41 protein-coding genes and 2 pseudogenes (1 of these 43 running past the window's edge) are annotated in these 57,671 nt (G+C 42.2%); 20 read left to right on the forward strand and 23 right to left on the reverse strand.

All coding sequences use genetic code 11. From position 1 onward, the window contains the following. The 8 genes and pseudogenes from PR808_RS16820 to PR808_RS16855 form a co-directional block, all read right to left on the reverse strand. Positions 1 to 243: pseudogene (locus tag PR808_RS16820) on the reverse strand (UDP-glucose 6-dehydrogenase); the annotation flags it as partial. A gap of 44 nt (positions 244 to 287) precedes the next feature. Continuing rightward, positions 288 to 1,289, reverse strand: coding sequence for an NAD-dependent epimerase (locus PR808_RS16825; protein WP_206085664.1), 1,002 nt, complete (start codon positions 1,287 to 1,289; stop codon positions 288 to 290). A gap of 222 nt (positions 1,290 to 1,511) precedes the next feature. Beyond that, entirely contained in the window at positions 1,512 to 3,170 is a 1,659-nt protein-coding gene (locus PR808_RS16830; protein WP_272539753.1) for an LTA synthase family protein, read from the reverse strand. A gap of 70 nt (positions 3,171 to 3,240) precedes the next feature. After that, positions 3,241 to 5,109, reverse strand: a complete 1,869-nt coding sequence (gene selB, locus PR808_RS16835; RefSeq protein WP_272539754.1) for a selenocysteine-specific translation elongation factor — start codon at positions 5,107 to 5,109, stop codon at positions 3,241 to 3,243. Beyond that, complete coding sequence (selA, locus tag PR808_RS16840) at positions 5,106 to 6,497, reverse strand: L-seryl-tRNA(Sec) selenium transferase (protein WP_206085658.1); 1,392 nt, start codon at positions 6,495 to 6,497, stop codon at positions 5,106 to 5,108. The genes selB and selA overlap by 4 nt, the downstream gene beginning before the upstream one ends. 22 nt (positions 6,498 to 6,519) lie before the next feature. Beyond that, positions 6,520 to 7,455 (reverse strand): formate dehydrogenase accessory protein FdhE, encoded by a 936-nt coding sequence (fdhE, locus tag PR808_RS16845; RefSeq protein ID WP_206085656.1) that lies wholly within the window; start codon positions 7,453 to 7,455, stop codon positions 6,520 to 6,522. A gap of 1,138 nt (positions 7,456 to 8,593) precedes the next feature. Then, positions 8,594 to 9,787 (reverse strand): mannonate dehydratase, encoded by a 1,194-nt coding sequence (gene uxuA, locus PR808_RS16850; RefSeq protein ID WP_206085654.1) that lies wholly within the window; start codon positions 9,785 to 9,787, stop codon positions 8,594 to 8,596. A 17-nt stretch (positions 9,788 to 9,804) separates the two neighbouring features. Beyond that, on the reverse strand, positions 9,805 to 10,551 hold the full coding sequence (locus tag PR808_RS16855; RefSeq protein WP_206085652.1) for an FCD domain-containing protein: 747 nt from the start codon (positions 10,549 to 10,551) through the stop codon (positions 9,805 to 9,807). A gap of 281 nt (positions 10,552 to 10,832) precedes the next feature. Here PR808_RS16855 and manD point away from each other — a divergent pair, with 281 nt between their 5' ends. The 6 genes and pseudogenes from manD to PR808_RS16885 form a co-directional block, all read left to right on the forward strand. Next, entirely contained in the window at positions 10,833 to 12,047 is a 1,215-nt protein-coding gene (gene manD, locus PR808_RS16860; protein WP_272539755.1) for a D-mannonate dehydratase ManD, read from the forward strand. Positions 12,048 to 12,071: 24 nt separating this feature from the next. Continuing rightward, positions 12,072 to 13,085, forward strand: coding sequence for a Zn-dependent oxidoreductase (locus PR808_RS16865; RefSeq protein WP_206085648.1), 1,014 nt, complete (start codon positions 12,072 to 12,074; stop codon positions 13,083 to 13,085). A 60-nt stretch (positions 13,086 to 13,145) separates the two neighbouring features. Continuing rightward, positions 13,146 to 14,561: an MFS transporter gene (locus PR808_RS16870; protein ID WP_206085646.1), complete on the forward strand. Its 1,416-nt coding sequence runs from the start codon at positions 13,146 to 13,148 to the stop codon at positions 14,559 to 14,561. Beyond that, positions 14,542 to 16,029, forward strand: a complete 1,488-nt coding sequence (locus PR808_RS16875) for a mannitol dehydrogenase family protein (protein ID WP_272539756.1) — start codon at positions 14,542 to 14,544, stop codon at positions 16,027 to 16,029. Before PR808_RS16870 ends, PR808_RS16875 begins: the two co-directional genes overlap by 20 nt. A gap of 125 nt (positions 16,030 to 16,154) precedes the next feature. After that, complete coding sequence (locus tag PR808_RS16880) at positions 16,155 to 16,808, forward strand: YoaK family protein (RefSeq protein ID WP_272539757.1); 654 nt, start codon at positions 16,155 to 16,157, stop codon at positions 16,806 to 16,808. A gap of 58 nt (positions 16,809 to 16,866) precedes the next feature. After that, positions 16,867 to 16,962 (forward strand): annotated as a pseudogene (locus tag PR808_RS16885) (damage-inducible protein J); the annotation flags it as partial. Positions 16,963 to 17,431: 469 nt separating this feature from the next. Here PR808_RS16885 and fdoI read toward each other — a convergent pair. From fdoI to fdnG, 3 genes are read right to left on the reverse strand one after another with little or no spacing between them, the layout of a single operon-like run. Beyond that, the gene (gene fdoI / locus PR808_RS16890) at positions 17,432 to 18,088 is read right to left on the reverse strand and encodes a formate dehydrogenase cytochrome b556 subunit (RefSeq protein WP_047755785.1); all 657 of its coding nucleotides are present in this window, start codon (positions 18,086 to 18,088) and stop codon (positions 17,432 to 17,434) included. Further along, positions 18,085 to 19,032, reverse strand: a complete 948-nt coding sequence (fdxH, locus tag PR808_RS16895) for a formate dehydrogenase subunit beta (RefSeq protein ID WP_206085639.1) — start codon at positions 19,030 to 19,032, stop codon at positions 18,085 to 18,087. The genes fdoI and fdxH overlap by 4 nt, the downstream gene beginning before the upstream one ends. An 11-nt stretch (positions 19,033 to 19,043) precedes the next feature. Then, positions 19,044 to 22,091, reverse strand: coding sequence for a formate dehydrogenase-N subunit alpha (fdnG, locus tag PR808_RS16900; RefSeq protein ID WP_206085638.1), 3,048 nt, complete (start codon positions 22,089 to 22,091; stop codon positions 19,044 to 19,046). Between the two features lie 173 nt (positions 22,092 to 22,264). Between fdnG and fdhD the strand changes: the two genes are divergently transcribed. After that, positions 22,265 to 23,095: a formate dehydrogenase accessory sulfurtransferase FdhD gene (gene fdhD / locus PR808_RS16905; RefSeq protein WP_272539758.1), complete on the forward strand. Its 831-nt coding sequence runs from the start codon at positions 22,265 to 22,267 to the stop codon at positions 23,093 to 23,095. A 198-nt stretch (positions 23,096 to 23,293) separates the two neighbouring features. Here fdhD and PR808_RS16910 read toward each other — a convergent pair whose 3' ends face one another. The 6 genes from PR808_RS16910 to rpmH form a co-directional block, all read right to left on the reverse strand. After that, positions 23,294 to 24,964, reverse strand: a complete 1,671-nt coding sequence (locus PR808_RS16910) for a trypsin-like serine peptidase (protein WP_206085634.1) — start codon at positions 24,962 to 24,964, stop codon at positions 23,294 to 23,296. A 462-nt stretch (positions 24,965 to 25,426) separates the two neighbouring features. After that, complete coding sequence (gene mnmE, locus PR808_RS16915) at positions 25,427 to 26,791, reverse strand: tRNA uridine-5-carboxymethylaminomethyl(34) synthesis GTPase MnmE (RefSeq protein ID WP_225820440.1); 1,365 nt, start codon at positions 26,789 to 26,791, stop codon at positions 25,427 to 25,429. Positions 26,792 to 26,906: 115 nt separating this feature from the next. Next, positions 26,907 to 28,556: a membrane protein insertase YidC gene (gene yidC, locus PR808_RS16920; protein ID WP_206085629.1), complete on the reverse strand. Its 1,650-nt coding sequence runs from the start codon at positions 28,554 to 28,556 to the stop codon at positions 26,907 to 26,909. A gap of 2 nt (positions 28,557 to 28,558) precedes the next feature. After that, complete coding sequence (yidD, locus tag PR808_RS16925; RefSeq protein ID WP_036959180.1) at positions 28,559 to 28,819, reverse strand: membrane protein insertion efficiency factor YidD; 261 nt, start codon at positions 28,817 to 28,819, stop codon at positions 28,559 to 28,561. After that, positions 28,783 to 29,142, reverse strand: a complete 360-nt coding sequence (gene rnpA, locus PR808_RS16930; RefSeq protein ID WP_004906229.1) for a ribonuclease P protein component — start codon at positions 29,140 to 29,142, stop codon at positions 28,783 to 28,785. Before rnpA ends, yidD begins: the two co-directional genes overlap by 37 nt. Positions 29,143 to 29,163: 21 nt before the next feature. After that, entirely contained in the window at positions 29,164 to 29,307 is a 144-nt protein-coding gene (gene rpmH, locus PR808_RS16935; RefSeq protein ID WP_004906236.1) for a 50S ribosomal protein L34, read from the reverse strand. A 759-nt stretch (positions 29,308 to 30,066) separates the two neighbouring features. On the opposite strand from rpmH, the gene dnaA reads away from it, so the two are divergent. The 7 genes from dnaA (at position 30,067) to PR808_RS16970 (ending at position 41,538) form a co-directional block, all read left to right on the forward strand. Further along, a complete protein-coding gene (gene dnaA, locus PR808_RS16940) occupies positions 30,067 to 31,458 on the forward strand; it encodes a chromosomal replication initiator protein DnaA (RefSeq protein WP_206085627.1) in 1,392 nt (463 codons plus the stop codon). A 5-nt stretch (positions 31,459 to 31,463) separates the two neighbouring features. Next, positions 31,464 to 32,564 carry a DNA polymerase III subunit beta gene (dnaN, locus tag PR808_RS16945; protein WP_206085625.1) on the forward strand — a complete coding sequence of 367 codons (1,101 nt, stop codon included), beginning with the start codon at positions 31,464 to 31,466 and terminating at the stop codon, positions 32,562 to 32,564. A 9-nt stretch (positions 32,565 to 32,573) separates the two neighbouring features. Beyond that, on the forward strand, positions 32,574 to 33,668 hold the full coding sequence (gene recF, locus PR808_RS16950; RefSeq protein WP_206085623.1) for a DNA replication/repair protein RecF: 1,095 nt from the start codon (positions 32,574 to 32,576) through the stop codon (positions 33,666 to 33,668). Positions 33,669 to 33,686: 18 nt separating this feature from the next. Next, complete coding sequence (gyrB, locus tag PR808_RS16955; RefSeq protein ID WP_206085621.1) at positions 33,687 to 36,101, forward strand: DNA topoisomerase (ATP-hydrolyzing) subunit B; 2,415 nt, start codon at positions 33,687 to 33,689, stop codon at positions 36,099 to 36,101. A gap of 299 nt (positions 36,102 to 36,400) precedes the next feature. Next, on the forward strand, positions 36,401 to 39,298 hold the full coding sequence (locus PR808_RS16960; protein ID WP_272539759.1) for an autotransporter domain-containing protein: 2,898 nt from the start codon (positions 36,401 to 36,403) through the stop codon (positions 39,296 to 39,298). A 243-nt stretch (positions 39,299 to 39,541) separates the two neighbouring features. Then, positions 39,542 to 41,122: a phosphoethanolamine transferase gene (locus tag PR808_RS16965; protein WP_272539760.1), complete on the forward strand. Its 1,581-nt coding sequence runs from the start codon at positions 39,542 to 39,544 to the stop codon at positions 41,120 to 41,122. A 68-nt stretch (positions 41,123 to 41,190) separates the two neighbouring features. Continuing rightward, positions 41,191 to 41,538 carry a DUF1622 domain-containing protein gene (locus tag PR808_RS16970; protein WP_206085608.1) on the forward strand — a complete coding sequence of 116 codons (348 nt, stop codon included), beginning with the start codon at positions 41,191 to 41,193 and terminating at the stop codon, positions 41,536 to 41,538. 77 nt (positions 41,539 to 41,615) lie between these two features. On the opposite strand, the gene asd is transcribed toward PR808_RS16970, so the two are convergent. From asd to PR808_RS16990, 4 genes are all read right to left on the reverse strand, one after another. Further along, positions 41,616 to 42,722, reverse strand: a complete 1,107-nt coding sequence (asd, locus tag PR808_RS16975) for an aspartate-semialdehyde dehydrogenase (protein WP_206085606.1) — start codon at positions 42,720 to 42,722, stop codon at positions 41,616 to 41,618. Between the two features lie 316 nt (positions 42,723 to 43,038). Next, positions 43,039 to 43,179, reverse strand: a complete 141-nt coding sequence (gene ykgO, locus PR808_RS16980; protein WP_206085604.1) for a type B 50S ribosomal protein L36 — start codon at positions 43,177 to 43,179, stop codon at positions 43,039 to 43,041. Between the two features lie 2 nt (positions 43,180 to 43,181). Next, a complete protein-coding gene (locus tag PR808_RS16985; RefSeq protein ID WP_206085597.1) occupies positions 43,182 to 43,442 on the reverse strand; it encodes a type B 50S ribosomal protein L31 in 261 nt (86 codons plus the stop codon). 153 nt (positions 43,443 to 43,595) lie between these two features. Then, positions 43,596 to 44,219, reverse strand: coding sequence for a YagU family protein (locus tag PR808_RS16990; RefSeq protein ID WP_206085583.1), 624 nt, complete (start codon positions 44,217 to 44,219; stop codon positions 43,596 to 43,598). A gap of 278 nt (positions 44,220 to 44,497) precedes the next feature. Here PR808_RS16990 and nagK point away from each other — a divergent pair, with 278 nt between their 5' ends. The 5 genes from nagK to PR808_RS17015 all read left to right on the forward strand — a co-directional run bounded on the left by nagK (position 44,498) and on the right by PR808_RS17015 (position 54,198). Further along, positions 44,498 to 45,409 (forward strand): N-acetylglucosamine kinase, encoded by a 912-nt coding sequence (nagK, locus tag PR808_RS16995; RefSeq protein ID WP_272539761.1) that lies wholly within the window; start codon positions 44,498 to 44,500, stop codon positions 45,407 to 45,409. Between the two features lie 314 nt (positions 45,410 to 45,723). Continuing rightward, positions 45,724 to 46,359, forward strand: a complete 636-nt coding sequence (locus PR808_RS17000) for an OB-fold-containig protein (RefSeq protein WP_272539762.1) — start codon at positions 45,724 to 45,726, stop codon at positions 46,357 to 46,359. 76 nt (positions 46,360 to 46,435) lie between these two features. Beyond that, the gene (locus tag PR808_RS17005) at positions 46,436 to 48,637 is read left to right on the forward strand and encodes a flotillin family protein (RefSeq protein WP_225820451.1); all 2,202 of its coding nucleotides are present in this window, start codon (positions 46,436 to 46,438) and stop codon (positions 48,635 to 48,637) included. 75 nt (positions 48,638 to 48,712) lie between these two features. After that, complete coding sequence (locus tag PR808_RS17010) at positions 48,713 to 53,653, forward strand: DNA repair ATPase (protein ID WP_272539763.1); 4,941 nt, start codon at positions 48,713 to 48,715, stop codon at positions 53,651 to 53,653. Continuing rightward, a complete protein-coding gene (locus PR808_RS17015; protein WP_272539764.1) occupies positions 53,650 to 54,198 on the forward strand; it encodes a rhomboid family intramembrane serine protease in 549 nt (182 codons plus the stop codon). Before PR808_RS17010 ends, PR808_RS17015 begins: the two co-directional genes overlap by 4 nt. Here PR808_RS17015 and PR808_RS17020 read toward each other — a convergent pair. Continuing rightward, positions 54,195 to 54,854, reverse strand: a complete 660-nt coding sequence (locus PR808_RS17020; protein ID WP_206085565.1) for a helix-turn-helix transcriptional regulator — start codon at positions 54,852 to 54,854, stop codon at positions 54,195 to 54,197. The two genes, PR808_RS17015 and PR808_RS17020, sit on opposite strands and share 4 nt — an antisense overlap. Before the next feature lie 74 nt (positions 54,855 to 54,928). Here PR808_RS17020 and PR808_RS17025 point away from each other — a divergent pair, with 74 nt between their 5' ends. Further along, positions 54,929 to 56,338, forward strand: coding sequence for an MFS transporter (locus tag PR808_RS17025; protein ID WP_272539765.1), 1,410 nt, complete (start codon positions 54,929 to 54,931; stop codon positions 56,336 to 56,338). A gap of 34 nt (positions 56,339 to 56,372) precedes the next feature. Here PR808_RS17025 and PR808_RS17030 read toward each other — a convergent pair whose 3' ends face one another. Further along, positions 56,373 to 57,671 carry the 3' portion of an MFS transporter gene (locus tag PR808_RS17030; protein WP_272539766.1) on the reverse strand. The gene runs 201 nt beyond the window's last position, so only the last 1,299 of its 1,500 coding nucleotides appear in the window; its start codon lies off the right edge, out of view; its stop codon occupies positions 56,373 to 56,375.

Consider the following 57,671-nt stretch of genomic DNA (forward strand, 5'->3'; position numbering starts at 1 on the left):
CGTAGCAACAATAACGTACTGCGCACCCGTATAAGCTTCCACTTTATCTTCCGTGGCGCGGAAATGCAGTGTTTTTTCCGTTAAAAACTGCTCAATCTCCGTGTCGACAATGGGTGATTGGTGGTTGTTTAACATCGCCACTTTTTCGGGAATGATGTCCACAGCAACCACTTCGTGGTGTTGTGACAGTAACATGGCGTTAGATAGACCGACGTAGCCGGTTCCTGCGATTGCTATTTTCAAACTTGCCTCTCAAATCCTGCTACGGATATTACAGGTTGTTGATATTATTGATGGTAATAAGAACGATACCAATCAACAAACGCCTGAACACCCTGTTCAATAGAAACCTGTGGGCGATAACCTGTTACATTAAACAGGTCTTCAGTATCTGCCCACGTTGTGTACACATCCCCAGCTTGCATCGGTAAAAAGTTTTTAATTGCTTCTTTTCCAAGGGCTTTTTCTAACGCAGAAATAAACTCAATCAACTTAACGGGCTGGCCGTTACCAATATTATAGATGCGATACGGTGCGCTGCTTTGCGCTGGTGATGTCGAATGATTGTTTGGGTCTGCTTGAGGGATTATATCGGAAATTCGTATCACCCCTTCGACAATATCATCAACAAAAGTGAAATCACGGCTCAGATTGCCGTTATTATAAACATCAATAGCTTCGCCCGCTAAAATGGCTTTAGTAAATTTAAATAACGCCATATCAGGACGTCCCCATGGCCCATATACCGTAAAGAAGCGCAAACCTGTTGTTGGTAACTGATATAGGTGTGAATAGGAATGGGACATTAATTCATTGGCTTTCTTTGTTGCGGCATACAATGAAATGGGGTGATCTGTAGGCATGTCCGTGGTAAATGGCGCATTATCCGTCACACCGTACACAGAACTAGAAGAAGCATACACCAGATGCTTCACTTTCGCTTGACGGCAGCCTTCTAAAATCGATAAATGCCCAGTTAAGTTGCTGTCCGCGTAAGCAAATGGATTTTCTAACGAGTAACGCACACCAGCTTGAGCGGCAAGGTGGATCACTCGGTCAAACTGCTCTTGGGTACATAGTACTCTGACCGTTTCACGATCCGTCAAATCAAGGTGAATAAAGCGAAATAAGGGGTGTTGCTCTAATAAATGTAAACGAGATTGTTTAAGGCCCTGATCGTAATAGGCATTTAGGTTATCAATTCCAACGACTTCATGCCCATTTTCTAATAAACGCTGACACAATCTAAAACCAATAAAACCCGCACTTCCCGTGACCAAGTATTTCATATTTATCGTCTTCTAGCATTAAACCATTCACAAAGCTCAATAGAGCACCAAGTTTCACAGAAAAAATTAACTTAATTTAAGACAAAAAAAACAGTGAATGGTTTTATGGTTAGAATAATAATGTGTAAAAAAGCAGTGAATTTTAAGGAAGTATTAAGATTTCAAAAATCGACATAAAAGAAAGCCGCAAGTTTGCTCCAACCTGCGGCCAATCATCACAATTTATTGAGTACCGCTTTTATCTGCCGCTTCCAATGTGCGATAAATGTAATTACGGTAACTATCTAACAATTTTTGGTCTTCACAATCATTGAGCTTACCATCACATAAATGACGCATTTTGATATTTGCTTCATAGAATGGAGAAATCTTTAAGTTTGCTCTTTCCAGCAAAATTCCACCCAAGAATGAAATATCGGTTAATTCCCCTGTTTTGATTGCAGTACCTGATTTTAAATTATCCCGCAATGTAAATTGCGTTAAATACGCAGGGGATGAAAATGGTGAATCGTACTGATTTAGGCTAATACCTGGTTGATGGTCCCCAAAATATAAAAACATTAACGGGCGGTCGCGCTTATCAATAAACTCAGCGAAATCTCGCATCGCCCCATCGGACGCGGTAATTTTTTCCATATAGTGGCTAAATTCACCAGCTGCATCTTGATGCTTAATTTTATCTTTTATACCGAAATCATCACTATGTGTTTCTTTATAAGGCCCATGTTCATACATGGTTAAAGAGAAAATAAAGACTGGCTTATCCGTTTCTTTTGCTAAGATTTCTTTGACGTACTTCAGCATGTCGTCCGTGCTAATAGTCCATAGATTATCTTGTAATTTCCCTGGGTAGCCAAGTTCCTGGGGCTGAATAATTCTATCCACACCTAATGTTTCATATGCATGACCCGAATGATAAGCCCCTTTATTAAATGGCGTCAGCACAACAGTATAATAACCATTGGCTTTCATTTCTTTAAATAAGCTATTTTTCAAGTTATCGACAATAAAGTAAAACACACCACTTTTTTGTGCCCCGAAATCATCACTATTTAACCCAGTTAACGCTGAAAACTCAGATAACCAAGTGCCACCACCAAAGGTTTGGACTCGCATTTGACTATGAGCAGTGACCCCAGCATCCTGCTGGAACATAAATAAATTAGGGAGTTTCGTGCCTTCTGGCAAATCATAAATGTGCGGGTCAACCGTTGATTCTTGCAGTAATAAAACAATGTCTGGCTTTTCTGACGAGGTGCTATTGTTTAATGAGACTGTCGCCGCTTTTTCGATAAAGTAGTCAGCGGTACCCACAAACTCAGGAGATTGGTAACTGGAATTTTTTGCGGACATAATGATATTAGTCACAGTCCCGCGGCCTTTTGGCAACGTCTGAGACCATCGATCATAATAATGGGAGCTAGCAAAATTAGCGCCAAAATAACCCACAACAACCAGTATCACACCTAAAATGCGTGAAACATGTGATTTGCTCGACTTAATTAAACACCAACTAATGGCACCATTAACGACCAGTAGAATTAATAGCCCAACTAGCGCAACACCTGCTAACCAATAATGGCTTAACGTGCCCATATTAGAGGTGTCTGTCATAATATTAATATCAGTGAAGAAAAGCTGTTCTTTGTAATAATGGACTTTTAACTGATTTAGGAATTTTATGATAATAAACAGGGTACTGGTAATTACGACAGAAAATAACCAGCGTGCGGTTAATACCATTAAAATACCAAATAACACAGCATATACACTGAGCGATATGAGTGCAGGATAAATCACGCTACCTTTCTCAAACACCAAGAAAAGAGAGCCAATAAAGATCAATGCTAGATAAAAGCCTGCAAATAACTTTTTCTTCATCAGTTTTACCACAAGTTTAATATGAGGGGTTTGCTATGAGGCACCACTATAGCGGATCAAAACACTCAATTTATTCAACGAAAATGCCTTTATCTCGTAAATAGTGACCATCGCCTTTACGACGAGTAAAACCGCTTTTGTCAAAAAACTCAAGAATTTGTATCGCAAGTTTTCGACCAATCCCTAACTCATTACGAAAATCAGCAGCAAAAATGACGTCATTTTCCAAACAATGACGGTGGATTAGTGATGCGAAATGATTAATTTGCTCATGGCTATAATAACGATCACGAACGATAGCGGTAATTAACCCCATTTGAGCCGCTTTTTTGAGTACTCGGCGCATAGCCTCTTCTTCATGCCCAGTTTCTACTGCTAAATCACGTACCCACCATGCCTCATTGCGCGTCAATAAAGGGAAAATTTGTTGCCAAATCACTTCCTGCTGGGCATCAAAAATAAGTCCATGCTGCGGCATATGCAACCAACCGCGCGTTTGCTTAATCGTTCCATTTTCAATCAAGTCATTAATTAATTTGAAAACTAACGCATCACTCATTGAAGGCAGTGCCATACGTTTTAAACGCGCTTTTCCAACGCCTATCTGGTCGCTATGTACTTCATTAAATTTTTCAAGCGTTTGAATTAATCGGTCTTTCGCAGTTTGTGCTTTAAACGCAGAGAGAACGCTATTTCCAACATGTTCTGCATCCGTTTGCACTAATATGTTTTCAAGTGCATCACCTGTTAACTGCCTAGCCCAACCATAATCTTGTAGGTTTAATTCACCTTGAGGAAGTTGCAACTTGAAATGCGTTAGCTCATCATCTTCTTTCGACAATAAAGCTAACCAATCTAAAAATTCTGGAAGGCGCTTTCCTCGACGAGGAGAGGTTAATCTGAGCACTCTAGCCCCCCCTAATGTTTGGCGGGCACTGATATCTCGAATAATCAATCGGTCATTATCAGCTAACCATAATGGGGTATCTAAAATTAACTCGGCAAGAACAGGTGTTTCCCCTTGCTCAACCAATAAAGAAACTCGCCCAGTGATATGACTTGCACCATGGTATAAGTGGACAGGCTGCCAATGCTTAATTAGCGAGTCACACTCCAGTTCAACAATCACACGATTAGCAATAAATGCAGGTTTTTCGGCCAGTAACCAATCACCTCGGGTGATATCTTCTTTATCAATATCACCTGAAAGATTTAATGCAACACGGTCACCCGCCTGTGCAAAATCTGCAGGTTGATTTTGCCTATGGATCCCCCTAACGCGCACTTGCTTATCTGCGCCTGTCACCCACAATGAGCCGCCGACTTGAACTTGGCCTGCAAGGGCCGTTCCTGTAACAACAATCCCTGCGCCTTTAACATGGAAAACACGGTCTATCGCTAAGCGAAAACGGCGTTGTAAATTTTCATGTGTTCCACTTTGCTGATGTAACTGCTGCAAGTATTCGCGTAATGCATCAATACCGCGGCCATCTAGGGTCGAGGTGATAAACAAAGTCGCATTAGGCCAACCTTGTTGAGATAATTCAGCTTTAACCTGTTCAGCCACCTGTTCGATACGTAAATCATCAGCGCGGTCTGCTTTCGTTAAAATAACCGTAAGATCTTGGCAACCTGCAAGCCTTAAAATAGACAAGTGCTCAAGAGTTTGCGCCATCACGCCATCATCACACGCCACGACGAGAAGTGCATGATTAATCCCGCCGATTCCCGCCAACATATTAGCTAAGAACTTTTCATGCCCTGGAACATCAATAAAACCAATAGCACTACCATCACGTTGAGGCCAATAGGCATAGCCCAAATCGATAGTCATCCCACGCTTTTTCTCTTCAGGAAGATGCGCAGTATTTACGCCTGTAATTAGTTGAATTAATGATGTTTTTCCATGGTCAACATGGCCTGCAGTTGCGAAAATCATGAAAGTAAAACCTGTAATAATGTATGTTCATCATCGAGGCAGCGCAAATCTAGCCACAGTTTCCCATCTTTCATTCGTCCAATCACAGGTTCAGATAGTTGACGCCAATGAGACGCTAACTGCTCCAATGTACCGCCTTTACCATTGAGAGGCGCAAAGGTAATCGCAAAGCTTGGCAATCTATCAATAGGTAATGAGCCACTACCAATTTGTGACAAGCAAGGTTCAATTTCAACGATAAACTTGTCACCATAGAATGCCTGTAAAGCCACTAACACATTATCTGCACTACGACGAATTGTCTCAGGGTCACGCGTTAACCAACGTAATGTCGGTAAATCATTAGTCAGTTTTTCAGGGGTAAGATAGAGCTTTAATGTCGCTTCCAGTGCCGCTAACGTCATTTTGTCGACTCGCAATGCACGTTTTAACGGATGTTTTTGTATAGCATCGATCCATTTTTTCTTTCCAAGAATGATACCTGCTTGTGGGCCTCCTAGCAGTTTATCTCCTGAAATAGAAACCAAATCAACACCTTGAGTGAGATAAGTATGAGGCATAGGCTCCTCAGGCAAACCATATGCCGTCATATCAATCATGGAACCACTGCCTAAATCAATTGCTGTGGGAAGCTGGTATTTTTTGCCTAACTCAGCCAGTTCATGACCTTCAACCTCAGCGGTGAAGCCTTCAATGCTATAGTTACTGGTATGCACCTTCATTAATAGTGCGGTGTGCTCATTAATCGCATTTTCGTAATCACGTAAGTGAGTACGATTAGTGGTACCCACTTCAACCAGTTGGCAACCCGCTTGAGACATTACATCTGGCACACGAAAAGCACCGCCAATTTCAACCAACTCACCGCGAGAAACAATCACTTGCTGACCATTTGCCACCGTTGCAAGCAACAATAAAACTGCTGCGGCATTATTATTTACAATACAAGCATCCTCTGCGCCTGTGAGCTCGCAAAGTAAGTCTGCAATTGCGCGATCCCGATGACCACGCATTGCGCCATCAAGAGAATATTCTAATGTGACAGATGAACTCATCGCTTTGCTAACTGCGTCAATCGCTGTTTTGGACATCACTGCTCGCCCAAGATTGGTATGCAAAACCGTTCCCGTTAGATTAAAGACATTTTTTAATGCACTTTGGCCTAATTCATCGTGGCGTTTAGCGAGTTCTTTTAGCCAGTCAATATGCCAATCTGGTAGCTGTCCCTGCTGAGAGATACACTTTCGCGCTTGTTCCTGCATTTCACGTAAACACGTGGTGACCCAATGCAACCCCGACTGTTCAACCAATATTTGCACTTCATCAAGCTGCAATAGTTTGTCAATTGAGGGTAATTGTCGATATAACGCTAAGTTTGCTTCCACCATAGTCACTATTCTCTTTTACAACTTACTTTTCGCCAGGAAACAGGAATGGGTTAATACTGCTACGAGCAAAGCCTTCTTCTTCCATACGCGCATCAAGAATAATTGAGGCTAAATCATCCGCAACGGCTTCCACTTTGGCTTCTTTTTCTTGGTAAAGAATTTTAAGATAACTGCCGCAATCGCCGCAACTTTCCGCCTTCACCGCCGCATTTTCATCATCAAGAGACCAATAGTTTAACTTACCTGTTTGCTCGCAATTGCTGCACTTCACTCTCACCATGTGCCATTCAGTTTCACACAAGTTACAGTGTAAATAGCGTAGACCTTGAGAAGTCCCAATTTGAACGATGCTAGAAACAGGCATGCTATTACACACAGGGCAAAAATGACGATGATCACCGTGTTCTGCACGCGCTTTACCTGGAATATTCGCCGCCATTTGCGCCCAATAAACAGAAAGCGCGGCCCAGATAAACATAGACTTATCTGCAGGTACCTTTTCAAACTCTTCATTTAATAACGCTGTGGCCATGGCCTCTAATTCATTTTCAGATGCCTTATCTAAATTTTCGAGCGCTGGACGTACAGATTCAGGAACAACTGGCATTAATTCTGCAATTATTGATTTTAATAATTTATGCCAATGTGTTGTACGAGGCAGCGTTTTAGCATCCAACGGCGGATTATTAGTATGAATTGAACGCTCTAAAACTACTGTCATATCAATATCTAGTGGATTATCATGCTGTGCATTATGTTGTGCAGTTGCCACTTCAGCTGCAAAGCTAAGATAATCAGCAAAAGGATGTTCCCCAATACCTAGCTCTTTCAGTCTCTCAGCTCGACGTTGGTATAAGCTTTTTAAGTTAGGGAACAGTACTGGCGGAATAAAACCAATGCCTTTTTCTTTTAATCTTTCTTGTCCTAACTCTTCTTTAGGAACGATACGAATACCCATTGCATTCTCACTTTTCTATTTTCTGAACGATTTTTTGAGCATATAGGGTAAGCCTATACACAAATTTATCATTCCTATTTTATGCCATCAGCAAAAATTGCTGCTATTAACTGCTCAGGATAAAACAAATTTGGTTGGGTCGCTACCTTAACCCCTTTGTATCAATACGGGTATTTGATCTGATAAGGGTTTTGCGGACAACTAAAGAAAAAACACCGACAAATTTACCTTAAAGAATCGGCAATTATGATATTGAGTAATCGATAAAAATCCGTTTTTGAAGTATGGATTATGCCTATTTCAATGCTATAAATTATCGAAGCACTCTAACCTGTGAAGTTCATAAAATTTTAATAATATCAAAATTATTAATCATTCAATAAATGTAGTTAAATAAAATTTCGGCTTAATCAGTAATAATAAATTATTACAGAGAAAGAAAATAAAGAGAAACAACTCACATATTGTTAATTTTACGTCCAAATCACTCAATTTTATTTCTTATCTAATTATAGTGAAATAAAAAATATAGTTAGGCCAACATTAGCAATCTAATGCTTTTATAATAATATTAATTGCATTTTTTATCGTAATACATCATCAATGGTCTGATAACCTAACTTATAATCTACCAACCAACTAAGGACAGTTATATTTTTCTCAAAATAATTAAACCAATTTATTGCTCTGACTAAAAATTGCTCACTAAATCAATCGGATGAGCCTATCAACGTCACATCCTTAGGGATATCGCAAGGTTTAATTTTACTCGATAAAAGCTTGGAAAGAACATGTTAGTAGAAAAACAAACTACTTATTTCAGACGATAGCATTGCGTTATTTAATAAAATCCCGCCCACAATGAGAGTATAAATAAAATATTAAATAACAATATATTAATATTAGATAACTTGAAAAATTAACGGGGTTACTATTAGGGAAAATTCAGTCATAATAAAAACACAGCATTAAATTTGGCAATATTTTACCAAGATATCATAGATGGGGTGCTAAATTTTAATTTAAAACCGTATTTATATACGCGACCAGTTTATCTTGATCGCGTATATTTAAGTATATCTAACTATTCGATAGTTCAATAATGCCAAATCATCAAAGCAAGCATTATGAAGATAAATTATGCTTTTAATAACTCAGGATAATACATCCGCTTAAGTGCTAGCTCTAATCCCCGTACTTCCGCCAGTCCTTTTAAACGACCAATCGCTGAGTAACCTGGGTTTGTAACTTTCTTTAGGTCATCCAAAATTTGGTGACCATGGTCAGGACGCATTGGAATAGGTGGTAAACCCGCCTCATTGCGTTTTTGTTCAATCGCTAAAATCGCTTTAACGACTTCGAACATGTCGACATCACCCGCAATGTGGTTCCCTTCATGGAAAGTATTTGGGTTTTCTTCTCTCACCGTTGAACGCAAATGTGTAAAATGAATACGATCCCCAAATGTATTAATCATTTTCACAAGGTCGTTATCTGCGCGTACACCATACGAGCCCGTACACATCGTAAAACCATTATGAATACTATCGCAGCTTTCTTTAATAAACTGCATATCTTCAATTGTTGAAACAATACGTGGTAAACCTAAAATAGGGCGTGGTGGGTCATCAGGGTGAATTGCTAATACAACATTTTCTTCTTCACAGACAGGTACGATTTTCTGCAAGAAATAACGTAAGTTTTCACGCAATTGGTTTTTATCAATATCATTATACAATGCTAAGCGCTCACGGAATTGGTCTAATGTATAGCCCTCTTCTGCTCCAGGTAGCCCTGCAATAATGGTTTTAATTAAATTATCAATATCGTCGGATGACATTGCCGCATAATATTCAGCCGCCTCTTTAACTTCTTGTTCTGAATAACTTGCTGCTGCATTTTCACGTTTTAAAATATGAATTTCAAATGCTGCAAACGCGATATTATCAAAGCGTAATGCTTTAGAACCATCAGGCAACGTATAGCCAAGGTCGGTACGCGTCCAATCAAGAATTGGCATGAAGTTGTAGCAAATTGTTTTAATGCCACATGAGGCTAAATTGCGAATACTTTGCTGATAATTCTGAATATATTTTTCGAAATCACCCTGTTGAGTTTTAATATCTTCGTGAACAGGGATGCTTTCAACAACAGACCAAACTAAACCAGCGTCCTCAATGATAGCCTTACGCTTTACGATTTCCTCAACACTCCAAACAACACCGTTTGGAATATGATGGAGAGCAGAGACGATCCCTGTCGCCTCAGCTTGCCTTGCATCACTTAAAGAAACTGGGTCATTAGGCCCATACCAACGCCACGTATGCTCCATGAGTACATCTCCTTCACTTATTCAAAAATAGTCTGATAAGGAATTGTTTCAAATAAATAACCATCAAAATTGGGGTCGTCAAAATCGGAAAGCTGCATTAGAGTATTTTTGACATTCTCTAAGTGTTGCCACATCTCTTTTTTCGCCAATTCAGGGTCACGCTTTTGTAGTGCATTTAAAATATTTTCATGATCAATCAACCACTTCTTACGGTAAGTCGTGTTATCGATATGCTCATGCAATTTGTCCCACATTGGACTTTGTAACCGTACAGCCCAAATATCATCAATGATCTTCGCCATCATGTCGTTCTTACTTGCGCGAGCAATAAGCACATGAAACTTATGATCATTTTCATCATCACTTTCATTATTAGCAACTTTAATCCGTTCATCTTCGAGTAACGCACGGATTTCTTGGATATCTGCTTTTGTTGCTGACAAGGCAGCGCATGCCGCAATTGCGCTTTCAATCACTTGGCGAGCTTGTAGAATTTCAAAAGGCCCATGATCCAAACTCTTGATTTCATCAATAAGCAAGTCTGGATGATTAATGACATAAACACCTGAACCCTTCTTGATAGAAACCAACTTTTCAATTTCCAGCATGATGAGCGCTTCACGTACCAATGAGCGACTGACATCATATTTTTTAGCGATCTCACGTTCTGGCATTAAACGACTTCCTATCGGATATTCACCAGATGCAATGAGCTCTTTTAACTGCTGACCTAGGTACTGGTACGAGCGGTATTGAGTTTTCATATATATGTACAACGCGTTGTCGAATTAAATTTAGTTCTTCCATTGTAGATTATCGTCACTCTTGATAATGGTCAACCAATTTATCCATTATTTTGGCCAAATTAGTTAACCAATTTGTGATCACCTTCACTTATTGTCGGCTTTTTAGTCGTTGTCTTTTAATTTCTTGGTTGATAGAGTGAAAAAAAGAAAATTTGGTCAACCAATAAATAAACCAGTTAGGTGTTTTTCTCTCATTTTGGTTGATCAGTTGGTTAACATAAATATGGATATGGGCAAAAATGAAAATCGTAAACGCAGAAGTGTTTGTATGTAGCCCCGGTCGTAACTTTGTCACATTAAAAATTACCACGGATGAAGGCGTGTATGGCGTGGGTGACGCGACACTCAATGGTCGTGAACTCTCCGTTGTTTCATACTTAAAAGACCACCTATGCCCTCAGCTCATTGGTCGTGACCCACACAAAATTGAAGATATTTACCAGTTTTTCTACAAAGGGGCTTATTGGCGTAGAGGCCCAGTGACCATGTCTGCCATTTCAGCCATCGACATGGCTTTATGGGATATTAAAGGCAAAATTGCTAACTTGCCTGTATACCAATTATTAGGTGGAGCATCCCGTGAAGGCGTGATGGTGTACTGCCATACAACAGGTAAAGATATTCCTGAAGCATTAGATAACTACGCAAAATATAAGGAAAAAGGCTTTAAAGCCATCCGCGTGCAGTGTGGGATCCCTGGTATGGCAACGACCTATGGTCAAAGCAAAGGACAAAACCTTGCTTACGAACCTGCCACCAAAGGACACCACCCCGAAGAACAACTTTGGTCAACCGAAAAATACCTCGATTTCATGCCAAAACTGTTTGAAGCTGTTCGCGATAAATACGGTTTCAATGAACACCTCCTGCACGATGTGCATCACCGCTTAACACCGATTGAAGCGGCTCGCTTTGGTAAAAGCATTGAAGATGCACGTTTATTTTGGATGGAAGATCCAACACCAGCGGAAAATCAATCCTGTTTTAGACTGATCCGCCAGCACACCGTCACCCCAATCGCCGTTGGTGAAGTTTTCAATAGTATTTGGGACTGCAAACAACTAATCGAAGAACAGCTTATCGACTATATCCGTACCACTATTACACATGCGGGCGGTATTACAGGTATGCGTCGAATTGCAGATTTCGCCTCACTTTATCAAGTTAGAACGGGCTCACATGGCCCATCCGATCTGTCCCCTATTTGTCACGCCGCTGCCCTGCACTTTGACCTATGGGTACCCAACTTTGGTGTACAAGAATTTATGGGGTACTCCGAAGAAATGCTCTCTGTCTTTAGCCCTAACTGGACATTTAAAGACGGCTACATGCACCCAAGTGATAAGCCTGGTTTAGGTATCGATTTTGATGAAAAACGGGCAGCGAAATACCCGTACAACCCAGCTTACCTACCTATTGCCCGTCTTGAAGACGGTACTTTATGGAATTGGTGATTTTTAGATAATTCGGAGTTAAATATGAAAGCTGTAGTGATAAAAGAACCCAATACATTATTGATAGAAGAGCGTTCAATTCCTGAACCTGCTGAAAATCAAGTGCAAATCAAAGTTCGCTTAGCGGGTATTTGTGGCTCTGATAGCCATATATATCGTGGTCACAACCCATTTGCAAAATACCCTCGTATCATCGGCCATGAGTTTTTTGGCGTCATTGAAAAAGTGGGTAGCGGTGTGGATAGCAAACGTATCGGTGAACGCGTCTCTATCGACCCTGTACTCAGTTGTGGTCATTGTTACCCTTGCTCAATTGGTAAACCAAATGTCTGTGAAACCTTAGAAGTCTTGGGCGTTCATACTGATGGCGGCTTTACTGAGTATGTCACTGTGCCTGCAGCCAATGCGTATACCATTCCTGATTCAATCAGTGATGAGTGTGCAGTGACTGTCGAGCCTTACTCTATCGCAGCCAACGTTACCTCGCACGTTCAGCCAACCAAAGATGATGTGGCCTTAGTCTATGGTGCAGGCACGATTGGATTAACCTGTGCACAAGTCTTAAAAGGCGTTTACCAAGTCAAAACCTTAATTGTGGTTGACCGTGTTGCTGAGCGATTAGCCAGAGCCACAGCATGTGGAGCGGATATCGTGATTGATAACTCACAAACACCGCTTCCTGAACAACTCAAAGCCTTAAATCTACGACCTACGGTTGTGTTAGATGCAGCGTGCCATCCCGCTATTTTGCAAGAAGCGATTTTAATTGCATCTCCTGCGGCAAGAGTATCTATTATGGGATTCTCGAGTGAGCCAAGTTCCGTGACACAACAGAGCATTACCAGTAAAGAGATTGCCCTATTCTCTTCACGCCTAAATGCGAAAAAATTCCCAGAGGTGATTAGCTGGATTGAATCGAACAAAATCGACCCAACCAAAATCTTAACCCATCAGTTCCCATTCACTGAGGCGCAAGAGGCAATTCTAACCTTTGAGAAAGACCAAAAAACCTGCTGTAAAATTCTTTTAACCTTTTAATTTTATTACAAAAAAATAATTATTTTAAATACTACCCGACGTGATTAATAGGATAATAATATGAATACTCAGTCGATAGACCAATCAGGGAAAGTCGAACGTAGCTCTGGGGATCTCACCAAAGCTGCTGTTTCTGGTTGGCTTGGAACCGCCCTCGAATTTATGGATTTTCAGCTTTACTCACTAGGTGCAGCACTTGTTTTCCACGAAATTTTCTTCCCAGAGCAATCGGCATCAATGGCGTTAATCCTCGCCATGGGTACCTATGGTGCGGGATATGTCGCCCGTATTGTTGGTGCCGTCTTCTTTGGTCAGATGGGGGATAGAATCGGTCGTAAAAAAGTGTTATTCATTACCATCACTATGATGGGGGTGTGTACCACCTTAATCGGGGTATTACCGACTTATGCACAGGTTGGTATCCTCGCACCGCTGCTATTAGTTCTCTTGCGAATTATTCAAGGCTTAGGTGCTGGTGCTGAAATTTCAGGCGCAGGAACCATGCTCGCCGAATATGCGCCAAAAGGCCGCCGCGGTATTGTCGCTTCACTGGTTGGTTTAGGTACAAACTGCGGAACACTGAGCGCAACGGCTATCTGGGCATTTATGTTCTTCTGGTTAGACAAAGAAGACTTACTGGCTTGGGGTTGGCGTGTACCATTCTTAGCAAGTTTTGTTGTGATGCTGTTTGCTGTCTGGCTACGACTGAACCTCAAAGAAAGCCCAGTGTTTGAGAAAGTTCAAAATGCGGAAGAGCAAGAAGCTCAGGTGGCTGTCCAAACACCACCAAAAGAAAGTTTCTTTGCGATGTTCAAAACGAAAGCGTTTTGGTTGGCAACAGGTATTCGTTTTGGCCAAGCAGGTAACTCAGGGCTTATCCAGACATTCCTAGCGGGTTATTTAGTTCAAAGTCTATTATTCGATAAAAGTATTCCAACTGATGCGATCATGATCAGCTCCGTTGTAGGTTTCCTTACAATCCCTGTGATTGGCCTACTATCAGATAAATTTGGTCGCCGTATTCCTTATATTATCCTTAGCTTATCCGCGATGCTGCTCGCCTACCCGATGCTTTCCGTCATCGTAAACGGAGCCAACAGTGTCAGCTTAATCACCATCTGTATTATTATTGTCCATAACTGTTCAGTTCTCGGGTTATTTGCTCTTGAAAATATTACGATGGCTGAAATGTTCAACTCACGTAACCGTTTTACGGGTATGGCTGTTGCAAAAGAAATTGGTGGGTTAATTGCATCTGGCTTAGGCCCAGTGCTTGCAGGTATCTTCTGTAGCATCACAGGGAGCTGGTGGCCTATCGCTATTATGATCATTGTTTATTCTGCCATTTCATTAATTACCGCCATCATCATGCCTGAAGTCAAAGACCGTGACTTAGCCAGCCCACTGGATGCGGTTGAAGAAGTTGAGCAACAAAAAAGTAAAGGTAAGGCCAAATATGCAACTGTCAATCAATAACCTAAACCAACTCCCTGCGGCTATCAAAGTGCCAAACTACGATAGAAATCAGGTTAACGTTAAAATGCTTCACTTGGGTTTCGGCGCGTTTCACCGCGCCCATCAAGCCATCTTTGCAGACATTTTAGCGACGGAGCACCAAAGTGATTGGGGATTTTGTGAAGTTAACTTAGTGGGTGGCGAGCAGCAAATCGAAGATTTACTGGCTCAAGACTGCTTGTATAACGTTGTTGAAATGCAAGGTGATAACTGGCAAACCCGTACCGTTGGCGTGGTTAAAGAGGCACTACACCCAACCATTCACGGTATTGATGCTGTTATCAATCGTATGTTAGACCCAAATATTGCTATCGTCTCCATGACGGTCACAGAAAAAGGGTACTGCTACGTTCCATCAACTGGGTCAATTGATTTTGATAACCCCGCTATCGCCCATGATTTAGTGTCCCCTGAAGCACCTAAATCATTGCCTGGCGTGATTGTTGAAGCGCTTCGTCGCCGCAAAGTATTAGGATTAGCACCCTTTACCGTGATGTCCTGCGACAATATGCCAGAAAATGGGCATATTACGAAAAATGTTATCCTTGCGATGGCGGCAAAGCGCGATGCAGAGTTAGCCAAATGGATTGAGGAAAATGTCACGTTTCCGTCAACCATGGTAGATAGAATTGTACCTGCAATGACCACAGAAACCGCAGAGAAAATTCAATCCCAACTTGGTTCTGTTGTTGATAAAGTTGCGATTGCCTGTGAGCCTTTTAAGCAATGGGTGATAGAAGATAACTTTGTTGCAGGCCGCCCTGAATGGGAAAAAGCAGGTGCCCAGTTAGTCACGGATGTTATCCCATTTGAAGAAATGAAACTGCGCATGTTAAACGGCAGCCACTCATTCCTTGCTTACTTGGGATACTTAGCAGGCTATCAGTACATTAATGAATGTATGCAAGACAGTGCTTATGAAAAAGCGGCTTACCACTTGATGGTGAATGAGCAAGCATCGACACTTTCCATTAAAAATGTCGATTTGCCTCAGTATGCAAACGCGTTAATTGAACGCTTTAAAAATACGGGGCTCAAACACCGCACATGGCAAATTGCGATGGATGGAACCCTAAAACTATCTCAACGTTTGTTGGATTCGATTCAAATTCACCTAAAAAATGGCCAATCATTTGATTATTTAGCGTTAGCTGTTGCAGGGTGGATGCGTTATGTCAGTGGGAAAGACGATCAGGGTGCAGATATTCAAGTGAGTGACCCACAGGCCGCTAAACTGGCTGAACTGGTGGCGCAAAGTCAGGATGATGAAAACCGCGTTAAGGCATTGCTCTCACTGGAAAGTTTGTTTACCCAAGAATTGGTCAACAACCCGTTATTTACTGAAAAAGTGACTGCGTTTTACCTATCACTGCGTGATAACGGTGCGAAAAAAACCATTGAAGCATTAAACCGCGAACATTCGCTGTAATTATTCGCTGATAAACGTCGTTAACTCTCAAACCTGATACTTCCCGTATCAGGTTTTTTTATTATTTTCTAAATAATGCATATACTCACCATCACTATCTATTTTGATGAGCGGCAGAACAACCAATGTCATTATTCCAATTTGAAGCCAACTCCCATACGCCCTTTTTCCTCTTACTGGCCTTTATTGGCGGGTTTGTTGATGCCTGCTCTTTCGTGATTTTTGAAGTGTTCACGGGGCATCTGACGGGGAACAGTATTTTAAGCATGGTGTACCTCGCCAAGTTAGATTGGCCAATGCTCCTACTTTCCGCAGTTTCTATCTGTGGCTTTTTTCTAGGGACTTGCCTTGGTTCATGGCAACGGTTAAAAAATAACTCACTACGTGATTACCGTTTTCTGATTGGTTTATCATTTTTATTATTTACTGGGGTGTTTGCGCTCTATTTCTTCGCCCATGCCGTCTATTCTGACAATATCGTAATATTTATCATTAGTTTATCCATGGGGTTACAAAACGGCTTTTTTAATAAGGCGGGGACTGTTGGTATTCATTCAACGTATGTTACTGGGATGACAACATCCTGCATCAATGCTTTTTTAAAAAACGTGCAAGGTGATAGCAGCAAAAAGGTGCTGTTCCTCGCCGTATTATCTTTTATTCTGGGGGGATTAACGGGCGGGGTGTTATCCGTCAATTACCAATTCCTCGGTTTTTCTTTTGTGTTGATACTGCTAGCACTGGCTTTTGTCTATAGCCTGACCATTAATGATAGGTGATTTTTTGATTACTGTAATCATAATAAAATAACACAAATGACAACACATTAGGCTTATTATGGATACTATTCATTTTAGAATTGATGAAGAAACAAAGCGCTTAGCGATGCAAGCTGCAAAGCGCCACCAAACAGACCTAACAAAATTAATGCGATAAATAATAATGAAAGTGGTAAAGCGGCTTTTATAGAACATGGTGAAAGTCAAAAACGAATGGCTCAATTACGAAAAAAACTCTGTGGAGATGATAAATGATAAAACTGCTTTGGGAAAAAGCGGCACAAACAGATAGGGAACACATTTATCACTATTTTTTAAACATGCAAGAATATTACTCGCAGATAAAATTAACAATCGATTTCAATAAGTTACAGAATTACCACAAGCACCCCCTACTCTGGTGTGAAAGTTAAAAACAAAGAAAGTTACAGAAAATTAATCATTCCTAATTTCCCATTTTTCATACTTTATCAAGTTAACAAAAAAGATAATCACATTCGCATACTTAGAATGTTACGCATTGCGACACGTTTAGCCTCTAATTATTAACTCTTCTCTACAATAAAAAAGCCTGCCTCAATACCATCAAGAGCAGGCCTTATTATTACGTGACAAGATAAAACTTAGTTTTTCTCTTGCTGTTGTTTTTCTTGCTTTTCTTTTTCAAGAAGTTGGCGGTACCACAGTGGGTGGTGCTTTCTCGCCCAACCACGGGTCACCCAACCTTCGACCATCGCACGAACCGAACCTTTCACCCAAATCGCCGCGTAAGCGTGAACCACAATCATAATGATCAACGCAATCGCAGAGAGTGAGTGGATCAGAATCGCTGCACGATAAACAGGGATTGGGAAGTATTCGGCAAAATAAGGGCGCCACATGATGACACCTGTGACCACCAGCGCCAATAAGCAGATAGTGACCACCCAATACACCCCTTTTTGACCGAGGTTATACTGACCTACATCGCCTGCTTCTTCGTTTTTCAGTACTTTGCCGATATTTTTTGCCCACTTAATATCTTCTTTATTAATGAAGTTATGGTGGAAATAACGGAAAAACATGAACACGAACAGCAAGAACATCGCCGTACCCACGAATGGATGCAAAATACGCGACAGCTGTGGCGTGCCTAAAATATTCATAAACCAGTTCAGTGAGGGGAAGAAAAACCCTAAGCCACTGATTGCTGTGAACAAAAAGCAAATCACAACCGCCCAGTGATTGATCCTTTCAATCGGCTTATGGCGGATAATTTTGTCGTTATCATCTGGCATCATTTCTGATCCTCCCCTTCTTTTGACTTGGAAGTGTCATCAGATGACATTGCATTATGCAAATCTTCTAGAGCCTCTTCTTCATCTTTTTTGGAGACGCGGTTCGGACCAATACCCACATAGTGGAAGATGGCCGCCGCAAATGTTGCAGCAAAACCAACCGCAGCTAACGGCTTCCAGATACCTTTCCAGAAAGTCACTGTTGGGCTAATTGTCGGGTTTTCTGGCAGTCCGTGGTACAACTGAGGTTTATCTGCGTGGTGCAGGACGTACATCACGTGCGTACCGCCAACACCTTCAGGGTCATATAAACCTGCATTTGCATAACCACGGGTTTTCAGCTCTTCAACACGCTCACCCGCCATGCCAATCATGTCTTCTTTGCTACCAAAGTGAATAGCACCTGTTGGGCATGTTTTCACACACGCAGGTTCTTGACCCACTTCAACACGGTCAACACACAGCGTACATTTGTATGCACGGTTATCTTCAGGGTTGATGCGTGGTACATCAAACGGGCAACCCGCGATGCAGTAACCACAACCAATACAGTGTTCTGATTGGAAATCAACGATACCGTTTTTGTACTGAACAATTGCGCCTTCTGAAGGACACGCCTTCAGACAGCCTGGGTCAGCACAGTGCATACAGCCATCTTTACGGATCAGCCATTCGAATTTATCGTTCTCTTCTACTTCAGAGAAGCGCATTACCGTCCATGACTTGGCGGTTAAATCGGTTGGGTTATCATATACCCCAACGTTAGTACCGATTTTGTCACGGATATCGTTCCATTCGGAACACGCGACCTGACACGCTTTACAGCCGATACAGGTCGTTACGTCGATAAGCTTTGCAACTTCTTCCTTATAGTCCCGCACCTGAGGCGCGGGAGTCAGGGAATTGGTGGCAGAGCGACGAATAATGTCCTGAGATTGCATTGACATAATTTATCTCCTTACACCTTTTCCACGTTGACAAGGAATGATTTAAATTCCGGCGTTTGTGTATTCGCATCGCCCACATATGGCGTTAGCGTGTTGGCAATAAAGCCTTTCACCGCCAAACCTTCAAAGCCCCAGTGGATTGGAATACCAATAGTATCGATATCTTTTCCAGCCACTTTCAGCGTATGAATACGTTTGGTGACCACCGCTTTTGCTTTAATGTAGCCACGTTTAGAACTCACTTTCACCGTATCACCTTGCTCGATACCCTTCTCTTTCGCCAAGCGCTCACCGATTTCGATAAATTGCTGTGGCTGAATGATGGCATTCAACAGGGCGTGTTTTGTCCAATAGTGGAAGTGCTCTGTTAAGCGATAAGTTGTTCCCACATAAGGGAATTCTGTCGCTTTACCCATTTGCGCCCAGTCGTCTTTAAACACGCGAGCCGCAGGGTTAGACACCACATTTGGATGCAGCGGGTTAGTATCCAGCGGCGTTTCGATAGGTTCATAGTGCTCAGGGAATGGGCCTTCGGCCATTTTATCCAGTGCAAACAAACGTCCCATACCTTCAGGCTGCATGATAAACGGCCCTACACCACTTCCAGGAGGCGCATTGCTATAGTCAGGAATATCCATTCCCGTCCATTTGCTGCCATCCCACTCAAGAATTTGACGTTTCGGATCCCACGGTTTACCCATTGGGTCTGCCGATGCACGGTTATAAATGACGCGGCGGTTCAGAGGCCATGCCCATGCCCAGCCTAACGTGTTCCCCAGACCTGTTGGGTCAGAGTTATCACGATTCGCCATTTGGTTACCTTTCGGCGTCCAGCTACCGGCAAAAATCCAGCATCCACTTGCAGTTGAACCATCATCACGTAACTGTGCAAACGAGCTCAGTAGATCGCCTTTTTTGACCAGAACGTTACCGTCAGCGTCTTTGAGGTCAACTAATGCATAACCGTTGTTTTCTTGCGCGACTTCTTCTGGCGTTGGATTATCAGTATCCAAGTAGTTCCAAGTCATGCTAAGCACTTGCTCAGGAAGTGCCCCACCTTCGGTTTTGTACAGTTGACGTAAACGGTGGAAAATACCCGACAGAATCTCACCATCACTGATGGCCTCGCCTGGGGCATCTGCACCTTTCCAGTGCCACTGCAACCAACGTGCTGAGTTAACAATCGAACCATTTTCTTCAGCAAAACAGCAAGATGGCAAGCGGAATACCGTCGTTTGAATTTCCGCTGGATTTACATCGTTCATTTCGCCGTGGTTTTGCCAGAAATTCGACGTTTCCGTGTTCAGTGGGTCAATAGTAATCAAGAATTTCAGTTTTGATAACGACTTAACCACTTTGTTTTTATTCGGGAATGACGCTAATGGGTTAAAGCCTTGGCAGATATAACCATTGACTTCGCCCTTATCCATCATCTCGAAATAACGCAGCACGTCATAGCCTTGATCCCACTTCGGTAAGTAGTCAAAGCCCCAGTCATTTTCTTTCTGCGCTTTATCACCGTAGAAGGTTTTCATTAAGCTCACGAAGAATTTCGGGTAATTCCCCCAATAATTCACCTGACCGGCCACCGTGGCTTTCGGCGTATTCGCCGCTAAATAACTTTCTAATGTGGTTTGTTTTTCTGATGGTAATGTCAAGTAACCTGGTAAGCTTTGTGATAACAAACCTAAGTCAGTCAGACCTTGGATATTGGAGTGCCCACGCAGTGCGTTTACACCACCCCCTAACATACCCATATTACCTAAGAGCAATTGGATCATCGCCATCGTACGGATGTTTTGCGCACCCACCGTATGTTGAGTCCAACCTAACGCATATAAGAACGATGCTGTTTTATCTTTAACACTGGTTTCTGCAAGGTATTCACAGACTTGCAGGAAGTCTTTGATTGGCGTACCACAGATGTTATTCACCACTTCTGGTGTATAACGGCTAACGTGTTCTTTTAATAAATTCAGTACACAACGTGGGTGTTTTAGAGTCGGATCGCGCAGCGCAAGGCCGTTTTCATCCATCTCATAGTTCCACGTGGTCTTATCGTATTGGCGTTTTTCTGCGTCATAGCCAGTAAATAGACCATCATCGAAGCCAAAATCTTCACGGATCACTAAACTCGCATTGGTATACGCTTCCACGTATTCACGCTGAATTTTTTCATTATCCAGTAAGTATTTGATAACACCTGATAAAAACGCAATATCTGTACCTGAACGGATAGGCGTGTAGAAATCCGCCACTGCCGCTGTACGGGTAAAGCGTGGGTCAATAACAATTAATTTGGCTTTATTATGGATTTTAGCTTCCATCGCCCAGCGGAAACCAACTGGATGCGCTTCTGCCGCATTACCACCCATAACAACGATTAGGTTTGCATTTTTAATGTCAACCCAATGGTTGGTCATCGCACCGCGACCAAATGTTGGAGCAAGACTTGCTACCGTTGGTCCGTGTCAGACACGCGCTTGGTTGTCTACGGCAAGCATGCCGAGAGCGCGGGTGAATTTTTGTGTTACAAAACCAGTCTCATTGCTTCCAGCTGATGCACACAGCATACCGGTGGTTAGCCAACGGTTAACCGTGACACCGTCTTTATTTTTTTCGATAAAGTTCGCATCGCGGTCTTCTTTCATCAACTTAGCGATACGGTCAAAAGCGTCGTTCCACGTGATACGTTTCCACTCATTGGTACCAGGCTCACGCACTTCGGGGTATTTTAAGCGGCTTTCACTGTGGATGAAATCGATAAGTCCAGCACCTTTAGGACAAAGTGCACCACGGTTTACCGGATGATCCGGGTCCCCTTCAATATGGAAAATGCTCTCTTTTGCATTTTTCGCGCCATCACCGAGGCTGTACATTAACAGCCCACAGCCGACAGAACAGTAGGTACAGGTATTTCTGGTTTCCTTCGCACGCAGTAATTTATACTGGCGCGTTGACGCTAACGCGGTTGCAGGTGCAAAACCTAACGCCGCTGCCGTCGTACCTGCCATACCGCCAGCGCAGATCTTAAAGAACTGCCTTCTGCTGACTTGCATGGGGATCTCCTCATTTACATTGCTCATGTTTACCTAACGTCAATTGCGATAATCAGGTAAACTGTTTTTATTCAACGTCTTCCTTACGTCCCAGGTTCATTGCCTGGCAAATGGTGTAAATTCTTTTTACCCATAATTAATATTATGTATCATTAATGCTAGGAATTCATCTAATGTATGAAACAAATACTACAAATGACTCCCAAATCACCCAAATGATTGGCTTAAACAGCACAATTGTGCAACAAAAAGGCAACCTTGATTCACCAGTGAAAGATTACGTTGCAGAAGAATATCCTGTTGCATTAGTGTTCAATGGCATATCCCATGTGGTAATGATGGCAACCCCAAAAGATCTTGAGGATTTCGCTGTCGGGTTCTCACTTTCGGAAGGCATAATACAGTCCAGTGATGAAATTCGTGGAATTGATATCGTTGAAGGCTGCAATCGGGGCATTGAAGTTCACGTGGAATTATCTAGCCGCCGCTTTATGGAACTCAAAGAACGTCGTCGTAATTTAGCAGGCCGCACAGGCTGTGGTATTTGTGGTACAGAGCAGCTTGATGAAATCTTTAAGCCTATCTCTCCCCTACCTTTCAGCCAAACCTTCTCTCTCTCGCATCTTGATAATGCATTGCATGAATTGAAAAAAGTACAGGAAATTGGCGCACTAACAGGCTGTACCCATGCCGCTGCATGGATATCCCCAGAAGGTCAATTAGTCGGTGGTTGTGAAGATGTCGGCCGTCATGTGGCTCTTGATAAACTACTGGGAATGAAAAGCCGTCATCACTGGCAACAAGGAGCTGTTTTGGTTTCCAGCCGTGCCAGTTATGAAATGGTGCAAAAAGCCGCAAGCTGCGGCGCGGAAATTCTGTTTGCTGTTTCCGCCGCGACCGCACTTGCCATCGAAGTAGCAGAGAAAGCCAATTTAACCTTAGTGGGTTTTTGCCGCCAAGGTAAAGCGACGGTGTTTACCCATGGTAGCCGTATTACGGATTAACGTGTTGAGCCTGAAAGTGAATGCAGCACCCCACCCACAAACAAGAAAGGGATTAATAGCAGATTAAAACGCTCACATTCGAACTTGGCCTTAATAAACAGTGCATACACTAAATTTCAGCTAATACACTGGATGGCAATATTGATTTACTAAACACCTTAATTCATTCAAATACAGAGAAATATTAAATCACGGCAGTTATTCAGACTGCAAAGAGACCTTAATTAAAATGTTTTTGCTGGGTTCCCCTTGCCATGATTTTGCCTGCAACGGAATGATCCCTTCATAAACACTATTTTCTAATACAAGGTGTGGGTTATCTTTAGGAAAGTATTCCAATACTAGCCGAGAGAATTTATTCTGGGAAGCACATGAAGCAGCCGTATTCATTGAGTTCGTAGCGCACTCTGTTTGGCGAGAAGCTCTGAAATTAACAAGGACTTCATCACCTAATGAATTCTTTAACAGCCCCTTTACCTGTGAGTATGCTTTTTCAATCCAGACCAAAGACAGTGGCCCCTGCCCGCGATACAACGCAACAAACCCATAATAATCATTGCCATTTACCGTGTAGCTTGTCGCATTTTTTTTATCTTGGCTAAGGTTCAATGCTAACATTTCAGCACTTTCGATATCAAATGGGGCCACATAAGGATCATATCTATCATAAATCAACCGGATAACGTGATTTTTAATATTTTGATTATCATTAGATATTTTGAATGCAATCCAACATTTCACTAATTTTTCTGCTTCAATGTCAAAATGATAGAACTTTAAGAACACATCTCCTGTGATCTCATCATCATGGAGATGTGTTTGATGCCCCTCTTTCACTACACTTGCTTTAAATGACAACGGGAATATCTCATGAGTCACTAAATCAATAGCATCAACATACATTATTGAATAATTTTCATAGTCTTCAATTTTCACCGTATCAAAAGGAATAATACTACTCCCTTCATTCAGTGATATCGGTATTAATGTTTCTAACGCATTAATGGGATTTAGTTCCAGGTTGGTTGATGCAACATGACCAAGCCCAATAACGGATATATTGCTATTTCCAATCAACCCGCCTAATTCAGCATTCAAATTTTGAACTGCGACACCCACATTGACAGTCCCGCCCCCCCAATGTAATCCAATAATTTGATTACTGGCTCTTGATATAACTGGAGAACCTGATGATCCCCCTTGGGTATCAGCATTATGAACTATTTTATTGCCATTATTTTCAACGTTTAATATCTCAGCAAATTTGCCATTTTTTATATCGCCAATATGCATTGGGCGTAAACCACCATCACCATATTGTGGAATATAAATATTCTCGCCTTTAACCGGATTACTTTGGCTTAATGCTAGCCCACCAAATAATGCTTTCACATTAGAATTTAAATAGTCAAATTCATCTAAGGTAAATAATGCATAATCATTATCGCTAGCGCTGATCCCCCGCTTTAATACCCTGCCCGGCTTTAAACGAACAGGTTCAGTCACTGCGGATGTCGAACTACAAGTCTCATTAAACCAATTAAACCATATTTCGCCATTGATTAAATTAGGATCACTTTCGACAACATGGTTATTAGTGAGAACATGGTTTTCACTACCAATTAAGGAACAAGACCCCCATCCACCAATACGTGCAGCTGCACTTGATAACGCATACTCCGCAATTGTGCTTCCTTCATAACACATATAAGGTTTTCGTTCGTCTTGGCCGATAATCACCCTTGAGTGATTATCGTGCTCAATCGAATCTAGGAAAAACGAAAAAACATTTTCTACATCAGTGAGTAATGGTAATCTAACACGAATATTAACGCCGCTACTCGGGATCGTCATTATCGCCTCATTCATCTGATAAAAACTTTCTCGCTGTATAACGCTATCCCCATATTCAAATTCAACATAACTATTTTTAGGTAAATTAATATGTGAGAAATACAACTTTAAAAAATTCGAATTAGTGCGTTCGAAAAAAAAGGTATGAAGCTTTTCTTTGCTATTTTTTTTAATAATATCAATATTAATTTTTTCATTAACACTTTTTACATCATATATTTCCATCATTGAGCCCTTTATTTAAAATTTAAATTACAGGGTTAATGATAGTTTTTTTATTCATGTAAAAAATAACATAAAAATTAATATTGTTTTTTATTATTTAATTAAAATAAAAATAATAGGGTAAATAACAATTTTAGTAGTGATTTAATATTCAAAAGTGAATGATGACTTATATGTAATGCGTTGCTCAGCTGTTTTTAGGTCAGGTATCAGCACGAATTCAATAATCGGCTGATACCCTCTCAGATTTTACTATTTTCCAATACAGAAACTGGAGAAAATACGGCCTAATAAATCATCAGAGGTAAATTCACCTGTAATTTCACTCAGTTCTTGCTGAGCCAAACGCAGCTCTTCGGCCAGTAATTCACCGGAGCGAGCATTCACTAACTGGTCATATCCCTGTTCTAGGTGAACGGCCGCTGCATTCAGTGCTTGTAAATGGCGGCTACGAGCAAGGAACCCACCTTCGGTATTACTGTTAAAGCCAATGGCCTCTTTCAGATGATCGCGCAGCAAATCGATACCTTTTTCTTCACGAGCAGACAAACGAATCAATGGGTAACGCGTATCATCGATAAACTCAACAGGTTCCCCCGTCATATCTGCTTTATTGCGGATCACCGTAACAGGCAGTTCAGCTGGTAATCGTGCCATAAATTCAGGCCAAATTTCTTGTGGTTCCGTGGCATTGGTTGTGGTGCTATCCACCATAAACAACACATGGTCAGCTTGTTCAATCTCTTTCCATGCGCGCTCGATACCAATACGCTCAACTTCATCACTGGCTTCGCGCAGACCTGCGGTATCAATGATATGCAGTGGCATCCCATCAATATGAATATGTTCACGCAGTACATCACGCGTGGTCCCCGCAATATCGGTTACAATTGCGGCTTCACGACCTGCTAATGCATTAAGCAAACTGGACTTCCCTGCATTTGGACGCCCAGCAATCACCACCTTCATTCCTTCACGCAACAAACTGCCTTGGCGAGCTTGGGAACGAACCTGCTCTAAATCCGCCACAACTTCATTAAGTTTGGCTTCAATTTTACCGTCAGAAAGGAAATCAATTTCTTCATCAGGGAAATCAATCGCGGCTTCCACATAGATGCGTAAGTGAGTGAGTGCTTCCACCAATTGGTGGATATGGGAAGAAAATGCGCCTTGTAATGAATTCATTGCTGAACGTGCCGCTTGCTCAGAACTGGCGTCAATTAAGTCGGCGATCGCTTCGGCTTGGGCTAAATCGAGCTTATCATTTAAAAATGCGCGCTCAGAAAACTCTCCAGGATTTGCGATACGAATACCATCGATAGCTAGAATTCTTCTCAGTAATAGGTCAAGGATGACCGGGCCACCATGCCCTTGTAGCTCAAGAACATCTTCCCCTGTAAAGGAGTTGGGGCCAGGAAAATAAATCGCAATACCTTGATCAAGAACAGCGCCTTCCACATCACGAAAAGGGAGATAATCCGCATAACGCGGCTTAGGAAGTTTCCCCAATACGGTTTCAGCAACCAGTGCCGCCTTCGGGCCTGATACACGTAAAATACCGACACCACCACGACCGGGAGGTGTTGCCTGTGCGATGATAGTATCGTTAATCAGCATGATGTTTCTCTGTCTTTGACTTTTTGAAAAGAATAAGGCGACCTTATCTGGTCGCCTTAATACTACTATAGAATCCCGCTTTGTGAAGCCATTCTCATCTTACTGAGAACCGAGATTATTTTTTCTCTTTTTTATCGCGACTGTGCAGACCACGTTTTTCCAAGCCACGGTAAATCACTTGTTGCTGGATGATGGTTACTAAGTTACTCACGATATAATACAGTACCAGACCTGATGGGAACCACAGGAAGAAGATAGTGAACACGACTGGCATGTACGTCATAATCTTCTGCTGCATTGGGTCAGTGACTGCTGTTGGTGACATTTTCTGGATAACAAACATCGTCACACCCATCAATACTGGCAGGATGTAGTACGGGTCTTGTGCAGACAAGTCTTGGATCCAACCGAAGAACGGTGCATGACGCAGTTCAACAGAACCCATCAACATGTAGTAAAGTGCAAGGAAAATAGGCATTTGGATAAGCAGCGGTAAACAACCACCCAGTGGGTTTACTTTTTCTGCTTTATACATCGCCATCATTTCTTGGCTCATACGCTGTTTATCATCACCAATACGCTCACGCATTGCCGCCAGTTTTGGTTGCAGTAAACGCATTTTCGCCATGGAGGTGTACTGCGCTTTAGTCAGCGGATACATGATACCACGAACGATAAAGGTGATAACGATGATGGCAATACCCCAGTTACCCACGAAACCGTGAATAAATTTCAGCAATTTAAACAATGGCTGAGAGATAAACCATAACCAACCGTAATCAACAGTTAAGTCTAAGTGTGGTGCAACTGCTGCCATCTCAGACTGAATTTCTGGGCCAACCCATAACGTTGATGAATAAGTACCTGCGCCATTTGCGGCAATCGTCATTGGTTCACTCTTATAACCAATGATGGCAGATTTTTTATCAAGGTCGATGGTGTAGAACGTGCTTTTCTCTGCGCTTGCAGGGATCCAAGCTGTCGCAAAGTATTGTTGCAACATCGCAACCCAACCGCCTTTCGTTGTCAGGCTCAGGTTTTTATCTTCGATGTCTCCAAAGCTATATTTTTTATAGTTGTTTTCATCGGAAGAATACGCCGCACCGCGGTATGTGTGCAGAGCAAAGTTGCTGCTCCCTGTATCACGTTCTTTTGGTAATTCGATAGTTTGTTTTAACTGACCGAAAAACGCCAACGTTAGCGGCTGTGCTGTAGGGTTTTGGATGCTGTATTCAACTTCAACCGTATATTGACCGCGTTTTACAATGTACGTTTTTTGGTAAACAACGCCGTTGTTATCCGTAAATGACATTGGTACACGTAATACGTCTTGGCCGTTCGCTAATGTGAAAGTTGCAGAATCTGCAGAGTATAGCGGACGTTCACCGTTATTATTTGCTGGGTTGTCTGGGCCATGAGGGCCAATCAAACCACTTTGTGCCTGGTAGACAAAGCCTGGGTTAGTTTCCAGTAAACGGAAAGGGTCTTCCGAATGAAGGGTCGCAGGATAGGCTAACAGGTCAGCCTCATCGATATCACCACCACGAGTATTGATGCGAATATCCAGTACATCCGTTTTAACGGTGATGAGCTTACCTTGCCCACTGCTAGTTACTGCTTGGGCATCACTGCTTGGCATATCCGCTTGTTGCGAAGTTTGAACAGTTTTAACGTCCTGAGCAACTTTATCGCTCTCCCAGGCCTGCCAAACTAAGAACGACACGAACAACAAAGCGATGAGTAGAAGATTGCGTTGCGAATCCATCGTTATAATTCTCTATTATCATCAGTTTTTCTGGGTGGGACAGGATCATCTCCACCAGCGTGTAAAGGGTGGCATTTTAATACGCGTTTCGCCGTTAACCAACTCCCTTTTAGCATACCAAACCTGCGCAATGCCTCAATTCCGTAATTTGAACAAGTAGGATTGAAGCGACAACGAGGCCCTAACAACGGGCTAATCGCCAGTTGGTAGCCTCTGATCAGCATGATCAGGATTTTTGAGCCAAGCGACGGTGACGACGCCATAACTTATCCAATGCTTCCGTGATCTGTTGATTGTCGAGATTGGCAACCCCTTTCCTTACCAATACCACAAAGTCCATTGAAGGCAACTCGTGTTGATGCAGACGAAAGTATTCACGCGCTAATCGCTTAATACGATTTCGCTCATGAGCTCGTTTAACATTTTTTTTGGCGATGGTAAGACCGATGCGGGGATGCCCCAGCTCGTTTAGGCGACCAAGGATTGTTATCTCTGGGGAACTCGCCCTCTGCGGCTGCTTAAAGACATTATCGAAATGCCTGGGAGTTAACAAGCGTAACTCCCGGGTAAAAGCGAGCGTAACCACTGGAATAGAGGGCTAGCTTTATTACTTAGATGAAACGGTCAGACGAGCGCGGCCTTTAGCACGACGGCGAGCCAGGACCTGACGACCATTTTTAGTGGCCATACGAGCACGGAAACCGTGTGAACGGTTGCGCTTCAGTACGGACGGTTGAAAAGTGCGTTTCATAACGATTTCTACCTAACTTTAAAATTTATTACTGATTCAGTAAACGCGTTGGCAACCAGTGGAAACTGATTTACACCTGTGCCTCTATCGCAACAATATAGAAAGAGGCAGGATTGTAATAAAACATAGGGGGTCACGTCAATAAAATGACGCAATCAAACCACTTTTATTTATAGCCTGGCTGACCGGTTTGCCGACATATGCTGTGACAGTCAACTCATGATTCTATTTTCATACTGACTGACAACCTGCTTTTCGTCTGTATTCAAGTCTAACGTTAACGCGAGAACAGAACGCAGAACCCAACAAGTATACCTCAGTTTCGTGTAAAAACCACATCAGCACTGTGCACAGGGAGGAAGATTATACGGACTCCACCCTAAAGCGCAAGGATCTTCCCGCGATCTAAAAATATTTTTTGATCTTAAGGAATATTTTCACTAAATCGTCTAGAGTTATCCCCAGCCATGTGGAAAAACGAACAAAAATTCAAGTAGCCCAGCTAACTTCTTCCTTATAGGCGATGCCTTATCACATTTACCTGTGGATAAAAAGCATAAAAACTGTGTAAAAGAATGAAGATCTCTGGTGAATTTTGCGGTATGATCGCAGGTCTATTCTGATCCACAGATCAGCAATATGCGGAGAGTTAAAGTTAATCTAAAACCACTCTGAGTCGTTTTAAAAATGGCTCTTAGAAAATTCTGTGTTTAAATCCGTACTTCTTTGTTCCATTGACCTTGTTTAGGGGAGCCCAACGTGTCACTTTCGCTTTGGCAGCAATGTCTTGCCCGATTGCAGGATGAACTACCTGCCACAGAATTCAGTATGTGGATACGCCCCCTTCAAGCTGAATTAAACGATAATACATTGGCACTTTATGCCCCAAATCGTTTCGTTCTCGACTGGGTTAGGGATAAATACATCAATAATATCAATGAATTATTGAATGATTTTTGTGGTTCTGACGCACCTGCACTACACTTTGAAGTAGGCAATAAACCGATTACCGTCGCGCCGGCAGCCCCCCAAGCACGTACCATTCATGAAGTACCTGCTTTTGCCGTACCGTCAGCCCCCGTTAAACCGAGTTGGGACAACTCAGCCAAAGTACAACCTGATGTCGCTTATCGTTCTAATGTGAATCCTAAGCATACATTTGATAACTTTGTTGAAGGTAAATCGAACCAATTGGCTCGCGCAGCAGCGAGGCAAGTGGCTGAAAATCCAGGTGGCGCCTATAATCCATTATTCCTTTATGGTGGAACAGGTTTAGGTAAAACCCACTTATTACATGCTGTAGGTAACAGCATCATGCAGCATAAGGCCAATGCACGTGTCGTTTACATGCACTCTGAACGTTTTGTTCAAGATATGGTCAAAGCTTTACAGAACAACGCGATTGAAGAATTCAAGCGCTATTACCGTTCTGTCGATGCATTATTAATTGATGATATTCAATTTTTTGCCAATAAAGAGCGCTCACAGGAAGAATTTTTCCATACGTTTAACGCATTACTTGAAGGCAATCAGCAAATTATTTTAACATCCGACCGCTATCCGAAAGAAATCAACGGGGTGGAAGATCGCTTAAAATCACGCTTTGGTTGGGGCTTAACCGTCGCTATTGAACCACCTGAACTGGAAACGCGTGTGGCGATCTTAATGAAAAAAGCAGATGAAAATGAAATCCAACTTCCAGGTGAAGTGGCCTTTTTCATCGCAAAACGCCTGCGTTCGAACGTCCGTGAATTGGAAGGCGCGTTAAATCGTGTGATTGCCAACGCAAACTTTACTGGCCGCGCGATTACTATCGATTTTGTCAGAGAAGCACTGCGTGACCTATTAGCACTACAAGAAAAGCTGGTAACTATTGATAATATTCAGAAAACAGTTGCTGAGTATTATAAAATTAAAGTAGCAGATTTACTTTCAAAACGCCGTTCTCGTTCTGTCGCACGTCCGCGTCAGATGGCAATGGCACTAGCGAAAGAGCTAACTAACCATAGTTTACCTGAAATCGGGGATGCCTTTGGCGGCCGTGACCATACCACGGTGTTACACGCTTGTCGTAAAATTGAACAGTTACGAGAAGAAAGCCATGACATCAAAGAAGATTTTTCTAATTTAATCAGAACATTATCATCTTAATTGCTATGAAATTTATAATAGAACGCGAGCAGTTATTAAAACCGTTGCAACAGGTTAGTGGTCCTTTAGGTGGGCGTCCAACTCTGCCTATTTTAGGTAACCTTTTATTACAGGTAAAAGAAGGCACCCTCCAACTCACTGGAACCGACCTTGAAATGGAGATGATGGCCAATGTCACCCTAACTGGGGAACATGAAGTTGGCGCAACAACGGTGCCCGCACGCAAATTTTTCGATATTTGGCGTGGATTACCTGAGGGTTCTGAAATTCATGTAGAGCTCAATGATGACAGACTGCTCGTCCGTTCTGGTCGTAGCCGCTTCTCATTATCGACGCTGCCTGCGGCTGATTTTCCAAACTTGGATGATTGGCAAAGCGAGGTTGAGTTTTCTCTTCCGCAATCAATACTGAAACGTTTAATTGAAGCGACTCAGTTTTCAATGGCGCACCAAGATGTCCGTTATTACCTCAACGGCATGTTATTTGAAACTGAAGACCAAATGCTCAGAACCGTTTCAACCGATGGCCACCGTTTGGCTGTTTGCGCGATGGATATTGGTCAATCACTGCCATCCCACTCTGTCATTGTTCCACGTAAAGGCGTGATTGAGTTAATGCGTTTATTAGATGGTGGCGATGCACCTCTGCAATTGCAAATTGGCAGCAATAATATTCGAGCCCATGTTGGCGATTTTATTTTCACCTCTAAATTGGTGGATGGTCGTTTCCCTGATTACCGCCGCGTATTACCGAAAAACCCAGACAAAACATTAGAAGCGCGTTGTGATTTACTTAAACAAGCGTTTTCTCGCGCGGCAATTTTATCAAATGAAAAATTCCGCGGTGTCCGTCTGTATTTTAGCGAAAACCAATTGCGCATCACGGCGAATAACCCAGAGCAAGAGGAAGCCGAAGAAATCGTTGACGTGAGCTATCAAGGCACTGAAATGGAAATCGGCTTTAACGTCAGTTACATTTTAGATGTCCTTAACGCACTGAAAAGTGAAAATGTACAGCTGCTGCTAACTGATGCAACTTCTAGCGTACAAATTGAAGATGCCGACAGCAAAGCCGCTGTTTATGTCGTCATGCCAATGCGTTTGTAATCGGTATTTATGATCCTTTCGCGTTTATTGATCCGCGATTTTCGAAATATAGAAAATGCGGATCTCTCCTTAGCCAATGGGTTTAATTTTCTCATTGGCCCAAATGGGAGCGGTAAAACCAGTATATTGGAAGCAATATACACCTTAGGCCATGGCCGTGCATTTCGCAGCATTCAAGCGAACCGCGTTATACGCCATGAGCAAGAACAATTTATTCTTCATGGTAAACTTAGCCACTTAGATGAAACGCGTAACGACCTTTCATTAGGCTTAAGCAAAAACCGCGAAGGTGACAGTAAAGTCCGAATTGACGGAACAGATGGCCATAAAATAGCTGAATTAGCAAAATTATTGCCGATGCAGTTAATTACCCCTGAAGGTTTTACCTTACTCAATGGTGGCCCTAAATATCGACGCGCTTTCATTGATTGGGGCTGTTTTCACAATGACCCACTGTTTTTCTCTGTTTGGTCAGATTTAAAACGGTTATTAAAGCAGCGAAATGCCGCTTTACGGCAAGTCACTCGTTATGAGCAAATTCGCCATTGGGATGCTCAGTTAGCACCGCTTTCAGAGCAGATAAGCCAATGGCGCCAAGACTATATTTCTGGCATCGCTGAAAATATAGAGCAGACTTGCCAACAGTTTTTACCCGAATTTTCATTATCCGTTTCCTTCCAACGCGGCTGGGATAAAGAAATTGATTATTCAGAACAACTAGAACGCCAATTTGAGCGTGATAGAGCACTAACCTATACCGCTTCAGGGCCACATAAAGCGGACTTGCGTATCAGAGCCAATGGTACACCCGTTGAAGATATGCTATCACGGGGACAGCTCAAGCTGTTGATGTGTGCACTTAGGTTAGCGCAGGGTGAGTTTTTCACCCGTCAGAGCGGGCAGCAATGCCTGTATCTGCTGGATGATTTTGCCTCCGAACTCGATGCGGGCCGCCGTCAATTATTGGCAGCTCGCCTCAAAGCTACGCAAGCACAGGTGTTTGTCAGTGCCATTACACCCGAGCAAGTTAATGATATGATAGATGCAAATAGCAAGATGTTTAGCGTAGAACATGGCAAAATAGAAGTTCAACCTCAGAAATAGAAAGAGCAGGAAACGTTGATGTCGAATACATATGACTCCTCAAGTATCAAGGTATTAAAAGGACTGGATGCGGTGCGTAAGCGCCCGGGCATGTATATCGGTGATACAGACGATGGAACAGGTCTTCATCACATGGTTTTCGAGGTTGTCGACAATGCTATCGACGAAGCCCTCGCAGGCTTTTGTGACGATATCGTTATCACTATCCATGCCGATAACTCTATCTCCGTACAGGATGATGGACGTGGTATCCCAACGGGTATCCACGAAGAAGAAGGTGTCTCTGCCGCAGAAGTCATCATGACCGTTCTGCACGCAGGGGGTAAATTCGATGATAACTCCTATAAAGTTTCCGGCGGATTGCACGGTGTCGGGGTATCGGTTGTTAACGCCTTATCTGAAAAATTAGAATTAGTTATCAAACGTGATGGCAAAGTTCACGAACAAATCTACAAACACGGTGAGCCACAAGGCCCTCTGTCCGTTGTTGGTGAAACTGACCAAACAGGGACACGCGTCCGCTTTTGGCCAAGCATGGATACCTTTAAAGGCATCACTGAGTTCGAATATGATATATTAGCGAAGCGTTTACGTGAGTTATCCTTCTTAAACTCGGGCGTTTCTATCAGACTCATTGATAAACGTGATGGCAAAGAAGACCACTTCCATTATGAAGGCGGTATTAAAGCTTTTGTTGAATACTTAAGCCGTAATAAAACCCCTATCCACCCTTCTGTCTTTTATTTCTCAACCGAAAAAGACGGTATTGGTGTTGAAGTGTCAATGCAGTGGAATGATGGTTTCCAAGAAAACGTTTACTGCTTTACCAATAACATTCCACAACGCGATGGTGGTACTCACCTTGCAGGTTTCCGTGCCGCGATGACGCGTACACTAAACAACTACATGGAAAAAGAAGGTTATCAGAAGAAAAGCAAAGTCAACGCAACAGGTGACGATGCCCGTGAAGGTCTGATTGCTGTTATTTCTGTGAAGGTACCTGATCCTAAATTCTCATCACAAACCAAAGAAAAACTGGTGTCATCCGAAGTGAAAACTGCGGTTGAAACGATGATGAATGAGAAACTGGTTGAGTATTTACTGGAAAACCCAAATGACGCCAAAATTGTCGTTGGGAAAATTATTGATGCCGCACGCGCACGTGAAGCAGCACGTAAAGCTCGTGAAATGACTCGTCGTAAAGGCGCATTAGATTTAGCAGGCTTACCAGGTAAACTGGCTGACTGCCAAGAACGCGACCCTGCATTATCCGAACTGTACCTTGTGGAAGGGGACTCTGCGGGCGGCTCTGCAAAACAGGGGCGTAACCGTAAAAACCAGGCCATCCTACCTCTGAAAGGTAAAATTCTTAACGTTGAAAAAGCGCGTTTTGATAAAATGCTTTCTTCTCAGGAAGTTGCAACCCTGATTACCGCATTAGGTTGTGGTATCGGTCGCGATGAATATAACCCAGACAAACTGCGTTATCACAGCATCATCATCATGACGGATGCGGACGTCGATGGTTCTCACATCCGTACGTTACTGTTGACCTTCTTCTATCGTCAAATGCCTGAAATTGTTGAGCGCGGCCATATCTTTATTGCTCAACCACCACTGTATAAAGTGAAACGTGGTAAACAAGAACAGTACATTAAAGATGACGATGCAATGGACGATTACCTAATTTCTATCGCCCTTGATGGTGCTGAGCTGCATTTAAGCGCTGAAGCACCCGCCATGAAAGGTGAAGAGCTTGAGAAACTGGTTGTCGAATATAATGCAGCTCACCGCATTATCCGTCGTCTTGAGCGTCTTTACCCGCAAGCACTGCTTAACAGCTTGGTCTATCAGTCAACACTCACCGAAGATGACTTAAAAGACAGCGCAAAAGTCGAAGAATGGGCTGCTACGTTAGTTAAACGCTTAGAAGATAACGAACAATTTGGTAGCACCTACAGCTACACAATTACCGAAAATCGTGAGCGCCAGCTATTCGAACCCACTATTCGTATCCGTACCCATGGTGTTGATACCGACTACAATTTAGACTTCGATTTTGTTCACGGCAGCGAATACCGTCGTATCACGCACTTAGGTGACTTAATCAGTGGCTTAATTGAAGAAGGCGCTTATATCCAGCGTGGCGAACGCCGCCAAGATATCAGTAATTTCGAAGAAGCACTGGCTTGGTTGACTCGTGAATCCCGTCGTGGCCTATACGTACAGCGTTATAAAGGTCTTGGTGAAATGAACCCTGAACAACTTTGGGAAACCACCATGAACCCAGAAACCCGCCGTATGATGCGTGTGACAGTGAAAGACGCAATCGCAACTGACCTACTATTCACCACGTTAATGGGTGATGCCGTAGAGCCACGTCGTGCATTTATCGAAGAAAACGCCTTAAAAGCAGCCAATATCGATATCTAATTATTCTGTTGGTTGAATAAAATTCAATAACCCCATACGAAAGTCTGGGGTTATTTTTTATGAAAAATTTTTATAACGATTATCTTATTTCCACGATTTAATTAAATTTATAATAAAAGAATAAAAAAACAACCCCCATCAATAAGAAGCAATTTTACTCACAAGACAACAATTAAAAATAAAACTTAACACTTTAATTAGTATGACTTTTTTATTACAAATAACTGTCATAAAAAATAAATATATTATCAATAAACTCCGCCAAATGAAAAATCACTAATAGCATTAGCGGGGTTACAATGAGAAAATTTTTTATTTCAGCGTCACTAACTTTATTACCATTCATATTCACGAATACTCTAACAGCAAAAACTCATGTTTTAGAATTAGAGGAAAATATTATTGATATCAGAAGTACATGGCTTGAGGATATTAAAAACAATGTTATTAATAGCACACCTAAAGAAGGCAGTGCAGTTGCTGAGCAAGATAGGCTTATTAGTCGTGAATACACCAGTATCACTGGGGAAAGGAAAAAATTAGCGCTCGCAGATAAATCCCAAGACTCGGGTTATTTATTTAACAGTTACCAAACCATACTGTTTGGTGAACATGATATTAATATAAGAGACCATAAACAATATCAAGAAATCAATTTATTACATAATACAAGTACCCGTGCTTATGACGAAAAAAAACAACGTACACGGTCGATTGATTTTATTCTTAAAGACCACTTTAAACGCGGTCGCCCTTACCAAGTCTTGGATGACGATGGTCATTATATTGCTGAATATTCAAAAATACAGGGCTCATCTTACCCAAGTGGCCATACGTGGAATGGTTTCAAACAAGCCGCAGTATTAGCGATGATTTTTCCCGAAAAAGGCAGCGAAATGTTCAACCGAGCAATTGAATATGGTGAAAGCCGCGTGATTGTTGGCGCACACTTTGCCACCGATACTATCGCTTCTCGTGTCGGTAATTATTATTTATTATCACAACTACTGTCTGATGAAAAAAACACCAAATTCATTGTTGAATCCGCAAAAAATATCCGTAAAGATATTTCATCATCATGTCCAAATAACCAAAAAAACTGCTTAACAGTATCTAGCCCTATCACCAATGAGCATATCGGCTATTATGGAAAAGAAAACACCCAAAATACGGCTAATATCGAGCCTAAAAATATCCCTAAAACTGCCAGTTATTTACTTCGATTACGTTTCCCTTACCTAAATAATAAACAATGGAATAATATTTTAGCCAGCACGGCATACCCAAGCCATTCAATTGCTGGGTGGAATATCAAAGAAAATGATCCCAATACTTATTGGGGGTTAATTAACTTACCTGCTGCTTATCAAGGCCCCGCTTATTTATATGAAAACTTGGTTGTTAATCAAGAAACTAATGATTTGGATATCGCTAATTTTGGCGAGTTAGATGAATGGAAAAATAATATTCAAGGCGTTGGAAAATTAATTAAAAATGGCCATGGAACCCTCGTATTATCCGGCAACAATACTTTTGCAGGTCTCACCGTCAATCAAGGCCACTTAGTGTTAGCAGGCGAAAATAAATATTTGCAAAAATCCCATATTAATGGCGGCAAAGTGACCCTTAAAAAAAACTTAGACTCCGCAATTGATATTAATAAAGGAACCTTGGATCTCGAAGGGGGGCAGGTCGGAGCCCCAGTTAATATTCATCATCAGGGTTTACTGACGGGCAACGGTAGCATTCAACAATTAACCGCCAACCAAGGCGCTGCAGTTGCTCCAGGTCATTCTATTGGTACAATTAACATTGTTGATTCAATAACTTTTGCGCCTGATAGCCACTATTTGGTGGAAATCACCCCTGAAGGTAATAACGATAAAATCATTAGCCAAGGCAGCGCTTCATTAAAAGGCGGTATCGTCACCGTCTCATTTGAAAACCAAAACGAGCCTCTCTCTAAGCTCGATATTAACCGCTTGTTTGGTACTCAATATACGATCCTTAGCGCTCAAAAAGGGGTTAATGGCCAATTCGATACCGTTTTACCTAATTATCAGTTTATTGGAACCACGCTGAATTACGCCCCGAAAGAGGTCACACTTAAAATAGGGCGTAATAATACCCCATTTTCCAGTGCGGCTACCACGCCAAATCAAAAAGCTGCCGCTAACGCTATTGATAGGCTTCCGATAAGCCACCCTCTGTATGAACAAACGTTAAAAAGTCGCTCAAAGCAGGAGGCTCAAACCCTATTTAGTGATGTAACCGGGCAAATATATGCTGACGTATTATCAAACCAATTAAATGATAGCCGTCAAATTAAAGAGGCCGTACTGCAACAAGCTCGCTTATCTGAATCATTAAATAGCGAAGACAAAGGTAATGTGTGGATTAACATGCTATACGACTGGGATAAAACCACGGGTGATAGCAATGCGACAGGGTATAAATCATCAAGCTATGGTCTATTACTCGGTGCAAACCGACGTTTTATTAATGATAAAATGACATTCGGCATCGCCGCAGGTTTTAGCCAAAGTTCATTATCTAATCACCTAGACCAAGGTCACAGTAATAACTACCATGCCGCTATTTATGGTAGTGCAGTATGGCAACCGATCGCCGTTCGTTCAGGGCTTAGCCATACTTCACACCTCGTTCACACTGAACGCGCAATCAGTGATGGCACAAGTCACTCCGCGAATTATTATACCAATACCCACCAAGCGTTTATTGAAATGGCCTATCCGATTAACACCCGTTGGATGAACCTTGAACCATTCACCAACTTCACTTATATCAACACAACGAATTATGCTATCAATGAGCACATCAACAACACCTCTTTGCAAGCAGGTAAACAGTATATTGGCTCTCGTTTATCGACAATAGGGCTGCGTCTTGATAACCAGTGGAAAGTCGGTAATGAGTCAAATATCGGTCTACATGGTGAACTTAACTGGCAATATCAATATGGCAACTTGAATAGAGGGGTCAAATTGAATTTTTCTGATACGACGAGCGCATTTACGATACATAGTGCCCCAGCAGCACGCCATGGCGTCGCGTTAAAAGTCGGTACAAATATCAATATAAAAGAAAATACTAAGCTATCAATTAACTACAATAAATTTTTATCTGGGCATTATCACGATAACAATATTGATGCCAAAGTTACGATCGCTTTTTAACCCTGTTTATTCTCCCCCGCTTATGGCGGGGGTTGTTCCACACTGCCAAGGCAGACACTCACCATGACTAAACATCACAAGATTTTACAGTTTTTTACGCCATGATTTTGATTATCTTATCTTTTTTTATGTTATAAACGAATAACAGCCAAAGTTAACTAAATGTTAATTTATAAACTTATGATTTTTAATTTATCCACATAACTTAAGGCAAGGCCAAAAACAGATAAAAAGAGCACCCTAATGCGCCAACTTATTATTCCAATTTATGCGTTATTGATATCTATCATTCCTATATTTTTCAGTGGGGATGTTAGCCTTATTGCAGACATTGCGATTGTGATTTCAGGTACCCTGATACTACTGCTTTGCGCTGGCGTCTATCGGTTTCTTCTTGGCAAGGTATTTACTGTTTTTGTTTCGCTCTTGTGGGCACTCAATTTATCCGTCTCATTCTTCTTTTATCAAAAACACGATATCCGCTTCTCTTCTTCTATCGCAGAAACCTTTATCAATACCAATAGCAGTGAGACGGTGGGAATGCTTTCCTACAATATTGGCTATGTGATTTTCTATCTATTTGTTTTTACTTTATATTTATCAAGTATTCATCTATGTGCAAAATATATGAATCGCCGTACCGCCGCGATAAGCTTGGCACTCCTTTGCGGTTATCTACTAGCCATCCCAGCCTATTACGCATCACTGTTTAGTAAGCCTGATAGCGCATTATTAATCACTGAAAAATACTTACTGAATACACCGTTCTACAATGCCGCAGCGCTAGTCAAAAATTTATATGAAAACCGCGGGATCAAGAAAATATCGTCCCAGAAAGTTTCGTTTAATTATCAGAAAAAAAACTCTGAAACCCAAATCTATGTGCTTGTCATTGGGGAATCGCTACGTCGTGACCATATGAGTTTCTACGGCTATCAGTATGATACAACACCTAATTTGAATAATCGGAAACCCCAAATTTTTGCGTTTCAACAAGCCTATTCCCCCGCGCCTGTCACCATCTTGTCGGTTCCTATTTCATTGTCTAACATCCGTTTTGAGCAGATGCAGGACAAATCACATTATGCAGACAATATTATTTCATTAGCGAATCACGCGGGTTTTAAAACGTATTGGATCAGCAATCAGGGCAAAACGAACAAACGTACCAGTATTATTTCTGCAATTGCTTCGATGTCACAACAGAAAGCTTGGAACGAATTTGTTGGCTATGATGAAGAACTGCAAGATGATTTCCGTGATGCTCTCAATGACCCAACCGATAAACAAAAGCTCATCGTTTTACATACCTATGGGAGCCATGAACCTGCTTGTAACCGGTTTCCTGAAGACGAGCTAAAAACATTTAGTGGCCAAGAAGATGACGATTGCTACGACAGTTCAATTGCTTATACCGATAAATTTATCGAAAACCTTATGCAGCAACTCGAAGGTAAACCTGCGACTTTGATGTACTATTCAGATCACGCATTACAACGCTTAGACAGTGATAACACTATTCACTACCACCATGGTGTTAATAACCCAAGAAAAGAGGCCTATGAAATTCCCTTATTAATTTGGTACAGCCAAAGTGCTAGTAAGCCAACAGTAAATACAACACATTTACACGCCCCTTATTCCACAGCAAATAATTATTGGCTAATCAGTGATTGGCTTGGTATACAACAGCGCGCGTCTCAAGCTTGCTTATCACCTCTGCGCGCATGTTACCAACCAAGCGATAATATTCAGGTAATTGACGGTAACCGAAATTTATTATCCATTAATCAATTACCAACAGAAACGGTCGACCCACAATAAAACTCGATATTTTGCCAATCTTTGCTCATAGTTAGCGCATTGAGTTTCATCTAAATATCGAGGCTTGTATGTTCGAATTAACTTTTTTACGTGAGTTATTAGGCTCTAGCGTTCATGTACTTCAATTACTGTTAGAAACCATTTCTGTCATCTGTGTGATTATTGGTTTAATCAAAACATTAATTGTATGGTTTCGCGTTAAAATAGCGCGTACCGCACGTTATTGCTTTGGTGATTGGTTAGCCACCGCATTAGAGTTTCAGTTAGCAGCGGATATTTTAGCTACCACCGTTGACCCTGATTTAGATAGCCTGATCAAATTAGGTATCATCGCCGTGATCAGGACGTTCCTAAACTATTTCTTAGCAAAAGAATTAGAACACCAGCCACAACAACATCCCCAAAAAATACAATAAATTACCAAGCCCTTTTAACGAAAAAGCCTACACAATGTTCATGTGTAGGCTTGATAAAACACGGTATTAGTTTGTCATTACAGTAAGATTCTCAACATACGGCGCAGCGGTTCAGCGGCGCCCCATAACAGTTGGTCACCGACAGTAAAGGCAGATAAATACTCTGGGCCCATATTCAGTTTACGCAGGCGCCCTACTGGCGTGCTTAGTGTGCCTGTAACTGCTGCGGGTGTTAGCTCACGCATTGTAATTTCACGGTCATTCGGCACCACTTTCACCCAGTCATTATGGGAAGCCAACAGCTGTTCAACCTCGTTTAATGGAATATCTTTTTTCAGTTTTAAAGTGAAAGCTTGGCTATGACAACGCAGTGCACCAATACGAACACATAAACCATCCACTGGAATGATGTTATTACCCGTTGCTAAAATTTTGTTGGTTTCTGCTTGGCCTTTCCATTCTTCGCGACTTTGCCCATTTTCTAACGCTTTATCAATCCACGGGATCAAGCTGCCTGCTAATGGCACACCGAAGGCATCTGTTGGCATTGTGCCACTACGGGTAAAGTCGGTGACTTTTTTCTCGATATCTAAAATTGCAGATGCAGGGTCTTGCAGCTCTTTTGCGACTTGCGTGTGTAATGACCCCATTTGAGCTAAAAGTTCACGCATATTACGAGCACCCGCACCCGATGCCGCTTGGTAAGTGGCAACAGATGCCCATTCAACCAAATTATTGGTGAATAAGCCGCCCAGAGACATCAACATCAAACTCACTGTACAGTTACCACCAACAAAGGTCTTAATGCCTTTATTTAAACCATCTTGGATGTGTTGGTTGTTCACTGGGTCAAGGATGATAATCGCATCGTCTTTCATACGTAATGAAGATGCTGCGTCAATCCAGTAGCCATTCCAGCCTGACTCACGAAGTTTAGGATAAACTTCATTGGTATAATCGCCGCCTTGGCAGCTAATGATGATATCCAATGCTTTTAAAGCATCAATATCAAAGGCATCCTGTAAAACACCACGATGACCACCGTAAACCGGTGCTTCAGCGCCATGTTGTGAGGTCGTAAAGAAAACAGGATGAATCGCATCAAAATCACGTTCTTCGACCATTCTCTGCATCAATACTGAGCCGACCATTCCTCGCCAGCCAACAAACCCTACATTTTTCATTTTTATTCACCCTGTTTGTTTAATTTTTACCAAGAAATTTCCAGTTCCAGCTCCATTGGCGTCAATGCGGCCATTTTTTAATCATTCATTCGGCATTCACGGAAGTTGAAGCTCGAAATTTTTCGGATGTATTAAACCTGACAAAATATGAACCGGTGTGCAAGTGAATTTCATCACTATTAGCAGGATGATTAGTAATAAAACTAATGGACGCAGAGAAAAATCAAAAAAACCACGACAAGGAGTATGTGTTGTCGTGGTTAAGCTAAAAACAAAATGAGGCAATACAGGTAAATTTTTAAAGGAAAAGCAGGAACTAACGTTTTTTCTTGCAACCTTGCACCGCTTTAAAACGCGGATTGGCTTTACAAATCACATATACGCGCCCACGGCGGCGAACCACTTGGCAATCTGGGTGGCGCGTTTTTGCTGTTTTTAATGAACTCAACACTTTCACGTTTACTTATCCTCTGTTCGCAGAAAACGCCCAAAACGTTTCTGGAATTGCGCTGTTTTCCCTTCTTGGGAAATTAATTTTTGTTTTCCCGTGTAGAACGGATGTGATTGAGAAGAGACGTCCAACGTAACATACGGAAAAGTTTCGCCTTCAAATTCAATCGTTTTTTCTGTTTTAATCGTTGAACCCACTTTGAAATAGGCATCCGCACTGGTGTCATGGAAAACAACCGTGCGATATTGAGGATGGATCCCTTGTTTCATAATAACCACCTAAATGTAATGTTATAATATAACAATACACTTTATCAAAAAGGGACGCAATGATTTTATTTGTCAAAAACAAACTAAAGAGGAAGACAGGCGTTATTTTTACCATAACGATAACGCCTGTCAGTTGAGGTGAGAATAAAAACCTTAACGATAGCCTTGCGATAAAGGAACTTCAGGGTCTGGCTCACCTGTTATGCGGTTTCTTAAATCGCGACGGATAATCTCAATCGACCAAAACCAAATTAAATGCCCGAAGATTTCAGAAACATTTTCATACCAAGGTAAGTCTAAAAGTGGTGGTGTTAAGCCCATTAAAGGGAATGAAATCATATGAACAAATAACTGTGCTAATGCCCCCGCTAACAAACCTTGCCATAATTTAATTTTTGGGAAAATCTCTGCCACGATGCAGTAACCAATCGCAAAAACCAGTGAAAATAGGATATGCGTCACACCGACCCAATTAAAAATATGTCCTGCGAATGTATACACTGCCGCATTTGGGTCTACCATCCCTAACCAATCCCTTAAAAATACATAAGGTGGATTGAGAAAATTACGTGAGCAGTCCACTTGCTCAGCAACGCGGATCAGTGTTTCTGGTGAACAAGCGGCATTAAACATATCGGTTGGACTACGTGGTGGTAAAGGCACTTCAGCCCCCCACTTCACAAAGGCAGAAACAATCCCACTGATAATACCAACAAAGAACGCAACACCATAACGGCGGCGTTTTTTTTCTGTAATATAAAAGAATCCCCGAGCCATAAAACCTCTTTATTTGACTTAAGTTTTTTTGAGGTTTATTTATTCTCCTTTTATGAACATCCGTAAATGACATGAATCAATAAAATAATAATCACTGATAGAAATAATCACGCTCACCATTGCTACTCTGAGTTCACTGAACAGAAATAAAAACCAAAACGATAATTTCTCCAGCCACAATCTTTTGTATAATTAGGCCATCACACATGAGCATTTAATTGTTTATCAAATGGATACGTCATTATCGATGATAAACATACCATTTGGGGAAAAGGAAAATGTATTACGGCTTTGACATGGGCGGAACCAAAATTGAACTTGCAGTCTTTGATAATGAACTCAATCAAGTCTGGCAGAAACGTGTTCCGACACCTAAAAATGACTACCAAGCACTGCTGGATGCCTTTCTTACACTCACCCAAGAAGCCGATGAAAAATTCAATTGCCAAGGGAAAATTGGCGTTGGCGTTCCTGGTATTGTTAATCATGCAGAGGGCACCGTATTTACCACTAACGTTCCCGCAGCGCAGTACAAGCCTCTGATTCATGACTTAACCAATGCGTTACAGCGCCCAGTAAAAGTGGAAAACGATGCCAATTGCTTTGCACTATCCGAAGCTTGGGATCCTGAATTTAAGCGTTATCCAACAGTGTTGGGCTTAATTTTGGGTACAGGTGTAGGGGGTGGCTTTGTCATTAATGGCAAAGTGTTGTCAGGAAAAAATGGGATTGCAGGCGAAATTGGCCACATGAACCTCAGTGTTCGCGCAGCAAAACTATTAGGGGATACCGTCCCTGAAGTAACCTGTGGCTGCGGACAAACAGCTTGTTTCGAGACTTACCTTTCAGGCCCTGGGTTTGAACGTATTTATACTGCATTTACAGGGGAAAAACGCTCTGCTATTGAAATTATTGAGCGATATCATCAGCAAAGCCCTGAAGCAATCGAACACGTTGAACGCTACATGTCTGTATTGGCGATGTTTATGGGACAAGTCATTACCGTATTCGACCCCGATTTAGTCGTCTTTGGCGGCGGTTTATCGCAATTTGAAGAAATTTACCGGCGTTTGCCTGAAGTTCTACCTCAATATCTGTATGGAATTGCCACTTTACCTGCCATTGAAAAAGCCCGCTATGGTGATTCTGGCGGGGCACGCGGTGCTGCGTTCCTCAACTTAATCGACTAACTTTCCTTTCATACTCCTTGGTAATTATCTGCCAAGGAGTTCATTTACCTTTATTTTCAGATGATAATCATTATCATCCATTTACAAATGGTGCTAAAATAACCGAAGATCCATCGGTTTTATTATCATTGTCATTCTAAGAATAATTTCAGCAAATTATAAATAGAAAACAGCAAGATATTATTAAATTTGGGCGATAAAGACTTGTCTGATACAGCTTGTGGCTAAAAACGCTATTATTGCATTACATACAATAAGGTAATAAACAAAAACATCCGCCGTTACCCCTTAAACAACAATAAAGAGAAAGCCTTATGGGATTGTTTTTTCAGAATAGTTTGATGTTTCCCACCATTGTTTTTAGTGGATTACTCATTATTGTTTTATTTTACTGGTTATGTGCTGCATTTGGCTTACTCGATATTGATGTCTTTAATATCGATACTGAATTTGATGCAGGACTCGACGCTACGGGCTTTGCGGGCTGGCTCACTAAACTGGGCTTAGCAGGAATTCCAGTTACCATTATTCTAACCTTATTTACGCTATTTGGCTGGGTTATCAGTTACTTTTGCGTTTATGGCTTTATCCGTTTTATTGATTCAACCCTATTACGCTACCTTGTTGGCTTTGCCGTATTTGCCATCACACTGTTTATTTCCCTTCATCTCACTGCTTTATGTTTAAAACCCGTTCGTAAAAAACTCGTCAGCCTCAATAAACCCAAAACCGTACATCAGCTTATTGGCAAATTAGCAACTGTACGTTCAGGCTCTGTGAGTGAACAAAATGGGGAAGCGATGTTAGAAGATGGCGGTGCAGGGTTAATTTTACAGATACGCGCACCATCAATCGAGAATTTAAAGCGAGGCGATCGCGTCGTCATTATTAGCTATGATGCGCAGTCCCACAGTTACCAAGTCGTGACGGAAGATGAGTTCCGTCATTAGTTTTCACGATATAGACAATAAACCTTTGCTTGCCTATTTAAAATAACGACCTCGTCGGAACCTATGGAGAAGAAATATGGATTTGGCTGCATTAATGCCCTTTTTAACCATTATTGGCGGGATCATCGTCATTATTTTAGGCTTCTTTGGATTATTTAAAGCCTTCTATATCAAAGTCCCACAAGGTACAGCACTGATTGTGAACGACATGTCTTCACAGCCCAAAGTGCATTTCACAGGTGCACTGGTCTATCCTGTTATCTACAAAAAAGAATTTATGCGCATTTCACTTCTAACATTAGAAGTGGATCGCCGTGGCAAAGACGGTTTAATTTGCCATGATAACTTGCGTGCGGATATCACTGTTGCTTTTTACTTACGCGTAAATGAAACCACTGAAGACGTATTGAAAGTAGCAAAAGCCATTGGGGTTGACCGCGCTTCTGACCATCAAGCCGTCAGCACCTTATTTAGTGCAAAATTCTCTGAAGCACTAAAAACAGTCGGTAAACAGTTTGATTTAGCGAAACTTTTTGAAGATCGCCAAAACTTCCGTGACCGCATCGTTGATGTGATTGGCAAAGACCTTAATGGTTATGCATTAGAAGACGTTGCCATCGACTACTTAGAGCAAACACCGAAATCTGCCCTTGATCCAAACAATATCTTTGACTCTGAAGGTATTCGTAAAATCACTGAAATTACCGCTATCCATAATATTGAAACGAACCAAAAAGAACGTGACCAAGAGTTAGCGATTCAAAAGAAAAATGTGGAAACACGCGAAGCCAGTTTAGCGCTAGAACGCCAACAAGCGGATGCGGAAGCACGTCAAAAACGTGAAATTGATAATATTCGTTCCCGCGAACAAGCTGAAACCTTGCGTGTTCAAGAAGAAGAACGCTTAAAATCGGAACAAGCACGTATACAAACTCAGCAAGAAATTGAGATTCGTGAAGAAAACCGAATGCGTGAAGTTGAAGTTGCTCAACAAAACCGCACCCGTGCCGTAGCCATTGAAGAAGAACGCGTTAGTCGCGCACGAGAGCTTGAAATCGTTGCCCGTGAGCGTGAGGTTGAGCTACAACGCATTGAAAAAGAAAAAGCATTAGAAGAAGAACGCAAAAACATCTCGAATGTGATCCGTGAACGTGTTGCCGTTGAAAAAACTGTCGCACAGGAAGAGGAACGTATAAAAGAAGTCCGTGAAGTATCCGAAGCTGATCGTATGCGCCAAGTGACTGTGATCAATGCACAAGCTGAAGCTGAAGAGTTATTGGTTCGCCAAGTGAAAAGAGCCGAAGCCGATGAAGCGAGCGCTAAACACAAAGCGGAAGAAATCAGCACCATGGCACAAGCCGAATTAGAAGCCTCAGCCAAACAAGCAGAAGCGAAAAAACGCTTAGCAGAAGGAATTGAAGCTGAACACGCTGCATTAGGTTTAGCAGAAGCACGCGTTCGCCAAGCGACTGCCGAAGCAGAAGAAAAAGAAGGTTTAGTGCTTGCCAATATCACCGCCGAAAAACTGTTAGCAGAAGCGCGCGGCTTAAAAGAAAAAGGTTTAACCGAAGCACAAGTCATGGAAGCCAAAGCGAAAGCAGAGCAACAACAAGGGCTTGCTGAAGCCAAAATCCTCGAAGAGAAATTAGCAGCGCAAGCGCGTGGTGAAGAACAACAAGCTAACGCAAAAGAAAAATTAGGTTTAGCGGATGCAAAAGTCCTTGAAGAGAAACTGGCAGCACAAGCTCGAGGTGAAGGCCAATTAGGTTCAGCACAGGCGGAAGTTATTCGCCAGCGCCTGAAAGCCGAAGCAGACGGCTTAACTGACAAATTCAAATCAATGGATCACCTCAGCGATACCGCACGTTCCCATGAAGAATTCCGTATGCGCCTTGAGAAAGAATTTGAACAAGCTATGGCTTCTATCGATGCCAACAAAGAAATCGCTCGTGAGCAAGCGGATGTCTTGGCTGCAGCGCTTAGCAAAACCAATATCGAAATTGTGGGCGGCGATGGCAACTTCTTCAACACCTTCTCTAAAGCACTTAGCTTAGGTAAGGCTGTCGATGGCTTTATGGATAAAAGTAGTTTTGCCAAAGAAAATGTGGAAAAGCTGATTAACCGCAGTAAAGAAGATAAAAAAATCGATATTGCCGCTTTACTGAAAAACCCTGAAGTTCAAGACCTAATCAATGGCTTTATGGCTGCAAAAGGGGCTGGACAATTAGCAAAAACCGTAACGGCAAAACCCGTTCCACCCGCTGATGACCAACTTTAGTTAATCAAAATCTGAGGGGGCTTTTTTGCCCCCTATTGCCTTTGTTTCATCCACTTTAAGGGAATTCGCTGCACCATGTCAGATTTTCAGGAAACGGATCGCGAGCAAGAAATACTCGATAGCGCTGTTGCAGAAGGGGGCGCATATGACATTTTACGTAAGCGGCTGACCGAACAAGGCCAGCAACTTCACCAAAAAGCCATACAGCTCAATGAAAAACGCCTAGAAGAATTTGGTCAAAGCCAAATGGATATTATTGGGCGTATTCGTATTCGTACTGAAAATAACTGCCAAGCCCGAGATATTGTTCGAGTGGGTGAATGGTTGCTATTTGGCTATAACGTTTTCCTTGGATTAAAAAAAGAAACGCACCTCAATGATGTGTTTTCATTGTATCGATTGATTGAAAACGAAGGCGAATTTGATGTTGAAGCCGTCGATAATGAAGATACCTTTTTAAATGATACTCGCTTTGTTCAGGATTTTACTGAGCTCTATACCTATTATAAAAATACCCAATTACTGCAACTTGTCGAACGAGATGGCAAACTACTGGCCAGCTTCCAAATTGGCGACCGCATTACCGATGTCCGCGTTTTTCGTTGGTCGATTTCAAGCGATAAACAACGTATTGAATACATTGATAATCGAGGGGAACGCGATATCGCCCTCCCCCCCGCTTATGACTTTGAGTGGCAAAAAACCACTCGCGAAGATACTGTAAATGGCCGTTACCCTCACATTAATATCCTCGACACCGTATTCGTTGAAACTATCGGTGGTGACTTAACAATCAAGTGTGAAAATAACACTGAAGATGGTTTGGGGATTTATCGTGAAGCAGTGCTGGATAAAAATCAGTCCCTCGACGATGCGCAAATTGAATATGCCCAAACAGGCAGTTTGATTATTTTAAAGATCTTGCCTTACCGAGAAGAAAGCTGGCGCTATCTGGTTTACAACACACTGACCCAGTCTGTGCAGCGCATTGACGCCATTGGGCAGGCTTGCGTTCAACTCCCTGAAGATCACGGTATTATTTTCCCAGGGGGGTATTACCTACAAAATGGTGAATACAAAACCTTTGAACAACCGATGGATGGCATGCGTTTTCGCCGCTTACGTCGTTCACCCAATGGCGAAGACGTTTTATATGTTTTTTATTCCCCGAACCAAGGCCGTATCGCACTTTTCAACTATAACCTGATTGAACGTACCCTGTCCGTTCCATTGATTGGGCATGGTTATGCCATGCTTGAAGATGGCAAAATGGTTCTGTTCGAAGGTGAAGGGGAAGAAGCCACGCGCGTCCATCCAATGCAAGTGTGGCAAACACCATTTTATTCTGATGAATTTGCGGATAAGCAACCTACTCGAGGGGGCTTTTTTGGCCGAATTGGTAACGCAGATTTAGTCCGTGGTATTTCTGAAATATTGCATGTTGCCAAAGAGATTGAAGGTAATCATGTTTCTATCGCCCGCTATGAGCAGCTCAGCCAGCAACCTAAAAATTTATTGGATTTATACTATTGGTTCAGCGATGAGCAATGCTTAGAAATTGGTAAGTTACTGAAAGAAATCACGCAAACCAGTGAATTAGTGCTTGATGAATATGAAAAGGTAGAAAGCATCCGCCAGCAGTCGGCTAAATCGATGAATGAAGCCATTAGCCGCCAGAAATCACTATTATCGCTGACATTACCCGACAGCTGGGATGATATTCAGCAATTTGTTGATGGTTTAAATGCCCTAAATGCACAACGCGGACACTTGATTTCGCTGCGTGAATTTCGCTATATGGATTTAGAAAAACTGAGTGAAATGGAAGGCGAAATTGAAAAAAATCAACAATATGTCTCCCAAGAAACCGCAGTTTTTCTGGCTAGCGATAAAGCGCTACAACCTTTCAAAGCACAATTAACCGTTTTTGAAGAACAAACCGAAAAAGCGCAAAACAGCGCCCAATTAGATATCCCAATGAATGACATGGAAAAAATGTCAACAGATTTGGATATGCTATCTAATTTAATGGCTTCACTGTCATTCAATGATGTGACACAACAAACCCATATCATTGATTCTATCTCACAAATTTATGCACAGCTGAATCAGTCACGGGCTCGCTTACAACAGAAACGAAAGTCCCAAACCAGCGTTGAAACCGTGGCGCAGTTTGGCGCACAATTTCGTTTATTTAGCCAAGGGATCACCAACGCATTGTCCCTTGCGACAGACCCTGAGCGTTGTGATGATCAGCTATCAAGATTACTGGTTCAATTAGAAGAACTGGAAAGCCAGTTTAGTGGCCACGATGAGTTTCTTGATGATATCTTAGCCAAGCGTGAAGAGTTACTTGAAACCTTTGAATCTCATAAACAAATTCTTATTGATGACCGCCAACGCCGTGCACAAAACCTGTTAACTGCTGCTGACCGCTTACTCGATAGCTTGCAACGCAGAACCACCCGTCTGCAGTCTCAAGATGAGCTAAATGCATTTTTTGCCTCAGACCCCCTTGCGTTAAAAACGCGAGAAATCATCGAAAAACTAAGAGAGATTAACGACAACGTTAAAGCCGATGATATCGATGCTCGCTTAAAAGCATCTCGTGATCAAGCTATCCGCATTCTGCGCGATAAAACCGATATTTTTGAAGATGGCGGTAATATCATCAAATTGGGTCGCCATCGGTTTAGCGTTAACACGCAAGAGCTAGACCTCACTATCTTGCCTAAAAATAACCAACTCTGGGTATATCTCACGGGTACGGATTTTCAGGAACCGATTGAAAATGAAGAACTCACACAGTTACAGCCTTATTGGACGGCAACCTTAGAATCTGAGTCAGAGACAGTTTATCGCGCGGAGTACCTTGCTTATTCGATTATTTATTCTGCCGCTAAACGCCAAGACGAACTCAACATGGCGTTGTTAACCAGCACGTTAACTTCCCCTGAAAAGCTGGAAAAAATCGTGCGCGATTTTGCAGGCCCACGCTACAAAGAAGGCTATGAAAAAGGGATTCACGACCACGATGCCATTGCAATCTTAAAAAAATTAATTCCTGTCGGGGAGAGTGCCGATCTTCTGCGTTATAACCCGACTGCGCGTGCAATTGCAGCGATTTACTGGGAAATAGCCCAAAACGAAGAGTTCCCCGCTCTTTGGCCTGAACGTGCTAGAACAGCGATGAACATTCATCAGCTGTTCCATAATGATAATGCCTTACTTGACCTACAAGCGGAAATTGAAGCCAATATCAGTTTGTTTTTACAAGATAATCCTATTCAATGCCAAAGTTATGAGCAAACACAAGCTGCGGAATATCTGAGCTTTGCATTAGCACGAACGCCTATCGAACTGGTCTACAGTAAATATGCAAAAGAACTCGTTCTAGCGTTACAAGAACGCTTAGAAGAAGCCCATATGTGGCTCGATTTCAATCGTTCCCAACAAAATTTAGGTACACGCTACGCCCAACGTTGGTCACTTATTCAAAATTGGCTGCAAGGGCTGTGCTCAACCCCTCAATTCGCACATCTAGTACCTTATATACCTGGTGCAATTGCCATTATTATTTTAGATAAAGTAGCTTCTGCCCGTTACAGCGAAGCTGATCTTTACTTTAAAGTCAGCGGTTTACTGGGGGAACACCCAACCATTGAAAACCAAACGCTATCACTCAGCTTAGATAATTACTTTAGCCGGATGCGCGGGCAGCGAAAACGCTTTATCCCTGAATTCCGCCAATACCAAGCTTTGCGACAACGCATCGTAACAGAGGAACGTAGCCGCTTAAAATTGCATGAGTTTAAAGCTAAGCCATTGAGCTCTTTCGTACGTAACAAACTGATTAATGATGTCTACTTACCCATTATTGGCGATAACATGGCGAAGCAAATCGGCGCACTCGGTGAAGGAAAACGTACCGACTTAATGGGGCTACTGTTAATGATCTCCCCGCCTGGTTACGGTAAAACTACTTTAATGGAATACGCCGCTGATCGCTTGGGGCTGATTTTCATGAAAGTCAATGGCCCTGCACTTGGTCATGATGTGCTTTCACTTGACCCTGCACAAGCACCGAATGCTACCGCGAGGCAAGAGCTAGAAAAACTCAATTTAGCCCTTGAAATGGGAAATAACGTCATGCTGTATGTGGATGACATCCAACATACACACCCTGAATTCTTACAGAAATTCATTTCCCTGTGTGATGGAACACGGCGTATTGAAGGGGTTTGGAAAAACAAAACCAAAACCTATGATATGCGCGGCAAAAAATTCTGTGTGGTGATGGCAGGGAACCCCTATACCGAATCTGGCGAAGTGTTCCGTATCCCAGATATGTTAGCTAACCGTGCAGATATCTATAACCTCGGGGAAGTATTAGGTGGGATGGATGAGGCTTTCGCATTAAGCTATATCGAAAATAGCTTAACCTCGAACCCCGTTTTAGCCCCTCTGGCACTCAGAGATCTCAATGACTTATATCTCCTTGTAGATAAAGCCATGGGGAAATCGGTTTCAACCAATACACTGAGTTACCCTTACTCTGACGCCGAAATAAACGAAATAGTTTTAGTCATCAAACAATTAGTTAAACTTCGCGACATTGTGTTGAAGGTCAATCAGCAATATATTGCCAGCGCAGCTCAATCGGACAAATACCGCACTGAACCTGCATTTCGTTTGCAAGGCAGTTACCGAAATATGAATAAACTCAGTGAAAAAGTCTCTTCTGTTATGAATGATGAAGAGCTGGAGCGGTTATTAGATGACCACTACCTCGGTGAAGCGCAATTGCTCACAACGGGTGCAGAGGAAAATTTATTAAAACTCGCAGAGTTACGAGGAACACTAACCGAAAAAGAAGCCGCACGCTGGCAACAAATCAAGAAAGACTTTATGCGTAATAAAGCCCTTGGTGGTGATAATACTGATATTGGTGACCGAGTGGTTGTCCAACTCGCCTCTTTAGTCGAAAGTGTTCAAGCATTAGGTAAAGCCGAATGAAATACCCCCGCGTGACACTATTAGTCGCTTTAGTTGCCATATTAGTTGGCATTCAGTTGATTAATAGCCTAACAGCGGGTGAGCTTATTCATTTTGGTATTGTCCCTCGTACTCTCAGTGGGTTGATAGGGATTTTGCTTGCCCCTTTTATTCACGGAAGTTGGGATCACTTATTCAGTAATCTTCCACCACTGATTATACTCAGTGCCCTATTACTCTATCGCACCATCAAGTTTTATCTCGTTGCTTCACTATTTATTATTGTTGTTGGCGGGCTGATGGTATGGCTAGTAGGCCGTAATGCCGTACATGTTGGCGCGAGTGGTTGGATTTTTGGGTTGTGGGGGTTGTTGATTGCCCAAGGTTTTTTGCGCCGAAAATTCGCGGATATCGCCATCGCATTGTTAGTATTATTTTATTTTGGTGCAATGGCGAGCGGCTTGTTACCCGTTCATCAATATATTTCGACAGAATCCCATATTGCTGGCGCGTTATCGGGTATTTTATTTGCTTGGTTGATCAACAAAAGCGAGAAAAAACGTTAGCGCGCTGAAATACGGTAAACACAGCGCCCAGCGCCCTCTAACAAATACTGTTCACGTTCAATACTTGCCTCGTTGCCTATCACTTCTTGAAAAAGCGCTAACTCTGAGCGGCAAAAATTTTGGCAAGCCGTTGCGGCGGCGCAAATAGGGCAATGGTTCTCAATAAAGAGCCAATCTTCCCCCTCTTGCTCAACTTTTGCCATATAGCCTTCTTCGCTGCGTACTTCAGCTAATGCTGCAAGGCGCTCTGCTAACGGTAAGTTTTGGCAGCGGGCGATATATTTTTCACGGCTTTCAATCTCTCTTTGGTGAATAAGCTTTTCCAAGCCATCATCGCCAAAAATAGTCCGAACAGAATCAATCAGCTGTAACGCAAGCTGTGCATGAGTATCAGGAAAACGCTGATGCCCCAATTCGGTTAATACCCAATTTTGCCGTGGTCGACCAGCGCCTGTTTGTGATAAACACTGAGCCCCTTCAACTAACCCCATCGAAGTCAGTTTTTGAATATGTTGCCTTGCGGCTTCCCCTGTCATATTTAAATCGTTAGCAATCACTGACGTCGAAATCGGCCCTTTGGTTTTAATACAAAAAAGCACTTTATCGACGGCTTGTGTTAGATTTAAATTATCAAAGTAATTACTTGCATTAATCATTATGCGACTCTATTATCCAAGTTATTACTTGGATAATACCTCTTTTTTCCCTATTCCGTCTAGCGGGTCTCTCTATGAGCAATGAAACATCGACCTTACCACAGGCTAAGTGGGCTGATTTACTCAGCGGCACCAATGCATTACTGACTATTGCCCTTACTGGGGGCGTTGCACTACATGCTATCAATATTTATATCGTCACCACAATCTTACCCAGTGTCGTTAATGATATCGGCGGCCTCGAATATTATGCATGGAATACCACGTTATTTGTAGCTACCTCGATTGTCGGATCCGCACTTTCAAGTAAAGTGCTCGACTATTTTGGGCCAAAGATGGCGTATTTAATCGCCCTCACCCTCTTTTCACTGGGCTCCATTTGGTGTGCAGCCTCCCCCTCAATGTTGGTGTTATTGGGAGGACGTGCATTGCAAGGGCTCGGTGGGGGAATTTTATTTGCACTCAGTTATGCCTTAATCCGCATCGTCTTTACCGAAAACTTATGGTCTCGGGCCATGGGGGTGGTCTCTGGGATGTGGGGGATTGCGACATTATGCGGCCCTGCCATTGGCGGAATTTTCGCACAAGGTGGCCACTGGCGCTGGGCATTTTGGGCGTTACTTCCTGTTGCAGTATTCCTTGCTATTATCGTTATTAATCAATTACCTAAAAAACAAACTCAAACACCACAAAATAATAAAATACCCTTCTTGGCAATTTCATTATTAGTCATTTCAGTACTCGCCATTTCCATTGGTAGTCTGTCTGACAAACTATTGATAAACCTTATCGGTTTAGCTATCGGTATTGCCTTGCTAGTCACGATGGCACGTTTAGACGGTAAAAATGGAAAGCGGTTGTTACCAACAGGCGCTTATTCGCTGAAAAATCCACTTGGTGTCATTTTCTTAACCATGTGTTTACTCGTTGGCGGTATGACAACTGAAATTTACGTGCCTTATTTCCTACAAACTATCCATCAGTTCTCACCTTTGTCAGCTGGATATTTAACCGCAATCATGGCGGCAGGCTGGACTATTGGTGCGTTATTTAGCGCCAATAAAACAGGCCCAATTGTTGTGAAGATAATTAGAACGGGTCCAATCATCATATTTATCTCTCTGATTGTGTTAGCTGTTTTAACGCATAATCAGCAACTTATTGAGTCTCTACCGCTATTTATTGTGTATTTAGTCGCAATGGCGGGTGTGGGACTCGGGATTGGTGTGTGTTGGCCTCACCTAGTTCTGCGCGTTTTCAATGCCGCACCAGAAGGTGAGGAAAATTTAGCCTCTTCATCCATCATTACAATCCAGTTGTATGCAACTGCCCTTTCTGCTGCTTTGGTTGGTGTGGTTGTGAATAATAGTGGCTTAATGAACCCTGGAGGAATTGTGGGTGCACAACAAGCATCAATTTGGTTGTTTGCGTTATTCGCTCTTAGCCCTCTTTTAGCTATCTTTTTGATTCGTAAAGTGAAGTAAAAAAGAAGGGAGCCTATTGCTCCCTCTTTACTAATTAATAGGCTGATGACGTCTTTTTTGACCTCAAGAATGCAGGCAAAACGATAATACTGATTAACAAAACAAATATTGTTGCGACCATCACCGCTAAAAATGCATGGTCAAAAGCAATATTTGCCTGACTGACCAATAGACTAGCTTTATCTTGTGGTAATTTTTCTGCGACTAATAATGCCTCATCAATGCTGTCATACACTTTATCACTAACCGCTATACCTTCTGGTAGAGAGAGCTTTAACGTATAAATAGCGCTCATCAGCCCACCCATAAATGTCACGCCAAGTACACTACCTATTTCGTAAGCAACCTCTTCAATTGAAGCTGCCATACCTGCTTTTTCATCAGGCGCGTTTAACATCACCGTAGTCGAAGCCGTCGTAAAAATAGCACCTAAACCAAAACCTATCAAAAAGAGGAATGAAAGTAACAGAACACCTGCTGAGGTTTGGTACACCATCGTTAAACCAACAACACCGACTAATGTACAAATAAAACCAAAAAGGGTCAGTTTTACTTCACCAAATTTATGCAGATACATACCCGCCAATGGTGCCGCTATCACAGAAGCCAGTGGAATAGGAATGATATACAACGCGGCGACAAATGGGCTATAACCTAAAACAAGCTGTAAACGCTGGCTAAGTAATAATTCAACCCCAACAATAACCACGATGGATAAAATAGCCATCATGATGCCTGCGCTGAATTTCGGTTGTTTTAATAATGCAAAATCAATCATTGGTGATTCTGACGCCATCTGCCGGCGTTTGAATACCACCAAAAAGAAAGCCCCGATCCCCCCTGCAACCACTACATTCATCCAATCAATATAAGGTTTACCAAGCTCTTTTAATGCATAAATTGAACTAATTAAGCCAACCAGCACTAAAACAGAGCCTAAAATATCGATTTTTTTATTACTTTGCCCCCCACATTGCGGGATCAAGAAATACGCAAAAGGGATAACTAATAACACAACGGGAACATTAATCAGGAAAACAGACCCCCACCAAAAGTGGTTAAGTAAAATTCCGCCAATTAAAGGGCCTATCGCTGCACCTCCTGATGCTACAGCGGACCATATGCCAATCGCCAATGCCCTTTCTTTTGGGTCTATAAAGACGTGCCTAACAATGGCAAGCGTTGCAGGCATACTGACAGCTGCGCCAACAGCAAGAAAACCACGCGATAAAATTAAGCTGGTTGCTGTGGGTGAAAATGCCGCACACAAAGAGGCAATACCAAATAGTGGCAGCCCTAATAAAAACATCCGCTTATGGCCGACTTTGTCACT

It is taken from the genome of Providencia sp. PROV197, assembly GCF_028479625.1.
In the GTDB taxonomy this organism is placed as follows: Bacteria; Pseudomonadota; Gammaproteobacteria; order Enterobacterales; family Enterobacteriaceae; genus Providencia; species Providencia vermicola.

Bases quoted from the DNA above. Each gene is read 5' to 3' on its own strand.
- yidD (WP_036959180.1), bottom strand. From the start codon at position 28,819: ATGGCGTCGTCACCGTCGCTTGGCTCAAAAATCCTGATCATGCTGATC.
- fdoI (WP_047755785.1), bottom strand. From the start codon at position 18,088: ATGATGCCAGATGATAACGACAAAATTATCCGCCATAAGCCGATTGAA.
- PR808_RS16875 (WP_272539756.1), top strand. From the start codon at position 14,542: ATGCAACTGTCAATCAATAACCTAAACCAACTCCCTGCGGCTATCAAA.
- selA (WP_206085658.1), bottom strand. From the start codon at position 6,497: ATGGTGGAAGCAAACTTAGCGTTATATCGACAATTACCCTCAATTGAC.
- nagK (WP_272539761.1), top strand. From the start codon at position 44,498: ATGTATTACGGCTTTGACATGGGCGGAACCAAAATTGAACTTGCAGTC.
- PR808_RS16990 (WP_206085583.1), bottom strand. From the start codon at position 44,219: ATGGCTCGGGGATTCTTTTATATTACAGAAAAAAAACGCCGCCGTTAT.
- PR808_RS17025 (WP_272539765.1), top strand. From the start codon at position 54,929: ATGAGCAATGAAACATCGACCTTACCACAGGCTAAGTGGGCTGATTTA.
- PR808_RS16870 (WP_206085646.1), top strand. From the start codon at position 13,146: ATGAATACTCAGTCGATAGACCAATCAGGGAAAGTCGAACGTAGCTCT.
- selB (WP_272539754.1), bottom strand. From the start codon at position 5,109: ATGATTTTCGCAACTGCAGGCCATGTTGACCATGGAAAAACATCATTA.
- uxuA (WP_206085654.1), bottom strand. From the start codon at position 9,787: ATGGAGCATACGTGGCGTTGGTATGGGCCTAATGACCCAGTTTCTTTA.
- PR808_RS16910 (WP_206085634.1), bottom strand. From the start codon at position 24,964: ATGAATGAGGCGATAATGACGATCCCGAGTAGCGGCGTTAATATTCGT.
- fdhE (WP_206085656.1), bottom strand. From the start codon at position 7,455: ATGGGTATTCGTATCGTTCCTAAAGAAGAGTTAGGACAAGAAAGATTA.
- PR808_RS16880 (WP_272539757.1), top strand. From the start codon at position 16,155: ATGTCATTATTCCAATTTGAAGCCAACTCCCATACGCCCTTTTTCCTC.
- rpmH (WP_004906236.1), bottom strand. From the start codon at position 29,307: ATGAAACGCACTTTTCAACCGTCCGTACTGAAGCGCAACCGTTCACAC.
- PR808_RS16985 (WP_206085597.1), bottom strand. From the start codon at position 43,442: ATGAAACAAGGGATCCATCCTCAATATCGCACGGTTGTTTTCCATGAC.
- manD (WP_272539755.1), top strand. From the start codon at position 10,833: ATGAAAATCGTAAACGCAGAAGTGTTTGTATGTAGCCCCGGTCGTAAC.
- PR808_RS17020 (WP_206085565.1), bottom strand. From the start codon at position 54,854: ATGATTAATGCAAGTAATTACTTTGATAATTTAAATCTAACACAAGCC.
- gyrB (WP_206085621.1), top strand. From the start codon at position 33,687: ATGTCGAATACATATGACTCCTCAAGTATCAAGGTATTAAAAGGACTG.
- PR808_RS17005 (WP_225820451.1), top strand. From the start codon at position 46,436: ATGGATTTGGCTGCATTAATGCCCTTTTTAACCATTATTGGCGGGATC.
- PR808_RS17000 (WP_272539762.1), top strand. From the start codon at position 45,724: ATGGGATTGTTTTTTCAGAATAGTTTGATGTTTCCCACCATTGTTTTT.
- PR808_RS16865 (WP_206085648.1), top strand. From the start codon at position 12,072: ATGAAAGCTGTAGTGATAAAAGAACCCAATACATTATTGATAGAAGAG.
- yidC (WP_206085629.1), bottom strand. From the start codon at position 28,556: ATGGATTCGCAACGCAATCTTCTACTCATCGCTTTGTTGTTCGTGTCG.
- dnaN (WP_206085625.1), top strand. From the start codon at position 31,464: ATGAAATTTATAATAGAACGCGAGCAGTTATTAAAACCGTTGCAACAG.
- PR808_RS16855 (WP_206085652.1), bottom strand. From the start codon at position 10,551: ATGAAAACTCAATACCGCTCGTACCAGTACCTAGGTCAGCAGTTAAAA.
- fdxH (WP_206085639.1), bottom strand. From the start codon at position 19,032: ATGTCAATGCAATCTCAGGACATTATTCGTCGCTCTGCCACCAATTCC.
- recF (WP_206085623.1), top strand. From the start codon at position 32,574: ATGATCCTTTCGCGTTTATTGATCCGCGATTTTCGAAATATAGAAAAT.
- PR808_RS17010 (WP_272539763.1), top strand. From the start codon at position 48,713: ATGTCAGATTTTCAGGAAACGGATCGCGAGCAAGAAATACTCGATAGC.
- asd (WP_206085606.1), bottom strand. From the start codon at position 42,722: ATGAAAAATGTAGGGTTTGTTGGCTGGCGAGGAATGGTCGGCTCAGTA.
- PR808_RS16960 (WP_272539759.1), top strand. From the start codon at position 36,401: ATGAGAAAATTTTTTATTTCAGCGTCACTAACTTTATTACCATTCATA.
- PR808_RS16965 (WP_272539760.1), top strand. From the start codon at position 39,542: ATGCGCCAACTTATTATTCCAATTTATGCGTTATTGATATCTATCATT.
- PR808_RS17015 (WP_272539764.1), top strand. From the start codon at position 53,650: ATGAAATACCCCCGCGTGACACTATTAGTCGCTTTAGTTGCCATATTA.
- fdhD (WP_272539758.1), top strand. From the start codon at position 22,265: ATGTATGAAACAAATACTACAAATGACTCCCAAATCACCCAAATGATT.
- PR808_RS16830 (WP_272539753.1), bottom strand. From the start codon at position 3,170: ATGAAGAAAAAGTTATTTGCAGGCTTTTATCTAGCATTGATCTTTATT.
- mnmE (WP_225820440.1), bottom strand. From the start codon at position 26,791: ATGCTGATTAACGATACTATCATCGCACAGGCAACACCTCCCGGTCGT.
- PR808_RS16970 (WP_206085608.1), top strand. From the start codon at position 41,191: ATGTTCGAATTAACTTTTTTACGTGAGTTATTAGGCTCTAGCGTTCAT.
- PR808_RS16825 (WP_206085664.1), bottom strand. From the start codon at position 1,289: ATGAAATACTTGGTCACGGGAAGTGCGGGTTTTATTGGTTTTAGATTG.